This window comes from Candidatus Pantoea deserta, from assembly GCF_003813865.1.
Lineage (GTDB): Bacteria > Pseudomonadota > Gammaproteobacteria > Enterobacterales > Enterobacteriaceae > Pantoea > Pantoea deserta.
This window is the reverse complement of sequence record NZ_RMVG01000024.1, coordinates 1-57,671: the sequence shown is the minus strand read 5'-3', so window position 1 is coordinate 57,671 and position 57,671 is coordinate 1. Positions and strand designations below refer to the sequence as shown.

Genomic DNA, 57,671 nt, shown 5'->3' with positions numbered 1-57,671 from the left:
GCGCGCGCTTAGGATGGCGTAATGTATCAGCCCAGCGCGACACCTCGCCGAGATAAGGCAGTACACGCTCAACCTGCGACAGATAGGTTTTCCAGGGAGAATTGTTATCTGCTGAAACATAGGAAAGTGCACTCATTATTTCACCTTTAAATTAGCCACAGGACGCGTGCAGCGTTATGCAGCGCGCAGGCAGGCCTCACGGTAGACGTGATAATAAAAGAGAGAGAAAAGAAGCCACCCTCAGGCGGCCGGGATTATTTTACTTTGTACGACTCAAGGGAAAATTCATTCGCCGTGGCGAACCCGCGTAATCCACCGACAAGTACGGACAGAAGCTGGGTGCCGACCTGTTTTTCAGTCAGGCCGACCGTATTTAACAGATCAAATATCTCACGCGGATCAAACAGGATATTCCAGAGAAACACAGCCTTGTCGCCAATATCAGGCAGGTCCATCTCTTCCATTGATTCACGCAGGGCGGGGCGCAGGGCCTCGGCCTGTACCAGAAGATACTCTGCGCCTTCCCATAAGCGCTCCAGATAGCCGCGGCGGTTACGCATCGGCACCATGGCGGCGCCGCGCTCCCGAACCAGCTTTATCCAGTAACGGCTGACCTTTTCCAGCTTCAGCAGCCCGCTACAGCTCTGCTTCTGGCTGTAATCCAGCAACAGCTGTCCCACCTCCTGACGATAGGTATTCAGCACCTCTTCTACCGACGTAAACTGACGATAGGCAGTAGCCACGGAAACGCCGGCTTCGGCGGCAATTTCCGTCATGCTTATCGGATTTTCTGAACGCTCGAATAATCTGGCCGCAGCCTGAATAAGATTCTTGCGGTTTCTTTCGGTATCACTGCGCATCGGTTTTCCCGTCATGGTGGATTCAGTGTCCTTTGGCACCTGTCGTTATTTTAAACTGGCAAGTCCACGCTTCAGGCGGCGTATCCCTTCGCTGATGGCCTCACTGCTGGCCGCATAGGAAAGGCGTAAGTGGCCTTCCCCGGCTAAGCCAAACTCACTGCCAGGCCGCACGGCGATCCCCTGTTCACGTAACAGGGCCACCATATCTATAGCCGGAATGGGCAAAGAATAAGACGGGAAACAGTAAAAAGCACCCTCTGGTTTATTCAGCGTCAGCTCAGGAATGGTTTCCAGTCCCTGCATCATCAACAGACGGCGCTCCCGATAGACATCGTACATACGTTTAACGTCATCCTTGCACTCGGTAAGGGCCACCAGCGCCGCACGTTGCACCGCGCTGTTGACCGAACCATTGACGGTATTATGCACGCGAGCGGCGGCCGCGATCATCTCCGCCGGGCCAGCAAGATAACCTACGCGCCAGCCGGTCATCGCATAACTTTTGGAAAAAGTTTGACAGAACAGCGTTCGTCCGGCAAAAGCAGGACGCTGCAAAACCGATGTAAAGGGGCGGTCAGTGAACACCAGATCGCTGTAAGCCTCATCCGCAATAACCAGCGTATCGTGACGGTTGACCAGCTTGCCCAGCGCTTCAATCTCTTCACGGCTATGTACAATGCCGGTCGGATTGCCAGGGTTACAGAAAACAAAGAGTTTCGCCCCTTCAAGCGCCTTATCAAGCCGCTCAGAATCCCAGTGTAAATCGCTACGGCAGGGCATTGGCACGCAAATACCGCCAGCCATATTCACCAGGTCGGCATATAAGGAATAGGTCGGATCGGGAATGACCACGCGATCGCCAGGATTGACAATCGAAAGAATCGCCGCAGCCAGGCCTGCCGTACCACCGTGCGTAACCAGCACTTCGCCCGCTTTTACCGGATTACCGCTTTGTGCAGAAACCTCTTCCGCCAGCGCCTGACACAGGGCTTTATCACCCAGCAAGGGCGCATAATGGGTAAATCCATTCTGTAGCGCATCCACTGCTGCCTGAATAATGCGCGGCGGCGTATCAAAGTCGGGTTCGCCCATTGCCAGAGAGATCATATCGGCGGATGAAGCAGGCTGCTGTACCCGCATAGAAGACCGCTCAACGCGCAGAACAGCCTCGGATGATGTAAAAAGTCTGGGAGTCATAGTTCACCTTTTTGATGAGATCCACGCTCGGCTGCACAATCGGCAGGGGCATTTTTCCAGCGGCTTACTTCGATATCCGCTGAGACGTCGCGCAGGAAAGTCGGCGCCACGATCAGTTCTTCAATCACCGTGCGCGGCGGCAGGCCTGCGCAGAGCAAAATGGCTTCGGCGACGTCTTCTGGCTGCACCATACGATCGCGGATAGCCTGTGTGGGCGGGCTGGCTCGATTATCCATAATCGGCGTATTCACCTCGCCGGGGAGAATGCAGGTCGCGCGGATCCCGTCATTGCGAAAGGTGTTATGCAGATAGGTCATAAAATTACGGGCCGCGGCTTTAGCGGCACCATAGGCAGCGCCGCCTAACAGGTTAGGCCGCAACGCCGCCAGTGAAGAGACGGTGATGATCGTACCGTTTTTGCGAGCCAGCATGGCCGGCAGCAGCGCCTGAGTCAGCAGGAATACCGCTTTCATATTGACGTCCTGAACCTGATCCCACTCTTCTTCTTCTATCCAGCGCGCGTTCAGCGTCTTGCTGGCGCTGCCCGCATTGTTCACCAGAATATCAACGCCGCCCAGTTCCTTATTCGTCCAGGCGACGAGTGCGCTGATCTCTTCCTTTTTACTGATGTCGACTGCACACGCCCATACTTCGCCTCCCTCTTTTCGCAGCGTTTCAGCCACGCCGTCCAGCACGGACTGCCGGCGGCCGACTAAGATGACGCGCGCACCCCGTGCGACAAATCCCGCCGCTGCTGCTTTACCGATGCCGCTGCCGGCACCCGTGACCATCACCACTTTTCCTGTTAACTGATCCATGCTCTAGCCCCTTTTCAGTTCCGCTATCTTCACGCCGTAGTCGCGCAACGCACCGGCTTCGGTAATGTAGCCCTCCTGGAGATCCCACAGGATGGCCTGTTTATCGCGTTCAGCGACGGGCATTTTTCCCCCGCCGCCCGGCATCTGAATCGTGATCTCATCGCCAGGCATGACGTCGTGACGGCCCACGGGTTTAGCCAGCGACTCGCCATTGATCGCGACATAGTTCGGCGCGCCTGCCGACGCGCCCAGAACGCCTTCGGCGGCGTGCTTCTGTCGCGAATAAAACATGCTGTGGGAAAGGGGATGTCTGCTGGTGTTGCGGATCACCATTCTCTGCGCCACGCCGCCTCGATAGCGACCGGCGCCACCTGAGTCCGGCACAATCGCTTTTTGCAAGAAGAGCAGAGGGGTGGCCGCCTCAATCAGCTCAACGGGCGTAGACGACATATTGCCCGGAAAGCCGGTTACGATACCGTCTGCAGAAGGACGTGCGCCGGTTCCGCCGTTGACGCAGAGGCTCTCTACAAAGCGACGTCCGTCGTCAAACTGTCCGGCAAACACGTCACAGGTAACGGGCGCGCTACCGGAATGGCCCATCACCCTTTCAGGCATGATGTCGGAAAGCGCAGTAAAAATCGCAGCGTGCGCCATATGACCTACGCGGTTGCGCATCTCCACGGCACAGGGCGGGCGGGCGTTGGCGATAGAGCCTTCTGGTGCGGTGACGGTAATGGATCTGAAGCAGCCTTCATTATTGGGGAGGTGCGGTTCAAGCAGGCACTTCAGCGGATAAACGCTGTAGGCATAGGTGAAAGACATCGGGCAGTTGCTGCCAAACAGCGACTCGGCTGACGAGCCTGCATAATCAATGGTGATATTGCTGCCCTCAACGATGACCGCGACATGCAGATGAATATCGCCTTCGTAATCACCGATATCGACTGCCGCTTCGTAGCGCCCGTCCGGCACTGCTTCAATGGCTTTGCGCATGGCATGTTCAGTCAGGGCGTGGATTTTCTCAGCCAGCGGCGTGACGGACTCCAGTTGCAGGTCATTCATCAGACCCAGCAGGCCGTTAGCGCCAATCTGATTGGCAGCAAGCATGGCGTGCAAATCGCCTTCAACCTGATCGGGAGCGCGCACGTTGGCAAGGAACAGATCCAGCAGTTGCTGATTGACCTGACCTTCAATCATCAGCTTGCTCGGCGGGATAAGGAAACCCTCTTCGAACATATCGCGTGAGGAGCCCATGTTTAACGAGCCGCCAATATCAGACATATGCGCCGCTGCGCCGGTAAAGGCAACCAGCGTCCCGTCACGAAAGACCGGCGTCACGACCGTGACGTCATTCAAATGCCCTGTGCCCAGCCACGGATCGTTGGTGATCAGGCTGTCGCCCGGTTTTAGCGTCTCGGCTGGAAATTTAGCCAGCAGATGACGCACCGTTGCAGGCAGCGTGCCGATAAACACCGGGACGCTGGTTTTTGGCTGCGCAAGCGAGCTGCCGCTGGCGTCCATCAGCAGACACGAATAGTCGCCCACTTCGCGAATAATGCTGGAGAAAGCCATATTGACCAGCGTCGCGGCCGCCTCTTCAGAAATGCTGACCAGACGATCCCAGACGATACGCAGGCTAACAGGGTCGTCCAGGAAACGCAGGTTGTCAGGGGTTGCAACAGTCATTAGTTCAGCTCCATCAAAATATTGCCTTGTTCATCCAGCTGCGCGGAGGCGCCTGGTCCGACATAAATCGCACACTCTTTTTCCTGAAGTAACGCCGGCCCCTGAACTGCTTCGCCAGCGATCAGCAAACTGCGCGGGATCACGCGGCACGCGCTAAATCCTTGCTCACGGCCCAGGTAGACCTGAAGACTTTTTTCACAGGCGTCAGGCTCGGGGTGACGAAGCTGGTCAGTGGTGTTGAGCTTAGGCGGAGGCGTCTGCACGCGACCGCGCCAGCTCACCACCTCAACGCCCTGGCCGGGCAGGGTGCGGCCAAAGCGAGCCAGATGAGCCGCTTCAAACGCGTCGACGAGCGCCTGTACGTCACCCTCAGTAAGAAATGTCTCTGGTAATGTGACCGTCAGCTCAGACCCCTGGCCGATATAGCGTACGCCGGCTAATTTCTGTTTTATAACGCTCTCTGGCTCCGCACCGGCTGCCGCCAGCGTGGTAAAGGCTTCATCAAAACCCTCCGCGAACAACGCGCTGACACGCGCGACATCGAGGCCTGGCAGCAAACGACAGCGATCGCTGCGCACAAAATCCGCGCTGGGCGGCGCCGTCAGCAGGCCAAATGCGGAATAAACGCCAGCGCCGTTAGGAAAATAAACCCGCTGCACATTCAGCTGCCTTGCCAGCGACCAGGCGTGGCTGGGACCGGCACCGCCAAAGGCCAGCATCGTCATTTGAGACGGGCTGACATTCTTTTCAACCGAGTGCGTGCGCAGCGCTTCGGACATTTTACTGTTCGCCACTTCATGAATGCCCCAGGCCGCATCTTCAATGCTCAGCCCCAGCGGCTCTGCCACCCGCCGGATCGCCTGGCGGGCTGCCTCGACGTCAAGGCGCATGCGACCGCCGAGAAAGGCGTCGGGATCCAGCAAGCCAAGCACCAGGTTGGCATCCGTTACCGTGGGTTGCGTGCCGCCACGGCCATAACAGGCAGGTCCGGGCCAGGCGCTGGCGCTTTCCGGCCCGATTTCCAGCAGGCCAAGTGAGTCGACGCGTGCGATACTGCCGCCGCCTGCGCCAATTTCGATCATGTCCACCACCGGCAACTTTACCGGTAAGCCGCTGCCCTTCAACAACCGGTCGGCACGTCCCACCTCATAATCGGTGGTAATCGAGGGTTCCCCGTCGCGCACCACGCAGGCTTTGGCCGTGGTGCCGCCCATATCGAACGCCAGCACCTGATGCGTCTGGTTTCTCCGTGCAAACGCCGCCGTCGCGACAATACCGCCCGCAGGACCGGATTCGATGATGCGCGTTGGATAGTCTGCTGCCACCTGCGGCGCCATTAAGCCCCCGTTCGAGCCCATAACCAGCCAGTCGCAGGTGAAGCCGCCTTCACGCAACCTGGACTCCAGGCGCGCCATATAACGCCTGGCCTTGGGTTGCACAAAGGCATTCATTGCCGTCAGGACGCCGCGGTCGTACTCACGGATCTCACGCGACACCTTATGGGATACGGAAATGGAAACGCCGGGCAGCTCACGGCTCAGGATCGCTTCAATCTGGTTTTCATGGTCAGGCCAGGCGTAAGCGTGCATGCAAAGGACCGCAACGGCTTCATACTGCTTTTCGCGAAGTTCCGCGGCCAGCTGAAAAACGTCAGCTTCATTGAGCGGCGTCACGACGTCGCCGCGGGCAGTGACGCGCTCGGTAATCTCATAGGCGTGCGAACGAGGCAGCAAAGGCTGCGCCGGCGCGCCGTTAAGGTCGTAGATGTCGTAGCGGTATTCGCGCCCAAGCACCAGCACATCGCGAAAGCCGCGCGTCACGACCAGCGCGGTTTTTGCGCCGCGTCGTTCCAGCAGGGCATTAATCGCGAGCGTCGTGCCATGCGTGATGGTATGAATATCATTCGCTTTCAACCCGGCCAGCTCGACCAGCTGCGTCAGCCCGGTATAAGCCCCTTCAGACGGATCTTTGGGCGTGGTGAGCGTTTTATGACGGATGGCTTCACCCGTCATGTCATTTAACAGCACCAGATCGGTAAAGGTGCCGCCAATATCAAACCCTATCCGCCAGGGAGACGCGTTTTTCATAGAGACCTCGAAATCAGGAGAATTTGCTTAAATCCCGCTACGGCTACTCGTCACAAAGCGGTTTGCCTGCGGTTTCTTTCAGATAAAAGGCGCTAATCAGGGTAAGGAGGGCCGTCAACATCACCATATAGCTTGGAATACTGGCCATGCCCGTCAGTCCGATCAGCCACGTCATTAGTAACGGGGCGGAGCCGCCGAAAATGACCGTCGAGAGGTTAAAACCGATGCTATAGGCGCTGTAGCGGACGTTAGTGGGAAACATTTCTGCCAGCGTTGCCTGAATAACGGCAGCATGTCCTGCAAAGGCGAAGGCAAGCAGAACGGCCGACATACAGGCCAGCGGCATCATGCCCAGGGTAAGCAGCCAAAAACACGGCCATGCCAGAACGGCCATGGCAATCGCCGAAGCCATCAGCAGAGGCTTGCGCCCAAGACGATCCGACAGCCATGCCATCAACGGAATGGCGCCGATGATAGTCAGCAGTCCGCAAGCGGTGACCAGAAGGCTCTGGATCTGCTGAAAGTGCATTACCTTATTGAGGTAAGTTGGCATATAGACGAAAAGAATGTAGTAACCAGGGCCATTGACTGCCGGCAGCGTGATGGCCAGGCCGATCGCCTTTAAATGGCGTTTTGATGTCAGGACTTCTTTAAGAGGATTACGCACCACGCGTTTGCTGGATTTCACCATCTGAAAATGAGGCGTATCTTCGATGCGGGTGCGGATATAGACGCCGATTAACGCCATGGGGATAGCAAGCAGGAACGGCACGCGCCATACCCAGCTGTTTATAGCGCTGACGCCGAAAACATTAATCAGTCCGCTGATCAATAAACTGCCGAACAGCAAGGCGACAAAGGACCCCATGACCAGAGGGGACATAACAACCGCACGGCGATGATCCTCCGCATATTCCGCCACGAAGGAGCCTGCGCCTGAAACTTCTCCGCCTGCGGAAAAGCCCTGAACGATGCGAAGCAATATCAGCAGCGCGGGCGCCGCCCAGCCGATACTCGCATAGGTCGGCAGTAACCCAATGGCTGCGGTCGCAAGGGAAATCATCAGCAGCAAGATAGCCAGCAGTTTCTGACGGCCTATTCTGTCACCCAGATAACCACAAATGACGCCGCCAAACGGGCGAACGAAAAAACTGACGGTGAATCCTACGTAGGTCAGCATCAGCCCGGCGTCGGTGGTACTCATGTCGCTGGCTGAAAAAACCAGCACCAGAGAGCTGACGAGCAGGCCATAGATGCCGTAGTCGTACCATTCAACAAACGAACCCACGCCGCCTGCAAGCGACGCGCGGCGTACAACGTTGTTTTTTGTCGTTCCATCCTTCGGCAAAGCATAATCCATTGTAACCGCATGTGATTTCGTCATTGTTTTGCCCTGAAAAGTGGTTGATTAAGTCCGGTTTGCGGCAGGTCAGACCTGGAATAGCGTCCTACTGATATTTACCGGTCACTTCCGCCGTCATTTCCGCTTCCCGACGCGCGACTTCCTGTACCGCAGCAAGGACGGCTTCCGCTCGCCAGAAGGGAATGATGATGACGCCATCTTCATCACCCACCACGATATCTCCGGCGCTGCATACCACGCCGCCAATCGCGACAGGCTCGCCAATGACGCCAGGCCCGTTTTTAAAAGGCCCAGCTGGCGTTGTGCCACGACAAAAGGTCGGCAGGCCTGTGGATTCGATCACTTTGCGATCGCGGATGGCCCCGTCAATAACCTGTGCTACCGCGCCTGCATGCTGAAATCGCTGTGTAAGCTGTTCGCCGACCAGCGCACGGTCGATATGACCAAGCCCATTAATCATCATGACGTCGCCGGGCTGAATGTAATCAAGGGATTTGATGACGGCCGCGTTATCGCCCGCCGTGACCAGAACGGGAAACGCAAAACCCACAAAGGCCGTGTTGCTGCTGACAGGAATGATGCCTGCATCACACATATTTAACCTTTCCATGGCGTCGCCAATATTTGCAACGGGAAATTCAGCGAAAGCTGAAAGCCATTTTTTTTCTGGGCGTTTCCAGGATGATGAAATACGCACGTCAGCGGTTTCTAATGACATATCGGGTATCCTTCAAATGAAAATTGATTATCAACTGAGAATCTTTTATCATTTTAAAAATTACATTTGCAACACTTTTTTTACCAGAAATTCGGCTTCTAAAAATATCTTCTTCAGAAGTGGAACAGGCTGTTTTGCGATTATATTTATTTTATCTATATGATTATATTGTGTTTTTTTGTTTGTGGGTAACGTGGGGTGGTTACAGGGTTATAACGCGATGTCTAAACATATCGTTTTCATATGTTAAATTTTGATGTAAAGCACAAAATTAGTGCGTCAGAGTAAATTAAATGGATCTTCATCACAATTATGGTGCAATCAGGTGGAGGAAAAATAATTGTGATTTAAAAGCCCATCAATTACAGCGGCTTTAAAAATGGCGTTGGTTTTCAATGCACCCTATTTGTGCACTCGAAAAGGGCATTAGATTCTTGTTGGAATTAATCTGAATCTGAGGAAATGATATGCAGCAAAAAGAAGTCAAGGCAGTCACTGTTCATGAAGCACATGACGTCCGCTGTGAAAACCATGTGGTGGAATGGAGCGATGAAGAGGTGTTGTTAAAAGTCGAACGCGGCGGTATTTGCGGTTCGGACATTCATTATTACCTTCACGGACGCGCAGGAATGTCTGTTCTAAAGGCGCCTATGGTTCTTGGGCATGAGCTGATCGGAATCGTCGAATACGCGCCCGCCACGAGCGGTCTGTTAGCAGGCCAGCGCGTAGCGGTTAATCCCTCAAGACCCTGCAGAAAATGTCAGCTCTGCGAACAGGGACACCAGAACCTGTGCCGCTCAATGCGTTTTATGGGCAGCGCGCAATTCTTCCCACATGTGAATGGCGGATTTGCACAGTACGTTGCGCTCGATCCGCAGCAGTGCGTACCCTGTCAGCCCGATGCCGATCCAAAACGGCTGGTATTCGCCGAACCCCTGGCCGTGTGTATACATGCGGTACGGCAGGCGGGCGATCTGGTCGGCAAACGCGTGCTGGTGACGGGCGCGGGGCCTATCGGCTCTCTTGTCATCGCAGCGGCCCTGGCTTCAGGTGCGTCCGAGGTTATCGCAACCGATATCAGCGAACGCTGTCGGCATCTCGCGCTCGCCATGGGGGCCACAGCGGCGATCGATCCGCGCGATGAGCACCAGGCGCGTCTATGGCGGGAGGAGGGCGGCTATTTCGATGTCTGCTTCGAGGCATCAGGCGCGGCTGCGGCGATCTCGTCGGCAGTGAGCTTTGTGCGTCCTGCCGGAACGATAGTACAGCTCGGAATGGGAGCGGCCAGTGTCGATTATCCTGTAGGCAGCCTGCTGGTGAAAGAGATTCAGCTAAAAGGATCATTCCGGTTTGTGGATGAGTTCAACATTGCGGTTAACTGGCTGGAAAATCGCAAAATAGATCCGTTCCCTCTTTTGTCGGCAGAAGTCGGCATTCATGAAGCTGCGCAGGCTTTTGAGATGGCCGCCGATAAAGCGCGCTATGCAAAAATTCAGATCGTGTTCTGAATAGTGGTCACAGAACAGGGGCGGGCCGGCAGGAGCGTGGGCCGGCTTCTTCGATGAAAGAGAATAATGCAGCATTCAGTCAGGCCGCGTGGCCCTGACTGAAAAGGGGGTTTTCATTACACAGCCGCCAGCATGCCGCCATCAACAAAAATAAGATGCCCGTTGATAAAATCAGATGCCCGGGATGAGAGAAACACCGCAGCGCCAATCAGTTCTTCGGGATTTCCCCAGCGCGCGGCTGGCGTTCGCTTGCATAACCATTCGCTGAAGGCTTTATCCTGCACAAGAGGTTCTGTCAGCGGCGTTCTGAAATAGCCAGGCGCAATGCCATTAACCTGAATGTTATGCCTGGCCAGCTCTACGCACATCCCGCGCGTCAGCATTTTTACCGCGCCCTTGGATGCCGCGTAAGGCGTGATGGTATCGCGCCCCAGCTCGCTCTGCATGGAACAAATATTGATGATTTTCCCTGCTCGCCGCTCTGTCATCCGCCGGGCGACAGCCTGAGAAACCAGAAATACGCCGGTCTGATTGACAGCCATAATGTCATTCCAGTCATCAAGGGGAAATTCGGTAAAGGGATGACGCCGCTGAATGCCGGCATTATTGATCAGGATATCTATCGGCCCCAGGGTGTTCTCTATATGGTTGATGCCGGCTTGCACTTCAGCGGCATTCGCCACGTCAAACAAAGCAACATGAACGGTGAATCCCTCTTCATGAAGCGTGCTGGCGGCTTTTTCGGCTCGCTCAGCATGAGTTCCGTTAATGATGATTTCTGCACCATGCTGAGCCAGACCTCGTGCCAGGATAAAGCCTATTCCCTGTGAAGCGCCGGTAATTAATACTCTCTTTTGGGTAATATCAAAAAGTTCACTCATTTTAAAATCCTGTAGGTAGTCGTCGCGGCTTGCTAATGCTTGTCATGTTGATCAACAGGGTTCTTCATAGCGGCCCTTTAAGTTGGCCCGGCAGTGTTTTCCCGGTAAAAAAAGCGTCTACATTCGCGATAACGCTTTCGCTCATTTTCTGACGCGTCTCATGCGTTGCGCTCCCCACATGTGGCTGTAACACGACATTATCCAGCGCCAGCCATGCGTCTGAGACGTAAGGTTCATTAGCAAATACGTCCAGTGCTGCTCCGGCGATTTTATTGCTCCGCAAAGCATCAATTAATACCGGCTCATCTACCATTGAGCCTCGGGCAATATTTATCAGCCAGGCATGTGCTGGCATGGCGGCAATGACGTCTGAATTGATAAGGTTTTTTGTATGCGCGCCGCCTGAGGCTGCAATCACCAGAAAATCACTGTCCTGCGCCAGGCTCAGCAAATTTGCCTGCCAGGTATAAGGTAGTGCCTCTTTCTCGGTTCGGCTGTTATAGCTAATTTGCATGTCGAACGCGAGCGCACGTCTGGCAATGGCCTGTCCAATGTTTCCCATACCCACGATGCCGAGGCGCTTGCCGCTAACCTGGCTTCCCAGCGGCGGCGCTTCACTTTCCCAGGCTCTGCTGCGAACGAACCGATCACCCTGACAGAGCTTTCGCGCCCCACTCAGCATCAGACCCATTGCCATATCAGCGACGTCGCTGGTTAAAATGTCAGAAGTAATAGTAACGGCAATATCATGTTGCCGTGTATAAGTCAGGTCAATTGCATCTGTCCCTACGCCGAATACCGCTATCAGCCCTAAGGAAGGAAGCTTTTCCAGTATTTCTGTTTTAACACCCGTGTCTCCACGCGTGATGATAGCCCTGAACTGATGTCCCGTTGCATTTAGAAAGCCCACAGCATCGGACTCTTCATATAACTTACAGACATTATAAGCATTTATAAGATTTTCATATAAAGCGTCCATCACAGGCGCAATTAACAGTACAGATGTTTTTTCAGCGTAAGGCATTTCAATCCCTTTCTGTAAGTTGGCATCATGGGTATAAGGTCAGATGTATGCGTTTTACTAAACAAAAATGAAATAAAATTCTCAAGTGAGAATGTTTTATCATTTATGGTGCGAGGTTTGCAACTCATTTATTCTGTTTCAGAAGGAATGTGATTTTAGGAAAAATACTTTTCTATCAATGGGTTGAGTGGATTGCCAGGAGCTTAATATGCGGTTTATAAAAGGACGTAAACCTGGTTTCTCTTTAAACAGGGGTGTAAAGTGTGAAGTGATTCATATAAAAGAGAGTCAAATTTTTCCCGCATCAGAGAGTCAGCGTACGGTCGCTTTTGCTATAAAAACCTGATGTCGAATGATGTCTTGCCAGGCGACGCTGGTTAAGGGGGAAAAGTGCGTCGCTATCAGCGAAAAGTGCAGAGATGTCGTTAATATTTATATTTTTTCTTGAGCGTCATAAGAGGGAATGACTTTATGAATCTGGCTGGATCCTGGATAGCGGGGTGGGTTTCGTTTTACCAGGCAATCTTGACTGACGGTTGTGCCATGCCAATAGGGAATGAACCTGGCAAGGCACTGAGTAAAGGGCGTAATCTGCATGCGTTTTATAGAGCGTTTTAAACATCAATGTCCACGGTGAGTAAAAACGGACACGAGTTCAGAAATCTTATTCATACTCACTAGTCTCTTTAATCATAGTGAGTGGCTCGCTCAGTTGGGTCATTGTGACTGAGCCAGCAGCGAGGCAAATAAAATGCGGTAGGGTTTGAGGCGCGCGGCCATACAGGAAAAGAGCAGCCGGCAAGGGTGCCTAATCAGATGATGAATATTACGTGCGTGGCGGGGAAAATTGGCGTTCCGGGCCTCTGTGTCACCGACGATCCGGGCGGCCATGAAAAATCGGCGAAGCAGGGATCGCTGAGCCTTAAGTTTGGTCCTGGATGGTCGAAGGCGTAGTCCTTTCATACCGGACAGACGCCGGTGCTGCGTTATGACCGTCAGTGGATGATCGCGCTTGTCCATTGCAAAGATCGTTAACGCGCAAGTGATCCCGCTGGAAGAGGCCGCTCAGGGATACGCGCAATTCGATGCTGGCATTGCAGCGAAATATATTCCGGATCCTCACGACATGCTCAGGTAAGTAAAACAAATATTCATCGATGCAAGTCGGCGAACATTTCACCGTTTTTATCAGGCGCGCAAAGCCAGACAGGGTCAGGCTAAAGCTGCTTTATAAGTTCTGTACTCTGTCGCATAAGATGCTGACAAGCTGTAATCTGTGGTGTTGCACAGAGTATTTCACAGTGCTTACCCTCCTTATATGAACTTTGTGGCATGATTTTTTTGCACGCGTTCAATCCTCCAGTTAATCCATTTTTCTCACCCCTTAAAAATAACACTCCCTGCTTGATGCTGTGCGAAGAATAAACGTTTTACGATGCATGAACTGTTTTGTGTCAGGAATGACACATAGGTGAAATTATGTTTCAAAGTGATTTTAAATTTATTCTTATATCATTTTTAACATGCTTAAAAGATAAATATGTTTAATATCAATTGCTTATACGATCACCATTTGAATGATAATGATTTTCATAATCAATTGAGAAAATATTTGGTTCTGCTATTGTACTGCCCGAAAGACGCCAGGTCGTTGTTGACATAACGTTCTTTAATGCTCTTCTTTACTTTATTCAATAAAAGCGGAAGAAAGAATTAAAACGTGTGAAGCTAAAGCGAGACATAACCCTACAAAATTGTTTGTACGGATGGTTAATCATATTCCTCGCAATGAAGCTGTATAAATTTTAAGTGCCTTTTTAACTATACAAGGTGAGTTGAGTTTCACATGAAAAAAAAAGTATTTCACGGTGTAGCCTTACGGGCTCTTGCAGTCATCTGCTCAACAATCATCACCCATCAGGCCATTGCTGACTTACCTCAGCCAGCCAATGATCCTCATGCTCAGATGCATGACGGCGGCAAGGGGGGGAAACATCAATGGGCGCCACCGCCGAAACCTTTTGAAGTTTTACCTGATAATAAAGTGGTCTTCACTATTCGGGCACCGCAGGCGACCCGAGTTGAAGTTCAGGGCGGATGGCCAGGCGGCATCCAGGGTGACAGCCGTGTTGAGCTTACCAAAGGTGAAGACGGCACCTGGAGCACGACAGTAGGTCCGCTGGCCTCTGACATCTGGCATTATCAGTTTATTGTCGATGGTGTAAAAGCTATGCCGGAATTTGGCCGTAAGTCACCGCAGACCGGTCTGGCGACGGATGAATTTGCTGTTCCCGGCGCAAATGCCAATGATTTTACCGCGCAGTCCGCAGCCAGAGGCAGCGTAACCTATACCTCTGTACCCTTCATGGATAGCCAGAAGCGATTTACCGTCTATACACCGCCGGGCTACTTTCAGTCGGACGCGCGTTACCCGGTGCTTTACCTGACGATGGGCGGGGCGCATGACGGCTCACGCGCTAATGAGGACGCGTTCATCTTTAACCTGCTTGACAATATGATCGCAGATAAGCGCATCAAACCGATGATCGTGGTTATTCTCGATCCTGATGCGCCGGGCGGCAGCTCGCTGGGTAATTCCAGCTTCCACGGCGGCGGCAATCAGACCTCTGAAAAATATGTCGAGGCGGCCCAGGCTATCGTTGATAACGTCGTTCCTTTCGTGGATAAGTCTTTCCGCACGCAGGCCGATCGCGAGCATCGTGCCATTGGCGGCTTCTCATCGCCAGGCGCGCAGGGCTTTATGGCGGGCGCGCGAAACCCAGATCTCTTCGCTTCAATCGGCACCTTCAGTGGGGGCTTCCCGACATGGCCTGGGGTCGGCATGCAGATTGAAAGCAAACTACACTATCCGCGTTATACCGGGCCCGATCTTAATCGGGTGCCTGATATGAAGAAACTGGGTGCCTATATTCCGCAGCTCAATGCTAATGCGAATATGAAACTGGTATTTATGAGCGTAGGCAGTGACGAACCGCTGATTCAGACCTTTAACCTGATGAAAAGCTTCCTTGATGAGCGCGGAGTAAAATATCACGCTATTGTTGAACAAGGTGAGATTCACGATGCTCGCAATATCCGTGTCTCTTTACGCAATTTCTTACCACTCCTGTTTAAATAATCGCTATCATCGAACCGGTAATGATAGTGATAAAGGCTGAGTGCAAAAAATAAGCCTGACTAACTAACGTTTTTATAAAATAAATATCAGGCCTGCCCATTCAGGCCTGATAATAATGCTCCATCATTTTTATACCGTTCGCAATGATATGCATTGTTTGGTTATATATCCGTAATCTGAATGCTTTTAATTAGAAGACGAGAACAACTAAATGCCTATTAAATCCGCACAGGGATCGCCGCGTCTTTCAACATTATCTCTTGCCGTTATGCTTTGCTTAATGACAACTGAGGCGGCACACGCTGACGCTCAGTCATCGGATACCTCTTCCGCTACAATGAGTAATCAGAAGCAGGATACGATGACGGTTACGGCATCGGGTTTCGATGAAGATGTGACTAAAGCAGCGGCATCAGTTACCGTGATTAGTAATAAAACTATCCACGCTCGCGCTTATTATAATGTCCTGGATGTCTTAAAAGATGTGCCCGGCGTTTATGTGACAGGCGGCGTAGGATCAGAAGAAATTACCATGCGCGGTATGGCCAGTGACTATACGCTACTGCTGGTAGATGGCAAAAAAGTGGATGTACGTGAAAGCCAGGCGGAAACCACTACAACAGGTTATCAGTTCCTGCCCGGCATTGAAGCGATAGATCATATTGAAGTCATTCGTGGTCCGGCATCGTCTTTATATGGCTCCGACGCTATCGGCGGCGTTATTAATATCATCACTAAACGGGCAAACCGGCGCGCCTGGCATGGGTCGGTTACCGCGGGTACGACGATTCAGGAACACAGCCGCTCCGGTAATATCAGTCAAACCAGCGCGCATGTTGCCGGTCCGCTGATTGAAGACACGTTGAGTATGAAAGCCGACGGGACTTTCCAGCAGCGCAATGAAGATGACTATGATGGCGGAGCGGCGAAAAATAAACTTGAAAACGGCTCGTTGGGTTTTACCTGGACGCCTGATATCAACAATATTTTTGATTTCGACGTTTCCAGAGCCATACAGGAACAATTAGCGACGCCGAAAACCTCTGGCGGTACGACTAATCATACCTACACCCGTAATAACTACACGCTGAGCCATAAAGGTTATTATGGTGCGCTGGAAACGAACTCCTATGCCCAGATCGAAGACTCGACCAACTCCAGCAGCAATATCACCGGCAGGAATACCACGCTCAACACCCTGGAGAAGCTCTATATTGGTGACAGCCATACCTTCTCTTTCGGGGGCATGTTCCTCAATGAAGAAATTAAAGACGCCAATAATGTGATCAAAACGGAAAGCGGCTCGCCTGATTCCAGTCTGAGCCGTAACAGCTGGGCGTTAACTGCCGAGGATCGCTGGAATGTCGTGGATCCCTTTGATCTGGTGCCGTCAATTCGCCTTGATGAAAATGAAAAATTTGGCTCTCACGTCACGCCCAAGTTATATGGCGTATGGAGTATCAGCCCACAGTGGACAGCGAAAGGCGGGATTTCCGGCGGCTATAAAAACCCGACATTAAGGCAGTCTGCCTCTAACTGGGCTGATTCAGCGGGTTCGGGACACAGGGACGGCGTCAGTATTGGTAACCCGGATCTTAAACCCGAGACCAGTACCAACTACGAGCTATCGCTTAACTGGGACGGCGGGGAGATGAAAGCCGGCGTGACGGGCTTTTACAGTAAATTCCACAACAAAATCGAGCTGGAAACGCTCTGTACAGGCGATGCAGGAAGCTATGCATGCAGCTATAACGGCGAAAAATATGACTTTGTCTCCTCTTATTACAACGTCAGTAAAGCGATGATGCGCGGCATCGAATCGACTTTTTCCTGGGATATCTTAAGCAACCTGCATCTGAACACGTCCTACACCTATACCGAAACCAAACAGCTTTCGGGAGAGTATTCCGGTCAGCCGCTTAATCAGCAGCCTAAACACCTGATTAGCGCGCGGCTGGATTATGATTATTCTCCAAACATTAGCCCGTGGCTGCGCGTTTATTATCGCGGCAAAACCTCTGAGCATTATGCCGGCAATTCCCGTTCATCAATGACGGAAGGTTATCCTTCCTACTCGCTGGTTGATTTAGGCGTAAATTTCAGGCTAACGCCGGAAGTAAAACTTAATACCAGTGTCTCTAACCTGTTTGATAAATATATCGACAGTGATACCTATGGCGGCAATGTGGATGGCCGACGTTATAACGTCAGCCTGACATACAACTTCTGATCCCCCGGACGCATGGCACAGCGTCAGGCGTCCAGTAAGAGGCAAAATAATGAAAAAATCGATTTATAACCGTTTTCCGTTAAAAACCGTGCTGGCATTACTGTTGAGCAGCGTAGCAACATCTGGCTTCGCTGACGGCAACCTTATCAGAAAGCCCGTTGCCGTTGGGGCCTATGAAATGATTTATGATCAGGGTCATCATTCAGTTTTCATTGCCACCACGCAAAGCCGAGATGAAGAGGGCGGCGTGGTTTATGAACTTGACGCGAAAACCCTTGAGGTGATTAAAGCAATTAAAACTGCGCAAAAACCTTTTGGGGCCGCCATTAATAACCGCACTCATACTGCTTATTTCGGCGGCAGCATTGATGGCTCGCTTATTGCTGTCGATATGGATAGCGGCAAAGTGAAGAATATATTGACGCTGGTTCCCCAGTCACATTCCAGGAAAAACCCGGCAGGCGAACATGCCGCGCCCGCAGGTAAAAAAGGAGGGGATGAGATGAAGAAGCGCGACGACCACAGACCGCCAGCGCCTCGTGAACTGACCGTCGATGAGCAAACCAACATGATCTATGTCAGCGGCGTCAACCGCGACGACAGTGTACTCTGGATCGTTGACGGCGATTCGCTGACGCTGAAACAGACGCTGCACGGTTTGGGCAAACTGAACACGGGTCTGGCGCTGGACAGCAGCAGGCATCGTCTCTATACCAGCAATGCGGGCGGCGAATTTATCACCTTCGACACCCAGGCCGAAAAAATCCTTTCCCGCACAAAAATTGTTGATGACGGGCAGGAGCATTTATTGATGAATATCGCCCTGGATAAGAAAGGGCACAGGGCGTTTATTGCCGATAATAAAGCTGCAACCCTTTTAGTTGTGGATACGGATAATGGCAAGGTGACGCATCGTATTAATGCGCCTGAATCACTCAGCGTCCTTTTTAACCCTCAGCGTAATGAAATCTATGCCGCGCACCGTAATGCTGGCGGCGTGAGCGTTATTGACGGTAACAGTTATAAGCTATTAAATACTATTCAGTTACCCGTTCACCCCAACAGCCTGGCGCTTGCGCCGCAGGAAAATGCACTGTTCGTCAGCGTTAAGCAGGAAGCCGGCCACGGCAGACCGGCCAGCGCGCCTGATGATATTGTGCGTATCAGCCTGAATTAACGTCAGTAGCGCCCGTTCCGTTTTTTGCCGCAGCGGGCGCTATCTTTTTAGGCAGCGCGATTCTGGCAATCAGGCCAGAGGGTAAGGCATTGATTAACTCGAATGTGCCGCCATGCAGTTTGATAATCTCATTCACGATCGACAAACCTAAACCGGCGCTGCCTTTTCTTTCACCGCGAGCAACATCCAGACGGAAAAAGGGTTCCTTGACCTTTTCCAGCATCTCTTCAGAAATGCCTGGACCATCATCCTGAATCATAATCACCACCTGGTCCGCATCCTGCGAAGCGCGCAGGCAAATCTGAGTGCCATGAGCCGCAGCATTATCAATGAGATTAGTCAGTACGCGTTGTATGGCATCGGGCTTGCAAAAAACCGTCAGCGAAACCGTGCCGCTATAGCGTATCGCGACGCCAGCATCTTCATATTCATCACACAGCGTGCTCATCAGCGCATCGAGATCGACCCACTCAGCCTGTTCTCCATCAGAGCCGGTGCGGATAAAAGAGAGCGCCGTGCCGATAAGCTTGTTCATCAGAACAATCTCTTTCACTAATTTCTCGCGGGCGGGTTGCGGCAATGCGGTGTCAGCGTAAAGTCGCATTCGGGTCAACGGCGTACGCAGATCATGGCTGATGGCGGCGAGCATCTGGGTACGGCTCTGCATAGAATGTGCGATGCGTTCCTGCATCAGATTAAAAGTCCGTGCGACTCGTCTGATTTCGAGCGGGCCTTCTTCCTTAACGGGCGTCACCGTCATGTCGCGGCTGAACAGATCCGTTTTTTCCGACAGCCTGCGGAGCGGGCTGATAATACGCGCAATAGCCCAGACAGACATCACAGCAATGCCGGTTAATAAAAATAACAACGCGCAAAAGGTAGGAAAAGTGAACCGGGTTGGCTCTCTGCCGATATTGGCTATTCGCGCTTCAAGGTAGTTGCCACCCATTTTTATAATGACCTGAATATCTTTGCGTGGGTCCTGAGCGTTACAAGCATAGACTTCAACCCGGCTTTTGCCCTCAAGTTCATAAGAGAGGGTTCGGGTCAAATCCCAGGTATTAAAGGTCTGCGTTTTGCATCGCTGAAGCCGTGAGGTCCACCTGAAGGCGATCCCATCGGCGCGCTGGGCTGCCTGAAGAATAGCGTCTCGATGCGCGGGCTGGGTCTCCTGAAGAATTTTCACCAGACTGCCGACGCGGTAAGTGGTCTGCCAAGGCCATGGAGGACCTGGCGGGCCTTTAGGTACAAACAGCAGCGTACAAAGAACAAAAAAGGTAATGATCGTTGAGCAGGAAATGATGATTAAAATATGACCGAGCGTGGTCGAAAAAAACTGGCGCATCAGAGGCTACGCACATTTGGCCGGAACATATAACCATTGCTCCTCAAGGTTTGTATGAACTCTTCATCCGGAATGTTACTCACCAGCTTTCTTCGTAACCGGCTTATCAGTAAATCGATGGAACGCATTGAAGTAGAGGTTATGTCTCCGCGCGTCAGTTCAATAAGATCTTCACGTGAAATCACTTTTTTTGCATGCTGACACAGCACCAAAAGAAGGTCGGTTTCGCTGGCAGTAAGGGTCCTGCGAACATTATCAGGACCGCGGACGTAACGCCTTAAAGGATAAAATGTGAACTCCGAAAACTCTAAAACAGGCTCGCCAGGATTTTTTTTAACGGCAGGCGCTGCATTATCAAATCGTCGCATTACGGCGCGTATGCGGGCAAGCAATACGTTCAGATCAAATGGCTTAACCACATAGTCATCTGCGCCTAACTCCAGACCCACAACATTGTCTATCGGATCATCAAGAGCAGTCACCATGATAACAGGGGTATTGTCGGTTGCCCGGAGGCGTTGAAAAAAATCCAGACCACTTTCGCCAGGTAGCATTAGGTCAAGTAAAATCAACGCAGGCGTATTTTTCTTCAGCCACAAACGGGCAAATTCTGCCGACTCGCAGATCGCTGGCGCGTATCCTTTTGAACGCAGAAATGCAGCCAGAGAACAACTTATCTCCTGGTCATCCTCAATAATTAAAATACTGTTATCAGTCATTTTAAGCCGTAGTTAGACATTATCAGTTAATTCAAAGAGTCATTATCTTATCATGGAATGATAATCATTTGCATTATGATCAATGTAAGGTCATAGCTCAAATGGACAGAGAGGATACAGGCCGCCATGGGGCTTGCGTGCTTGCTACTTTAGACAAGATGATACTCGGCACTTACATTGTAAGGTGCAGCTGTACAGCTCATGAGCCATTTTCAGCTGGGCGCATAGCTGACACAATTCAAAAACATATCGACAAATCCATTTTACAACCCCATTTTGCCTAAGGTTCGCCTGTAGAGACAGGCAAGCAAAAGATAAGTGTTTAGCTTACCAAACTGGTCAGGCGGGCGAGCAGTACGCAGTCAGCCTTTATATGCCGCCAGCAGTATGAATGCGCCAGAGGAAGCCGCATGTTGCACCAGAGTTGTATGGTGCCGAGCCGGTTCTGTTCTGACTAATTTCACCAGTGCCCGTGCGAATAAAACCTGATCACCTGGATGAAACGTAAATTATATAGTCTTCATCAACTGATTTTTATGCCTCCTGAGAATCAGATCAAATTAAAGAAGGCCATAAAAAGAGAAGGGTAAGACAAAGGTTGATTAATATCCGAATCCGGAAGTTGCATAAATTTTATTAGCTCTCTGCCACCAGCCCGTACTTATCGCTACACGGGTCGAGATCATTCTGGCCTTGAGAGAGTTTTATGATCAGGCAGTCGCGGCGCAAAGGCCTTATCCTCTCTGGTCTCAACCAGACGCCCGCTTGTCGGTTAAGGTTTGCCGCCTGCGTATAGAGTCCCGATCGCAAATGTGTTTATATACCTTAACCTTAAAGACCGTGAATAGTTGCTATGAATCCAAGGGACACTATTGTCAGAGAGTTCAATAGCTTGTCGGCTGAGCTACAGCGTGCCGCCGAATTTTCTCTGCAAAATACTAATCAGCTTGTGGTGCTCTCTATGCGTGCCTTCGCCGTTGAAGCTGGCGTCAAACCCGCTACGCTGCTGCGGTTAGCGCAACGACTGGGTTACCAGGGCTGGGGCGAACTCAAGGACGCTTTCATTGATGACATCGGACTGCGTAATGATACATACGTATCCAAAGCCGAGAAACTGATCGCCAAAGGCACCCAGCCGCAACTGTATGAAGAGGTGTTCCAGGCGCACCAGGCGAATCTTGCCTTTACGCAAAATGAAAATCATCAGGCCATGGAGCAAGCCGTGTCGCTGCTGGATGCGGCAGATAATGTCTACATTTGCGGCTTTCGCGCCAGTTTTCCTATTGCCTGGTCGCTGTTTTATGTCTACCGGCTGTTTAATCGACAGGTGTCATTAATTGACGGGCTGGCGAGCAACATCGAGGTGTTCACCCGTGAATTAACGGCACAGGATTGCGTATTACTCACCAGTTTTGCTCCCTACTCACGTGAGTCGCTTAATGTGTTAAATGCGGCGCGGCAGGCGGGCGCGACCATTATTGCCATCACCGACTCGCCCGTCTCACCCTTAGCGCAGGCCGCCGACTGCACGCTGCTGTTCTCTGTCGACAGCCCGTCGTTTTTCCCTTCAGTGGTTTCCGGCATGGGGCTGGCGGAGTGTTTGCTGGCGATGCTGGTGGCCCGCCACGGTCGGGATGCCGTCAACAAAATCGAGAACGCCGAACGCTATCTGATTGAATCGGGCGCCTATGTCGGTCTGCCCGACGCCGGTAAATGATTCATTTGTATCTGCCATAAGAAAATTGAATTCATTTGAATCATTATTGCATTGACGTGATTCAAATGGATCCTGCAAGATGCGCTGTATTAATACAGCGTATCCAGGAGCAGGACCCATCATGAGCCATATCATTCACCGCAGTTTGCGCAGCACGCCTTCTGTAGCGACTCGCGCGCAAGGGGCGTACATTTTTGACGCACAGGGAAAACAGTATCTTGATGCCTGCGGTGGCGCCGCCGTTTCCTGCTTAGGGCACGCCCATCCTGATGTGCTGGCCGCGATGCACCGCCAGATCGATCAACTGGCCTATGCCCATACCAGTTTTTTCACCACTGACACCGTAGAACAGCTTGCCGATCAGTTAACGCGCACGGCGCCTGGCGATCTCAATTACGCGTATTTCGTTTCGGGCGGTTCGGAAGCGGTTGAAACCGCACTCAAGCTGGCGCGTCAGTATTTTGTTGAGATCGGTCAGCCTGCGCGCACCAGATTTATCGCTCGCAAACAGAGCTACCACGGCAATACCCTTGGCGCGCTGGCCGTGGGTGGCAACGAATGGCGCCGTCGCCAGTTTGCCCCTTTGCTTATTGACGTCATCCGCGTGTCAGCCTGCAATGAGTATCGCGACCGCCGCGCTGATGAAACGCAGCAGCAATATACCTGCCGTCTGCTTAATGAGCTGGAACAAGCCATTATTGAAGCGGGTCCAGAAACCATTATTGGTTTCTGTGCGGAAACCGTGGTGGGCGCCACAACCGGCGCCACTCCTCCAACTCCAGGCTATCTGAAGGGAGTACGCAACCTGTGCGACAAATACGGCATTCTGTATATCGCGGATGAAGTGATGTGTGGCATGGGACGCACTGGCACGCTGCATGCGTTTGAGCAGGATGATGTGGTGCCCGATCTGGTGACCATCGCTAAGGGGTTAGGGGGCGGCTATCAGCCAATCGGCGCGGTACTGGCGAGCGAGAAGATTGTCTCAGCGCTGCAAGCCGGCAGCGGTCTGTTTCAACACGGGCACACTTACATTTGTCACGCGACTGCCGCCGCCGCTGCACTGGCGGTGCAGCAGGTGATTACGCGCGACAATTTACTACAGGCGGTCAGAGAGCAGGGCGCCTACCTGCAAAATGCACTGCGTGAGGTGCTGGGCGAATTACCGCATGTGGGTAATACGCGCGGACGCGGGTTGTTTGCGGGCGTTGAGCTGGTACGCGACAAAGAAAGCAAAGCTCCCTTCGATCCTGCCCTGAAACTGCATGCGGCGATCAAAGCAAACTGTATGTCACGCGGGCTGATGGTTTATCCGATGGGCGGAACGATTGACGGGCAATATGGCGACCACATCTTAATCGCGCCGCCGTTTATCATCACGCCCAGCCAACTCGACTTTGTGGTAGACACCCTGTACACCGTGATTCGCGAAGAGACGGGCAAGTTATGATAAATCGGTTACCGCCGCTGGCGGAGCATGAGTGGGACGAGCAGCAACGTCCATTAGCAGAAGAGATTATCAACGGGCCACGCGGTGCGCTGCTGCCGCCTTTCGAGCCGCTGCTGCGCAGCCCTGAGCTGATGGCTCATGCGCAACGCATGGGCGAATACCTGCGCTATCGCAGTGCGCTGGGGCAGCGACTGTCGGAACTGGCGATTTTGATGACCGCACGGCACTGGTCGCAGCCGGTGGAATGGGCAATTCATGCGCCAATAGCGCGTGAGAAGGGCATTTCTGCCGCGGCGGTGCAGGCGATTAATGAAAAGCGCCTGCCAGAGGATCTGCAACCGGATGAGTGGGTGATTTATCACTTTTGCCAGCAGTTACATCAGCAGCAAAAGGTCAGTGACACCACCTGGCAGCAGGCTATCGCGTTATGGGGCGAAAAGGGGGTAGTCGATCTGATTGGAATAAACGGTTATTACAGTTTTCTCTCGATGGTAATGAACGGCGCACAGACGCCGGTACCCGACACTCGGGATAATATTATCCCCGCATAAGTTATCGTATTAATCCGGGCGCATGAGCGTGCGCCCTGCTTATCAACAGGTTTTATTTTCCACTCCCGCCGATTTATTGCGCCGGGTGACATTCATGCACGCTATTTTACTGACGCTGAGGGTTATTATGTCTGGATTTTTGACGAAATTAAAAGTTACGCTGGCGCTGGTCGCTTGCTCCGCCAGTTTTGTGGCAGCGGCTCAGGATAAATTAACGGTTGGGGTAGATACCGCTTTTGTTCCATTTGAATTTAAACAGGGCGACAAATACGTCGGCTTTGATATTGATCTATGGGACGCCATCGCCAAAAAAATGAATGTCAGCTACGAATTACGTCCGATGGATTTCGGTGGGCTGATCCCTGGTTTGCAATCACGTAATCTGGATGTGGCGATGGCGGGTATTACCATTACCGATGCGCGCAAACAGGTGGTGGATTTCAGTGAGGGTTATTATGACGCTGATTTATTAATGGCGGTTAAAAGCAGTGATAACGCCATTACCCGGTTCAGTGATTTAGCAGGGAAAAAAGTGGGTCTGAAGCAGGGCACGGCGGCCGCCAGCTTTATGAAAAGTAAATACAAGGCGAACTATGTCGAATTTCCGAATATCGATAACGCCTATCTTGATTTGCAGGCAGGCAACCTGGATGCCGTGGTTCATGATTCGCCCAATGTGCTCTATTACGTAAAAACAGCAGGCGACGGCAAGGTGAAGTCCACGGGCGAGACGGACAGCATTCTGCCGCAGCAGTATGGCTTTGCAATGCAGAAAAACAGCAGCCTGACGTCAAAGGTCAATGCCGCTCTCCAGGCGCTGCGTGCGGACGGTACCTACAACATGATTTACCTGAAGTGGTTTGCTAAGCAGCCAAAATGATTCCGCCGGGTCGGCCAGCGCCGACCTCATTGCCTCTGAACGGATAGAATGATGAACTTTGAAAGTAAATATATCTGGGAATCCCTGCCGTTGTTATTGCAGGGATTACAGTTGACGCTGGTTATTTCGTTGTCAGGCCTGTTAGGGGGTTTTATTATCGGCTTGCTGGCGGGAGCCTGCCGTGCATTAGGTGGTAAAATATCAAAAACCGTATCGCTGGTGTTCGTTGAGTTAATTCGCGGCACGCCGATTATGGTGCAGGTGATGTTTATTTACTTCGCCTTGCCTATGATATTGCCGGTTCGCATTGATCCAGTAACAGCAGCTGTTGTGACCATTGTGATTAATTCTGGCGCTTATATTGCTGAAATCACCCGTGGAGCGATTCTCTCGATTAATAAAGGTTTTAAAGAGGCCAGCCTGGCTATGGGATTATCACAACGCAGTACGCTCCGGCATGTCATTATGCCGCTGGCGTTACGCCGAATGATCCCTGCGCTAGGTAATCAGTGGATTATCAGTATTAAAGACACGTCGCTGTTTATTGTTATCGGCGTGGCGGAATTAACGCGTCAGGGGCAGGAAATTATTGCAGGTAATTTCCGGGCGCTTGAAGTCTGGACCGCAGTGGCAATGATTTATCTGCTGGTGACGCTATGCCTGAGCTTTCTGCTAAAACAACTGGAGAAAAGGATCCATATTTTATGAGTATGGTTGAATTTAACGCGGTATCGAAAAATTTTGGCACGACTCAGGTGCTGCACAATATCAATTTAAAAATTGAAGCCGGCGAAGTCGTGGTGATCATTGGTCCCTCCGGCTCGGGTAAATCGACGCTGTTGCGCTGCATCAACAAGCTGGAGGAGATTTCCTCCGGCACGCTGCTGGTGGCGGGTATGCATATTACCGATCCTCACGCCAGCGAGTGCGACATTCGCCGTGAAGCGGGCATGGTGTTTCAGCAGTTTCATCTGTTTCCCCATCTGACCGCGCTGGAGAATGTGATGTTTGGTCCGGTTCGCGTGCGCAAACAGAGCAAAGCCGCCGCCCGTGAAGAGGCGCTGGCGCTGCTGGAGCGCGTTGGCTTACGCGATCGAGCCACTCATTATCCGTCAGAACTCTCTGGCGGTCAGCAGCAGCGCGTCGCCATTGCCAGAGCGTTAGCAGTGAAACCAAAAATGATGCTCTTTGATGAGCCGACCTCAGCGCTGGACCCCGAATTGCGTCATGAGGTGCTCAAAGTGATGCGCTCGCTGGCCGAAGAGGGCATGACCATGGTGATTGTGACCCACGAGATTGGCTTCGCCCGCGATGTGGCGTCACGGTTGATCTTTATTGACGGCGGCACCATTGCTGAAGATGGCTCACCTGATATGCTGCTGACTTCCAGTTGCAACCCGCGCCTGAAAGAATTTCTGCAACACGTCTCCTGAATAGTAGTGATTAAGAAAATGAAAAAACTTGAAATCCGTGGTTCCGCTTTTTCTGTAGGTCAACAGCTTGGTGCCTTTGGCCGTGAAGCCTGGCATGCCAGGCTGACGCAAACGGCGCTGTGGAAAACCGTTACCGCTATGAAAGCCGCAGAACAGACCCAATACATGCGCGCACGCGTTCAGAGTCAGTATCCACTGATCTGGCAAGAGCTGGAAGGATTAGCCGCAGGTCTGGAGGCATCCATCGATGAGGTGTTTGCGTGGAACTGTCGTGGCGATTTGGTGCGTTCAACCTCTGATGGCTGTACCACGGTGGCAGGGAGAAGTGCAGAAGGGAAGCTGACAATAGCGCATAATGAAGACGGTTTCCCGCAGTTGCGTAATGACTGCGCCATTGTCAGCATTGTTCCGGATGAGGGGCTGGCGTTTACCAGTTTTGCTTATCCGGGATCGATTTGCGGGCATACATTTGCTGTTAATGAAAAGGGCGTGGTAAATACGGTAAATAACATCCGTGCCTTGCATCGCCCTGCCGGCATGCCGCGCCAGATACTGGCCCGCGCCGCGCTGAATGCGGCAACCCTGGATGAAGCTATCGCCATTCTGACGGCAGTACCGCGTGCCGGTGCGTTTCATCATACGCTGGGCCAAATGGGGGACGATCGTCTCTTTAGCGTTGAAGCCACAGGAACAGGCTGTTCCGTTATGCCGCTGCGAGAGGTTTTCGCCCATGCTAATCATCTGATTCACCCGCAGCTTGATGCGGTTGAGCAGGTGATTACCGACAGTTCAGGCTCACGTCAGCAACGGTTAAATGCATGGCTGAAGACGCAATCGCAACTTGATGATGCGGCGGCACTTGATATTCTCTCCGATCGGCATGACGTCGCGCTCCCGATTTACCGTCTCTCGCCACACGACCCGGATGAGGAGAATACCCTTGCAACGGCCGTTTTTACTCTGGGTATGATGGAAATAGACTGTCAGATATTTACTCTCGATCGTCAAAAAGCCGCTCTACGGTTTGGCAAAAATGAGGTCCCTTTCCTCAAGGAAGAAAAATGTTGATGGCGTGACGCGACAGGAGCGAACCTCTTAGTCTTAGCGCCTCCCTGGGGCTGGAAAATTCAGCCCTGGTAGCAACGTCCGCTTTTGGCGCGCAGGCCAGGGTCCGCTCTGAGCGAGGAGCGGATGTCTGATTGTAATAACTCTTCATGCCATGCCTTATGGTTTTCATGTTCAGGCTTTTTTCTATTTATGCTGCGGTTGAAAATGCCTGAATATGTTCCGATCGTCAGATTTGGCCGTCTACGAAAATTTCCCATAACTCTTCTACAGCGCGGGACATTCTTGCTGCCGGGCGGAAAAGTCTGATGTCTATGGGTACCCAAAGCGCGCTCTCTTTCTTCGCCGCAACGGCAATGAAACCGGCATCAACATCCGGCGCTGCCAGCGTTTCCGGCAGCCATGCGATGCCGTCCCCGGCTCTGACCATGGCCAGCAAGGTGGCAGCCAGATCGGCAGTGAAGGCAATATCCATTCCACGTCTGGCGCGGTTTACCTGCGAGGTGTTGGAAAGGATCCGGCCAAGACCGGATTCAGCCGAATAAGACAGAAAGGGAAATTTTTTGCCGCCTGATGCATGCCAGACAGGCTCGCGGGTTGTCGGATCGCATCTGGAATAAGGTAGTAAAGTTTCCTGTCCTAGCCGAACGCTGAGATATTTCGACTGATCAAGATTAATGTGCATATGAGGATGGTAATAACAAAGCAGAAACTGCGCGTCGCCTTTGTCGATCATGCGCTCGCAGGCACTCAGTGTGTCAGATAGCAGGCGAAAAGAGCCGAAGCGGGCGATTTTTTCGTTATTCCGCATCAGTGCCGGAAAAAAAGAAAATGACAGTGAGTGCGTGGCGGAAAAAATAACGTCCGGTCTGGTTTCTCCTGCGGCCTCTATAGATTCACTTCTCAGGGTGTAAAGCGCGCGAATAAGTTCAGGGATCTGCGTAACGAATACTTCCCCGGCGCGCGTAAGGCTGACGCCCCGACGGTTTCTTTCAAAAAGCGGCGTTCCAAGCCACTCTTCCAGCGAGACAATTCTCCGGCTGAATGCTGGCTGCGTCACATATCGTGAAGCTGCGGCACGAGAGAAATTCAGGGACTGTGCCAGCGCAACACAGTCCTCAAGCCAGGTTAACTCCAGGTGATGCCGATTTTGCATTACAGCCAGCCTCTTTGGCATTAGAACGAAATTTGTTAACTGCTTAGTATGGTGTCAGACAGGACAATAAGGTCCCTGAACACTACGTCAGTGCATTATGTCAATAAATATACGGCATGACATAACACATTGCGTAGGTACTTTAGTGAGATCGTATATGACTGAGAACTGCCGGAGAGAACATGCGTATCCTTGACGTTGTAGAAATTACCAAACCTATTGCTTCCCCTATCCGTAACGCGTATATCGATTTCAGCAAGATGACGGCCAGCCTGGTTGCCGTTGTGACAGATGTTGAGGTAGACGGACGCCGCGTAGTGGGATACGGCTTCAACTCTAACGGTCGTTACGGTCAGGGCGGCCTGATTCGTGAACGTTTCCGTAACCGCATCCTCGAAGCCGAGCCTGGAAGCCTGCTGAATGCCAAAGGCGACAACCTGGATCCGCATCAGATCTGGGACGTCATGATGAGCAATGAAAAGCCGGGCGGTCACGGCGAACGTTCAGTTGCGGTAGGCACGCTGGACATGGCTATCTGGGACGCAACCGCAAAAATCGCTAATAAACCCCTGTTCCGCCTGCTGGCAGAAATGAAGGGTGTTGAGGCTAATCCCCGCGTCTTCGTCTATGCGGCCGGCGGTTATTATTATCCGGGCAAAGACCTGAGCGCGCTGCGTCAGGAAATGCGCGGCTACCTGAATCGCGGTTATAACGTGGTGAAAATGAAAATTGGTGGCGCATCGCTGGAAGAAGACCGCCGTCGTATTGAAGCCGTACTCGAAGAAATTGGCAGCGAAGCGCGTCTTGCCGTTGACGCCAATGGCCGCTTCGATCTGGAAACGGGTATTGCCTATGCGAAAATGCTGCGCGAATACCCACTGTTCTGGTACGAAGAGGTCGGTGACCCACTGGACTACGCTTTACAAGCCGCGCTGTCAGAGTTCTACCCTGGCTCAATGGCCACGGGCGAAAACCTCTTCTCTCATCAGGATGCGCGAAACCTGCTGCGCTATGGCGGCATGCGCCCGGATCGCGACTATCTACAGTTTGACTGCGCACTCTCTTATGGTCTGGTTGAATATCTGCGCACGCTTGATGTTCTTGAGCAGTTTGGCTGGTCACCGTCACGCTGCGTCCCTCACGGCGGTCACCAGATGTCCCTGAATATTGCCGCAGGTCTTGGCCTGGGCGGCAATGAAAGTTATCCCGATCTGTTCCAGCCTTACGGCGGTTTCCCTGACTCGGTGAAGGTAGAAGATGGCCATATCATCATGCCGGAACTGCCGGGTATCGGTTTTGAGGGTAAATCAGACCTCATCAAAGAAATGCGCGCTCTGGCTGAATAAGTCCCTGCTGATTTATCGTCTTGCTTAATTTACTCACGCCCTTCCGTTATGCGGAAGGGCGTTGCGGAAAAATATATGAAGCTTTTAAGTTATCTGACGCCTGAAGGCTATAAAAGTTACGGCATTCTGCAGGGTGAGGGCATTATTGATCTGAGAAGCCGGACAGATATTGACACTCCCGATCTGAAAAGTTTTATCAGAGAAAAAGGAGTCGCGGCTGCTGAAGGATATATCCGTCATGAGACGGATTATCAGCTTTCTGATATTACCTTTCTTCCTGTTATTGAAAATCCGGGGAAAATACTTTGTGTTGGCATGAATTATCAGACCAAGCGCACTGAGTTCAGCATTACTTCGGATGCGCCTACCATATTCATCCGGTTCTCTGATTCTCAGACCGCTCATCTGGGCGACATTGTGAAGCCAGCGCTGAGCGACCAGCTCGATTATGAGGGTGAGCTGGTTATCATCATAGGAAAAGCGGGTTCAAACATCTCCGAGCAGGACGCCACAAAGCACATAGCGGGCTATTCCTGTTACATGGATGGCTCCGTGCGTGACTGGCAGCATACCTGGTTCACTGCCGGCAAAAACTGGAGCAAAACTGGTGGGTTCGGTCCCTGGCTGGTTAGCTGTGATGAGGTTCCGGATCCGCAAAAGCTTCAGCTAAAAACCTGGCTTAATGGTGAAATTGTTCAGCAGGACAGCACAGCTAATATGGTTCATTCAATAAGAAAAATTATCAGTTATATGAGCACTTTTACACAGCTTTCTCCGGGTGATGTTATTTTGACTGGCTCGCCAGGCGGTGTTGGTCGTTCACGTAATCCGCAGGTGTTTCTTAATATTGGCGATGTCATTGAAGTTGAAATAGAGTCGGTCGGCCGTCTGACTAATTACGTCGTTGCTGCCTCAAAATAATAAATAATATTTTACCTGACTGATATTCAAAAGGACCTGAAATCAGCATTTCCTCCCCCCTACATCTGTTCTAAATGAGGAAGTTATCATGAGTGGTAATGCTCTGAAAGGTAATACACGTATCGGGAAAAAACGCTGGACAATAATACTCCCGGCAGTATTTATCATGTATACCATTTCTTTCTTCGACCGGGTGAATATAGGCATGGCGCTGCCTCATATTACGGCCGAGATGCGGCTCAGTCCGGTAGAAGCTGGCTGGCTTGGCGGTGCATTTGCATGGGGCTACGTGGCTACGCAGTTTACCGCAGGCTGGCTGGCGCTTCGCTTTGGGTCGCGGAGGATAATTGGCGTTAGCCTGTTTCTGTTTGGTGCCTGCGCCATGCTCACGGGCCTGACGCGTAACTTCGGTGAACTGGTTGCGATCCGTTTCTTGCTGGGGCTCGCTGAAGGGCCGATTCAGGCCGCAACGGCGATGTTTCTTGCTCAGTGGTTTATGAAGCCAGAAAGGGGACGCGCTTTTGGTATCTGGAACCTCAGCCTGGGTGCCGGAGCCTTTCTGGCTGGTCCAATATCGGGCTGGATCCTGGCTCATCATAACTGGCGCATGATGATGGTCATTGAAGGCGCGCCAGCGTGGCTGTTCTGCATCATCTGGTTTTATCTGGTACCCAAAAGTATCCAGGCTGCAAGCTGGCTTAGCGCCGAAGAGCGGGATCATATCCAGAAAGACCTGGCGGCTGAGCAGTCAAACTATGTGAAGGAGAAATCTGACCCGTGGTGGACCATTCTCAAAATTCCGGCACTCTGGCTGATGCTAATTGGCTATTCCCTGCACAGTATGCTGGCCTACGGCTTTACGCTCTGGCTGCCGACGGCACTTAAGGGGTATGGAACGCTCAGCGAATTTATGGTCGGTCTGATCAGCGGAATGCCTTTTCTGATGACCATGGTGGGCATCTGGTATATCACCCGGCGGTCAGATAAATACAACCAGGAACGGCGGCTGCATGCCGCTATACCCACCGTGTTGTGCGGTATCGCGTTGTCAGCCGCGGCCTTTGTTCCGCTGTCTTACTACTGGGTGCAGATAGCCCTGTTCATGTTTGTCGGCCTGACAATGAAGATGCTTGTGCCGCTGGTTTACGTCCGGTTGACGGAAATCCTCCCGACAAAGAAAGCGGTCCCTGCGGTGGCCTTCGTCGGCGCATGCAGTAATTTTATTGGTCAGTTCGGCGGACCGCTTGTTGCTGGCTACCTGAAGCATCTGGGGGGCGGCGCAGACATGACGCTCGCATGGGGCGTGCTGGGTCTGTTCTCAATCGTGGGGGGAGTACTGTTTGCCCTGGCCGTGGGACGTGAGGAAAGCATCTGGAACATCAGGCAGGCATTCCAGGTTTCTTCCCACAGGGCGATCTCCACGCGGGAATAAAACGCAGAGCCTGCCCCTGCGTATGGGGCAGGCATTTTTATAATCGCTGGCGTTTATTAATCAGGAGTGCGATGTGAGGTTATATATCAGAGAGTCTCTGGCGGCCTATACAGGCACCGGGCGCGTACTCAGCAGGGAAAAGCGGATCAGAATCAATCAGGCTATTGGGTCCTGCGGATTTTCAGTGCTCAATCTTGGTGCTTATCTCTCTGGTGCGAATGACGAAGAAAAAGGTGCAACAGCGTTCGCTGTTCAGAGCACCAGAGAACTCTCACGAACCGAGTACAGCATCACGATCAACGACGAAGCGGGGGCCGGGTTTGCGATAGCTAACGAAATAAACAGTGCTTCACTGGTTATGTCTGTCAGTGAAACCATGAATGTCCGCCGGTTTGGTATCAGTCGCACAGCATCGTTCCAACAGTTGCAGGCGGCTGCGGCCGTGCTTAAAAGCGGCGGGATCATGACAGATTTGCAACTCTCAACCGTGTTCGGCTGTCCTTTTGAAGGAAAAATAAACGACGGCATGGTGTTGCAGCTTATCGACTACTTCTGTCTGCAGGGAATAGACGGCGTTACGCTTCGCGATTCATCGGGGGCTGCTTCGCCGGCAGAAACGGCTGCGCTGTGTCGTCGTCTGCGGCAGGACTATCCTCACCTGACCCTTACCCTTCATCTGAGCGATGCCACCGGGCGTGCCGCACAGAATACCTGCGCAGCCGCTGGCGAGGGCGTGACACGTTTTGGTCTGACCGGCAGAGAACTGGCTGTACCGGGAAGTATAAATATGAAACATCTGATTGAGACGTCGTTAAAATATATCGCAGAGATTGAATATTATGGGTTTACAACGGAAATTGACACTGAAAAGCTCAGACAGGTGAGTGAATATGCGTTGCTCACCGAGGTTTGATTTCTAAAAGTTTACACAGAATCTGGCTCGTTTTAAGGAAGATAGTCATTCTTTAGGCCCGCGAGGCTTCACTCTGGTGGCTGAAAGGGATTCTGTGATACCTGAATAATTCAGAGGCGGGCAGGGCGGGAGCGTTAAACGATAGACGAGGCTGCTGATATTCTGTTTATTCACATCAGCCCTCAGCAAAAACCTGAGGGCTCTGTTCAATCATGCTCATTAACCTGCCAGTTAAAGCCGACTACCACGACCTCACTAACGCGTGCAGCCACAGTTTTTACAGGCAGCCCATCCCTGAAGGGGTGTCGGCTTAAAGCAGGCAAGCTCAGACAGCAGGTGACCAGAGGTCGTAGTTCAGCGCATAGCTGCTGCCATCCTGCACCACCTTACCGGTAGTGGGCAGGTTAAAGTGCATGCCGCTGACGGTCAGGTTATCGCTCACCACACGGTCAAGCAGCCTGCTGCGGGCGGCGGCGGCTGCAGCCGGATCGCTGTCGAATGCAATAGTCACGTCAGGCTGCGCAATCTGGATGTGAGGGAAATGGACAATATCGCCCCAGATAAGCAGAGACTCTCTTTCATCGCCCAGCAGATATCCGCTGTGGCCCGGTGTGTGACCAAAGAGTTCTACGGTCTGAATCCCCGGCAGGATGGCTTCCTCGCGGAACGGCACCAGTTTATCGCCATAAGCGTTAAATGCGTTTTTTGCCAGCTCGAAAAAGGGCTTAAATGCATCAGGCGCGCCGGCTGCAATGGTTTCATCGCGCCAGAAGGCGAGCTCTTTTTCATGAATAAAAAGTTGCTGGACATTACGGAACACTGGAGTTTGCAGAGGGCCAGCAAGACCGCCGATATGATCCGGGTGGGCATGAGTCAGTAAAATGGTATCGATAGCGAGTGGGTCAATGCCTGCTGCCGCCAGGGCAACCTGAAGCCGACCGCCCCAGCCATTTATGCCGCCCGCTCCGCTGTCAACCAGAATGGTACGCTCAGGCGTCTGGATGATATAAACGTTGATATTGATACGCGGCAATACTGGCGCGCCCCGCTTCTCAAGCAGTGCCTCAGCACGTGACCCATCGATGCCTGACAGCAGCTCAAAGGATACATCCAGGTAACCATCACTGAGCATGGTCACCGTCATATCGCCCACTTTTTTGCGATTAATGGCCGGTGCCTGCCAGTTCAGTTGTGAAGTCATGCGTTGCTCCGTTGTGATGAAGGGATGACAGGAAAGTGTCTGAACAATAGTATCGGGTTTTCAAATAAAGCGTGCTCAACAAGCTGTGTGAAACGCCCGATCTGCAAAGCCGGGGTCGCACACCGCTATTGATGCTGAGTCTGATAACCCGGTTTGTGCATACTGAATTAAAGAATTACTTAACGACCACGACAATTTTGCCTACCTGACCATTCGCCTCCATATAGCGATGGGCGTCCGCGATATCTTCAAGCGGGAATGTTTTATCTATGACCGGCTTCAGTTTGCCGGAACGTAAGCCTTCGGTGACAAAGGACTTTGCGCGCGCCATTTTTTCTGGATCCGTTGTGATTTCAAACAGCTCATATCCACGCAGAGTGAGGTGTTTACCAAGAATATCAAAGACAGGCACAAGCATGTCGCGGCTGTCGAGCGCGCCATACTGGAAGAACATGCCCTGCGGCGCCATCGCCTGGGTCAGTTTGGCCACGTCCGGACCGCCGACGGGATCAAAAACGATATGCGCGCCTGTGCCGTCTGTCACTCGATTAATTTCCGCAACCAAATCCTGCTCGGCAGTGGCAATAACAGCGACGGCACCCGCTTTAAGAAGCATTTCGCGCTTTTCAGAAGTACGAGTCAGCGCAACAGGTTTTGCACCCAGCATGTTGGCTATCTGTATAGCAGCCAGCCCCACGCTGCTTGATGCTGCGCGGATCACCACATTCTGACCAGCCTGAAGATTGCCATATTCAACCAGCGCGCCATAAGCGGTGACATACATCATCCAGCTTGCGGCAGCCTCTTCGAAAGAGAGGTTTTCCGGGTGCTTCACCACCGCGTGAACAGGTGCATTAACCCGTTCACCGTACATGCCGTATTCATTGAACATAAATGACGGGATCACGCTGACAAAGTCGCCGCAGGCAAACCCTTCAACATGCTCACCGACAGCCTGAACGATGCCGGACGCTTCATAACCGAGACGCGCCGGAAATTCCGGCTCGATAACATACTGGCCGTTACGGTACATGATTTCAGCTCGGTTAAGACCAATCGCCTGTACGCGGATCTGCACTTCACCCGATGCTGGCGCAGGCACTGCTACATCAACAACTTCCAGCACTTCCGGACCACCCGTGCGGTTAAAGATAACGACTTTAGACATAATTTGTTCTCATCAGTTAGCAACACCCCTTCAGAAAATGTTGAAGGCGTGCCCGGTTCAGTTGCGAACAATTTACGCTGTTATAAACGCACCAAAAATAGCCGTCAGGGAACGTCAGAATTAATTATTCGCTACCAATCCGGCTGCCTGAGCGGATGTGTGTGGCCAGAACGTCACTGAACCAGTCGATAAACACGCGGACTTTTGGAGAGAGATAGCGCTTGTCTGGATACATCACTGATACGGGCTTAGACACCGAAGGATATTGAGTCAAAATCTCTTCAAGCGAGCCGGAAACGATATGGGGAGCAAGGGCGTCATAAGTGGCCTGGATAATGCCAAGGCCGGCCAGACCGCATGAGAGTAGTATATCGGAGTTATCAACCAGCAGGCTGCTTGCAGGGTGCCGCGACACGACGCTCCCGCCGTCGATAAACGTCCATTCCATCACGTCGCGACTGTGACCGTTAAAAAAGTTAACCGCCCGATGCTGCTCCAGATCCGCAAGTGTTTCCGGCCGCCCGTACTGTTGCAGGTAAGAGGGTGCCGCGCAGGTTACCATTCTGATATCACCAATGCGCCTGGAGATATAACTCGAATCCTGAAGCGCGCCCAGTCGAACAAGGCAGTCTATGCCTTCCGTAATCAAATCGGTTTTTCTGTCCGATGAAACCAGCACCACGTCAATATCCGGATAGCGTGTCTGGAAATGCTTGAGGTTTGGGATTAGTACGGCATGAGCCAGCGCCAGCGGAACATCCAGTCTGAGGCGCCCCCGGGGTGGAAGGGAGGGTGAAAAACTGGCCATCATGTCGTTTACTTCGGCCAGAACGTGCCTGGCATGATGATAAAACTCCTCACCTTCCGCCGTAACGCTCAGTTTGCGGGTTGTACGATGAATAAGTTTAACGCCGAGGTCGTCTTCTATCTGCTGAATCGCTTTACTCACGGTGGGGCGATGTATTTGAAGAATATCCGCGGCTTTTGTGAAGCTACCTTGCTCAACAACCTGTATGAAGATATTGAGGTATTCAATCATGTTGGAATGCACGCGATCACCTGACGTTATTTAGGGCGTTTTCTGCTGCCATTCTAAAGTACCCGGTTCTCACCGCATTAATCCTTTTCATTCACATAAAAATTTTCCTGCTGTCACAACAGCCGCTCTCAGCAAAAAGCGTGCTGGCGGAGTTCCCTGAGGCATGCACGCGCAGTAAAGCTGCAACTGGCAAGATTGATTCATCAAAACCGGGCGTAGACAGCCATTACACCCCTAAAGGGCGGCTCTGGCGGCAGACATGGATAAAGGGTCCAGAGGCAGCCAGAGTGCTCTGCATCAGTGTGTTGGGGAAGACGACGACTTTAATGGTAAACGTCCGCAATGAGCGAGAAGCGGACATACAATTGCGCTCACGTTTTCAATTATGCCATCTTAGGGAGCTTTAAATGGCCGAAAGTCTTTGGTAATGCCTGTAATAACAACGTTAAGCAATAGTTAATATGAGGAGTAATAATGCCTGGAATAACTCTCACATTGTCTGGTACTAAGAATGAAATGTTAACCAAAAAGTGCGTACTTTTAGCCACTCAAATTACGTGCGATGTATTAAAGAAAAATAGCTTTGAAACAATGGTTATAATGAGATATGTAGATAAAGATGACTGGTTTATTGATGGTAAGAGTTTGAATGAATGGGGGAAAAATTCGTTTAGACTTGAAGTTACAGTCGTAGATGAAACATGTAGCAAAGATCAGAAAGCGGCGTACCAAAAAGCAATTTACAATGCTATGGAACAAGCCATCGGTAACTTACATCCTCAGTCGAACGTGCACGTTATTGATTGCAAAGCTGCGTCATATGGATATACAGGGATAACCCAAGAATACAGGTATCAGCATAAAGAGGAGTTTTACTAAAAATAAGTCTGGCTGCTATACCGTTAATGTGTCGTATCTGGGTTTTACTCGCAAAACACTAACGTTCGCTTTTGGCACAGAGCGGACTGACACGCAGGCCAGTATCCGCTCTGAGCAAGGAGCGGGCCTCAGGTCTGGATATTTTTCCAACTATGGCTGGCTTATTAACTGTGAATATCTGTTCACCTTCAGATGTCATGGCTCACCTTAGCCCTCGCGTTGCTCTCTGGTCCCGAAAAGGTTTACGAGCAGGATCTGCCTATAATATTTACCAAACGACTGACGGGGGAAACAGATGTTTGAAGGGTTTACGCACACAAAAATAAGCGTTTCAGACGCGGAGCTTAATGTACGTTATGGCGGCAATGGGCCTCCCGTTTTGCTGTTGCACGGACATCCCCGTACCCACGTAACCTGGTCAAAAGTGGCCCCGGAGCTTGCCAAATCATTTACCGTTGTATGCCCTGATTTACGAGGTTTCGGCTGCTCATCTAAACCTGCCGACCAGCCTGATCATGCGGGTTCTTCTAAAAGAGCGAAGGCAAAAGATTGTGTTGAGTTGATGAGTCAGCTGGGTTTCGAACAGTTTGCGCTTGTTGGACATGACAGAGGAAGTTACACGGCCTACAGGGCCGCTCTTGACTATCCGGACCGAATCACACGTCTTGTCGTACTGGATTGCATCCCGATACTTGAAGCCCTCAACCGATGTAATGAGAAATTTGCCAGACAGTGGTATCACTGGTTCTTCTTTGCTCAACCAGAAAAACCAGAGCGAGCTATTCTGGCTGACCCGGACAAATGGTATGGAGGCCAGCCGGCCTCAATGGGAGATGAAGAGTACGTTGAATTCAGGCGAGCCATACAGGATCCGGAAACTGTACATGGGATGATCGAAGACTATCGCGCTGGTTTATCTGTTGATAAAGAGCATGAGCTTCAGGACCGTCAGATCGGGCGAGTAATTGAATGTCCGACTCTTTGCTTATGGTCAAAATATGATGACCTGGAAGATATATACGGCGACATAGTGGGCATCTGGAAAAACTGGGCACCAGACGTTCGAGGTAAAGCGATAGCCAGTGGTCATCATATGGCTGAAGAGGCCCCAGAAGAGGTGGTAGCCGAACTTCGGCTTTTCCTTTTACAACGAACTTTGCCGGCTCCTGTCTGTTAACGCGGAGAAATATCAGGTGCGAACGGTTCTTCTATTAACCTGCCCGAATGCCATTCATATATGTCAGCGAAAAGCGGACGTCACCTTTCGTAACGCAATGACTAAAAGGCGAACGAAAGGAATACGTCTGTTTTCATTAAAAAAACGGTTATACAGGCTATCTTAACGAGCGCGGCGAGCAGTAAACACAGCGTAGCGCTGCCGGCTGCGCCTGCCTGATGAAACCCTCTGCGTAGCACTGTCTGGAAAAAAATCAATAAATGTATCCTAAATGAAACTTTAAAAATGCCGATAGTAACGGTGATGTTCAATCACACCGGTAAATTGCTATGAAAGTTTCTGTCCGTCTCGCCATCGGTTTCAGCCTGATGGTGCTGCTGTTAGCCATCTGTACCGGCGTTGCGATTAATACGTTAAGCCACGCTCGCGAAGGTATGAATGACGTGGTTAACGTCAAAATGAAGAAGTACAAGCTTGCGCTTGATATGCGCGGAAACGTGCGCGATCTGGCCATTGCGGTGCGTAACCTGGCGTTGCTGACCGATCCTAAAGAGATGCAGCCTGAATGGGAGCGCGTGCAGAAGCAGAAAGCGCAGTTTGCCAGCAGCCTCGATGAGCTTTCGCGCATTATGCAGATTGATTCCACCCCTGCCGGGCGCGAAACCATGAAGCTGATAATCGAGCGCGAGAAAGTGGCAATGCCTGCGTTTGATAAGGCTGCTCAGCTTGGTCTACAGAACATGCAGGCTGAAGTCGTTCCTTATCTTATGAATGTCACGCGGCCGGCGCAGCGTGCGCTGCTGGATGCGCTGGGTACCATGACGGATATTCAGATGCAGAACGCCAGCGGTGCCGTGAAGAACAGCAGTGATGAAAGCCAAACGGCCTCGGTGATCCTCTTTATTCTGCTGGCCGTGTCTGTCCTGCTGGCCGCAGCCATCGGTTACCTGACCGTGCGGGTGCTGATGCGCCAGCTGGGCGGTGAACCTTCTCAGGCGCAGGCGCTGGCGGCCGCCATCGCGGGCGGCGATCTCACCACCCCGGTCATCCTGCGCCAGGGCGACAGTTCCAGCATGCTGGCATCGCTTGCACGAATGCAGAAGGGGCTTGCCGACATGGTTTCACAGATCAAAGACGCGTCCGCATCGGTTGCGCAGGCGTCTGACGAAATTGCCCGGGGTAACAGCGAACTTTCTGCCCGGACCGAGCAGCAGGCTGCGGCTCTACAGGAAACCGCTGCCAGCATGGAGCAGTTGACCGCCACGGTGCGAAGCAACACGGCGGGGGCCACCCATACGGCAGGCGCGGCGCGCGAGACCGTCAGCCTGGTCAGATGCGGTGAAGAAAACGTCCGAACGATGACGAAAACCATGGCTGACATCTCAGCCAGCGCGGCAAGGGTCGGGGAGATCACCGGAACCATTGAAAGTATTGCTTTCCAGACAAATATCCTCGCCCTCAACGCGGCGGTTGAGGCCGCGCGCGCAGGCGAGCATGGCCGCGGTTTTGCGGTAGTCGCCAGCGAAGTTCGCACGCTTGCTCAGCGCAGCGCAACGGCCGCCAGGGATATTAAAGGACTGATTGAAAGCGCCTCTGCGCTGGTCAGCCACGGAGTGACGGTGGCCGACGGTACGGCGGAGAATATTATGAGCGTTAATGCGCGGGTCAATGAACTGGCGGGAGCCATGGACGAAATCGCGCTGGCGTCAAATGAGCAGATGCAGGGTATTTCTCAGGTAACCATCGCTGTCGGCCAGATGGACGGCGTGACGCAGAGCAACGCCGCTCTGGTAGAAGAGTCCTCAACGGCCTCGCAATCACTGGCTGAGCAGGTACACGCGCTGCGAGGCATGGTAGAAACGTTTAAAGTCTGATAAACGCCCCGTCACCGTGACGGGGTGATAGCAATTTTAAACCTGCCGTCTGCTATATTCTTAAGTAATTCTTATGCGTAACCGGAGTAGTGGCTTCTTGAATCAGTCATCAGATAATTTATCTTCACCGCTGATGGGGACATCGCTTGGCCGAAGCCTGGCGTTGTTTTTACTCGTTACTGCCCTGGCAATCATGAGTATTAACGCCTGGTCGCTCTGGAATGACTGGCGTCTCAAGCTCAGCGAACGGGAAGAAGAAGCACGTAATCTTTCCGTGTCCCTTGCTAAGCAGGCAGAAGATGCGTTCCTGCAGGTGGACATCACTCTTACTGATGCCGTCAGACAGCTTGTGCAGAACGGTCCGGGATATGCTTCAACGTCAGCATTTAAAACGCAAATCCATGAGCAGCAGGGAAAGCTTCCCCAGCTGCACGGCTTGTTTATTTATGACAGCCAGGGTAACTGGGTTGCGACGTCAGGCAGTTACGTGCCTTCAAATGCCAGCAATGCCGATCGGGACTACTTTATCTGGCACCGCACGCATAATGATACGGATATTCATATCAGTCGCGTAATACGAAGCCGCTCAACGGGCGACCTGGTTATACCGGTATCGGTCCGGCTGAACGATGCCGCCGGCAATTTTGCTGGCGTCGCACTGGCCACCGTGAAGGTGGACTATTTCCGGCAATTTTACAGCTACTACAGCCTGGGCGAGCGGGATATGCTGGCGCTTATCCTTGCCGACTCATCCGTACTCTACATTCGTCCTTTGCCTGATTCTTTTATTAACCGCAGCCTTTCCTCAAGCCCGTTATTCAAGAGCGTGCTCAAAGTATCTGACAGCGGCAGTGCGACGTGGCGCTCGGCACTTGACGGTGTAGAACGGATTTTTGGCTACGCCCGGCTTGAGCGGTACCCGCTGATTGTGACGGCAGGTTATGACCGGGACGCAGCCCGTGCTGAGTGGATAGCGGAAAACCTGGTGGATCTGGCACTTAATATTGTGCTGCTGCTTATCATCACCGGGATGGGTTTTTTTATGCTGAGGCAGGTAAGAGTCAACCTGAAAAATCAGCTGGAGCTGACGCTGGTCAGGGATGAACTCACCAGCATTAACCATACGCTTCAGTCACTGGCCCTGGTGGATGGGCTGACAGGGCTGGCTAACCGCAGGCAGTTTGATGCGCTGCTGGAAAAAAATCTGGAACGCTCCGCTAAATCAGATCAACCTCTCTCACTGATTATGATGGATATCGATTACTTCAAGCGCTACAACGATACCTACGGGCATGTAACGGGCGATCAGTGTCTGAGACATGTCGGTGTTGCTCTGAAGAGCGTTATCCATCGCAGCGACGATATAGTGGCTCGTTACGGTGGTGAGGAGTTCGCTATCATTCTGCCAAATACCAGCCCGGCAGATGCGCTGAAAGTGGCGCAACGGGCGGTGCAGGCCGTGTCCGATGCCGGACTGGCGCATAAAGCGACAGCAGTACCGGGCGGGATCGTGACTATCAGCGCCGGGTGCGGGACGATAACCGCCAGAGGCGATGCCAGTGAGACCGAAAGACTTAAAGAGCAGGCTGACAACGCGCTTTATCACGCCAAGCGAAACGGAAGAAACCGCGCCGTCAGCGGACACAGTCAGCCCGAACGGCAGCAGATGTGAGTCTGGCGCATGGGTCGGCTGCAAAGCTGTTTGACTGTTTCAATCCGGCAGCCAACCACAACCTACAGGTTTTATACTGATTTCCATATAGCGCAGTTCAGCCTTCGCGCAAGAAGACATGTACATGTCTTCTTGCAACAGTATAAAACCATTACTTTTTTTGCCTCTCAGGCACAGCAAGTCTGATTTCTATAGCTTCTTACTATAGGTTTTCATCTGCCAGTCTCTGATAGTTGCCAGAGAGTTCGAAAGCACATCCATTACGACCCGGAGCGGCAACGTCCGCTTCTGGCACAAAGCGGACAGACGCGCAGGCCTGGGTCCGCTCTGAGCGATAAGGGGACGTCATGCTTGAATTTGAACGGGCATGCTAAGTTAGATGTGTGCTAAATTCATGATTGTGAAGGGATATTTTTCTCAAAGGCTTTATATCCATCTTCAATAGTAGGGATAATTTGTACCATTTCAAAATAAGGCCTGGTTATCAGTTCCGAGTCCCTGAGCCGCTCAATAGTGAAATAAAACGCCTGCATGTCTTCTGCCTGGAACATGGCGACATCTGTACAGTTTGTGGTAAATGCTTCCGCGTCGAACATTCTTAGCGTTACTGTACTGTCGGATAGAACGGAAGATAACACACTATCAGCAATCCGATTTCTTTCAGAGCGCTCCAGACGGAGCCATTCCTGTGTCGTCTTGAGTAAAACAAAAACGGTGATCATAAATACCTCATGTAGTGAATATTTATGACGTTACCATGCTTCTCGATGGGAAATTCATCCCGATTTATCTAATTAGTAACAAAGCTTTATGGATGATCAGGGCACAGAGCCGTGACCTGCTCCCTGTAGTGCAACACAGCATGATGTAAGCAACGTCCGCTTCTGGCACAGAGCGGACGTTTAATTAAGCGTCAGAATGACATTCAGGCCGGAAGAAATTCATCAGGATTGAAAGTTCTTCAGCCCTCTTTAGCGATGATTATTCTTTGCATTCTCTGAGATATTTATAAACTGTCGTGCGGCCTAGTGACAGCACACCGGCAATATAATCGGCTGCATTTTTTGCGCGAAATGCGCCTTCTTTATGCAGGCTCTGAACCACCTTTTTTTTCTGTTCTCGCGTGAGCGCGCTGAGCGACGTATTTTCTCGCCGTATCCATTCATGAAGAAAGGTATTGATATTTTCCTGCCAGTCATCCCGAAAAAGTTGTTCTGGCTGAGGCTGAAGTCGCGTGACCGAAAGAAACATTTCAAGGGCATTTCTGGCCTCTTCAAATACCGCCGTACTGAGGTTAATACACAGCAGGTAGCCCGGGCTTTCTCCATCCCCCGTTGCAATTGTGACGGAGCGCATTTTTTTCCCGTCCCAGTTAAGCTTTTCATAGGGACCCGTTACCGGCGCCAGTGGGTCTTGTTCTAAATCGTCCAGACCAGCATCATCACCCGGCTTACGCTTTGACAAGTTATTGGCAATGTAGGCTACTGTGCCGGCTTCAACATCGTGGATTACAACTTCCACGCTGGGAAAGAAAAGCGCGGCAATACCGTCTGCAACTGATTTCAGCAATCGCAGTTGTGCATTGTCCTTGTCCGGGCCGGGCTTCTTTACCATTTCTTATCCTCATTCAGTGCCGTTCAGGCAGATTTGTATCCTGCTGCTTTTTCAGATGCGTACTTTATCACGTTACGCCTGAAGCAGGCTCCCGCGTCAGGTATGCAGGGCTGCATCCCAGCGAATGTATCTCTCGCATCATGGCGAGCCTATACCATGCAGCCTGAGACCTAATCTACTCTGGCTGGCCTGCCTGACAAAATCGTCTTGTAAACAAATAGTGCATAATGTACTTTTTAGTTCACTACCTATCACAAGCCAACTATTTTGCAGGCCCAACAGGAAAACATATGCATCCTACAGGTATTCCGGTTATTACCGCGGAGCAGACCGCAGATATCCTCAGACATATTGATGTCAGAGAGGCCATGCGCCGCGTATTTACGAGCCTTGCGCACGGGCAGGCCGTACAGCCAGCGCAGAAGGTTGTTTTGCTGCCTGATTGCCGGGGAGATTTCATTAACTATTTTGGCGTGGACATGTCCCGCCAGCTGCTCGGTGCGAAAATATCGCCTTACCTTGTGACAGAGCAGAAGCCGGTAATTACCGCGTGGACGCTGCTGATGTCTACGGCAGACGGTATGCCACTAATGCTGTGCGACGCTTCCCTCCTGACAACAGAGCGAACGGCGGCAACGACAGCCCTGGCTGTTGAGCTACTGGCACCAGCAGAGGCGCAGATACTGACCATCATCGGTACGGGACCCGTTGCCCGCGCGCATCTCCGTCATGTTCTGACGCTGCGCAACTGGAAAGAAATCCGGGTCTGGAGCCGGAGCGGCCTACAGACAGCAGAGTCAATCAGCAGTGAGGCCGGGATACCAGAGGGGCTGCTGAAAGTCTGCGGAAGCGCAGAAGAAGCGGCAAAAGATACGGATGTTCTGATGCTATGCACCTCATCGGCAACGCCGGTAATTGATGTGAAGCGGCTGACCCGCCCCTGCCTGATTACGTCCATCAGCACGAACGCGCCGGGCGCGCACGAGGTGTCTCCTCAGGCGCTGCTGGAAATGGATGTTTACTGTGATTACCGGCAAACCACACCCGCTCATGCAGGTGAGATGGTGATTGCGGCCCGCGAAACCAGCTGGACCGCCGAGAGTATTCGTGGGGACTTGCCGGAACTGGTTACAGGAAATGCCGTCAAGCCGTTTTACAAACGACATGTATTTTTCCGTTCCCTGGGGCTGGGGCTGGAAGATGTCGCTATCGCGGACAGCGTGCTGTCTTTTCTCAGAAAACAGGATAAATAACATGAAAATCAGACCGTTTGGCGTTGAGCAGTGGATGAATGAGTGGGAAACGCGCTGCGAATATAATCTTGCCGAAACCTGCGTTGAATCCCTGACTATGCAGCAACTGCTGGCTATGACGGGGAAAACCCGGGAGGTTCTGGATGAGATGCTGAACATCAAAATGACATACGGGCATATCACGGGTTCAGAGCGACTGCGTCAGCTCATTTCTGAGCAGTACAGCCAGCAGTCGGCCGAAAACATTCTCATTACACATGGCGCAATCGGTGCTAATGCCCTGATTTATGAAACGCTGGTTGAACCGGGCGATACGGTAATTTCCGTTCTGCCAACTTACCAGCAGCATTATTCCATTCCGGCAAGCTACGGTGCCGATGTCAAAATTTTACCTCTCCGCGAGGAGAATGGCTTTCTGCCGGATGTGATTGAGCTGAAATCCCTTATTGACGATAAAACAAAGCTCATTGCCATCAACAACCCCAACAATCCGACCGGGGCGCTGATAGACGAAGCACTGCTGCGCGAGATTGTGGAAGTCGCGCGTTCAGCAGGCGCCTGGCTGCTCTGTGATGAAGTCTATCGTGGCACTGACCAGCACGGTGACGGTTACACCGCGGCCATGGCGGATTTGTATGAAAAGGGGATCAGTACGGCCAGCATGTCTAAAGCGTACTCCCTGGCCGGGCTGCGTCTGGGCTGGATCGCTGGTCCCGTTGCGTTACTGAAAGACGTTGAAATACATCGCGATTATAATACGGTCAGCGTGGGCGTTCTCGATGATTACTTTGCCACCCTGGCTCTGGAAAATCGTGACAAGATACTGGCCCGCAACCAAAAAATGTTACGTGATAACCTGATGACGCTGGATACGTGGGTTAATAATGAACCCCTGGTTAGTTATGTGAAACCTCGTGCTGGTACTACGGCTCTGCTGAAATACGATCTGCCGGTCAGCTCACGAGAGTTTTGTGTCCGCCTGCTGGAGCGTTACGGTGTCATGTTTACGCCTGGTGAGGCGCTGGATATGGAAGGGTATCTGCGCATAGGTTTCGCCAATAACAGTGAAGTCATGAAGCAGGGCCTGGCTCTGGTCAGTCGATTTATCCGGGAGCTTTCAGAAGAAAACCGATAAAAAAAATACTCCGCCTTTGTCCCCTTAACCGGCGGAGCAGCCTTCCCTCGCCATTCCAGCGGGGCTTTTAAACGAGATGACGGGTAACCGGAGCTGAATATGAAAATCAGAGGTATCACACTGTCTGTATTGCTGGTTCTGGGGGTAACGCAGACTCTGCATGCTGAAGTTTCTCAAAATATCCGTATAGGTACGGAACCTGCCTATGCACCCTTTGAATCTAAAAATGCTCAGGGCGAGGTGGTGGGTTTTGATATTGATCTGGCAAAAGAGTTATGTACGAGGATAAAGGCAAAATGCACCATCGTTCAAACTGAGTTCGATGCACTCATACCTTCGCTAAAAGCCCGAAAGATTGATGCCATTGTTGCTGCTCTCTCCATCACGCCAAAGCGCCTCAAAGAGATAGACTTTACAGACAAACTCTACAGCGCCAATGCGCGACTGATTGCGCCGAAGGGCAGTAAAATTCAGCCTGATCCTGCATCCCTTCAGGGTAAAAGCGTGGGGGTACAGCAGGGCACAATTCAGGAGGTCTATGCAAATCGATACTGGGCGCCGAAGGGTGTGAATGTTGTTGCCTATCAGGCGCAGGACCAGGTTTACTCTGACCTGACTGCCGGTCGCCTGGATGCGGCGTTCCAGGACGAAACCGCAGGCAGCTATGGTTTCCTCAGGCAGAATGCAGGTAAAGCCTATGAGTTTGCCGGGCCAGCAGTAAAAGATAATGAAATTTTTGGAGTAGGAACGGGCATCGGGCTGCGAAAAGGCGACAAGACTATGCAGGACGCTTTCAACTCGGCGCTTGCTGAGATGATCAAAGACGGAACCTATCAGAAAATTGCCGCTCGCTACTTCGATTTCGATATTTATGGTAAATAACTTTTCAGCGCGTCAGTCAGGCACTGGCGCGCTGTTCTCTTCCTGCTGAGCTGCATGGACAATGTATGAAAACGATACGAACGGAACTTCCTAATCTGGTTTCCGGACAGCCCCTTTTTCTGGAAAGCCGTTCGTTTGGTGAAACAGGTAGGGGACGTCGCGCTTATATTCAGGCCGGACTTCACGCCGATGAGCATCCGGGGATTCTTGTTATACAGCACCTGGTCGCAATGCTGGATGACTATGAAAAACAAGACAGAATCCTGGGAGAAATTACGCTTGTTCCACTCGCTAATCCCGTTGGCATGATGCAGAACGTTCTGGGTTACTGGGCAGGCCGTTTCGATCTGTCCAATGGCGAGAACTTTAACCGGAACTTTCCCGATCTCAGCCAGGCGCTTGAAAAACGGCTTCTTGCTGGCGAAACCGATCCCGCCCTTATGTTACAGCAGTCTCTGGCTGATACTGTACCGACGGACACGGTCGGGCAGATGAAGCATCTACTGCTGACCGAAGCTCTGAAGCACGATCTGGTGCTTGATCTTCACTGTGATACTGACGCCGTCCTCCACCTCTATACCAACCGGTTACATACCGAACGCGCACGGAAACTAGCCCAGGCTCTGGGAGCTGACGTCATATTTGTTGAGGACTTTGCCGGGGGACAACCATTTGATGAAGCCATTTTCAGAGTATGGAAATGGTTCTGCGACAGGGAGTTGCTCGGGTCTCAAACAGTTCCTTTCTCTGTAACCGTTGAGCTGCGCGGTCAGGCCGATGTCAGTGATGTACTGGCAAAGCAGGATGCAGAGGCGATTATTGCCTTTCTGGCGAATGAGGGGATTATTTCAGCGCAGCCTGCCATTTCTGTAAATCTCACGCGGATAAAAGTTTATCCTCTTGAAGGAGCCAGCCACCTTCAGGCGCCTGCCAGCGGTATCCTGGCCTGGCTGAAAAAACCAGGCGATACCGTTACCAGTGGGGAACACCTTGCTGACATTGTCTCTGTCAGTGACGGACAGCGGACTCCCGTATACAGTAATGTCAATGGTGTCATGGTAGCGCGACCGGTCATGAAGATGATCAGAGCAGGGCAACGCGTTGCACTTCTGGCCGGCAGTGACCGTCTTAACGACCGTCAGGATGGTAACTTGCTCAGGCATTTCTGAACGGGACAAAGGACATGCAACTCAGACTGTAGAAATCGACCAAGGCGGCGTCATCGGGAGTTGATCATCGGTTTGAGGCGCCGTGAACTGTTATAAGCGAAAGCGGAGAGTGGCATCTGCCGGTGAAATTTTCTTAAAACATGGGCGAATAGCGAGGCTCATTTTTTTATTTTCCCGGTTATCCAGGCTTTTTTATAACGTGCTGGTGGAATACCCACAAGGTTATTAAAAATACGATGAAAGTTATTGACGTTATCGTATCCCACTGCGTTTGCCACTTCCGTTACGCCTAAATCAGTGCTTAACAATAAGTTTTGCGCTTCGCCTATGCGGCGACGCGTTTGATATTGTTTCGGTGAGTAACCTGAATAAGCTTTAAATACATGCGCCAGATAAAAATGGTTCATATTCATTACGGTAGTGATCGTGCTTAACGCAATATCTTCTTTATAATGACTATCGATATAGTCTTTAATGCGCTGTCCCAATAGTAGACTGCTGCTTTCCTGCTGCGATTTGTTTTCCGTCCAGATAGTTCGACATAACAACAATAGTACACTTAATAAGTTATCCGCAATTTCAGCCGCATATAACCGCTTACTGTTAACGTGGAACCACATTTGATCAAAGAGCTGACAAATTTCATCGTAAAGTTCACCGCAAGGCATGACCGCAGGCTGCGAACCTGTAGTGAGAACATTCATCGGTAACCCGTCAATTTTTAATTGTTCAACCCCGCAGCTGAATATTAATAAATCCTCAGATGGCGCCGGACATTCATCATGCAGTACGTTTGCGTTGAACAACAGGATGTCACCTTGCTTTACGTGGAAAGTACGTCCGTCAATATTGTAGGTACCACTGCCGGTACGGATAAACATCAGTTCAAAACGGTCGTCATGTTTATGCATGACGCGAGGAATCGCTTCATCTTTACCTTCAGCTCTACAGATGAAGCTCAGGCGCGGTCGCAAGCCATTATCGAAGCCACGGGCAGAAGAAGATTCGTTGCGGCTGAAGGTGATCATCATGCCTCCTCTTGGGATAGCGCTATTCTTACATGACTACAGGCGAAGGTAATCATCAATGTTGCTTTTTCTAACTTTTTAAGTCAATGATAATTATATGTTTTTAATTATTACTCAGGGTGCGACTCCTCATTATTGTTATTTCCCTGCCACAAAGCGGGAAAGCTTGATCGGCTTCACAAGATTATTCAGCAAAAAACGGTGTTTATTGCACAAATAAACCTCCCCCACAGAAAAGGTAAAACCCATATCATTAATGTGGAGATTATTTCAGGGAAACACCAGTTATCATCAAAGTTGCTGCCCTGAACCTGGCCTGAATGCCTTGAAAAAGGACGTTGAGGAATGAATTTTAAAATCATCTTCATTCTTGCCATGTCAATGTAAAAGATTATTGCCGTGATATTGATCACTGTAATGTATGTTTATTTTTCCGAATTTATGATCGCCAGCACGATGTGAGATCGTGAAAATAAAAGCATCTGGTTTTTTATTTTCACTTTAATATAACGTTGTTGCAACGATAAAGGGTAGCAGCGGGGCAGACTGCACGGGAAAATAACATCGCTTTAAAAACCCTGGTTTAATTATGACAATACTAAGCTTTAGACTTTCTTAGATGAAGTTTTAATCTGACCATTAAAATGGCTTGCAACGGTATTCCCTTACAACCAGATGGAACAGCTATGTATAACAAAACTAACCTGCAAAACCCTCAGCGCATGCGGTTAATCACTATCGTCTCGACAATAGGTGGTTTATGCTTCGGTTATGATACCGGCGTTATTTCCGGCGCGCTTATATTCATGAAGTATGATTTAAACCTGACACCCGCTCAGGAGGGGCTTATCACCTCGTTCCTGTTATTTGGTGCAGCCTTAGGCTCACTTTTTGGCGGCTATTTATCAGACAAACAAGGGCGTCGTAAAAACCTGCTATGGGTTGCTGTTATTTTTGTTTTTGGCGCGCTTGGCACCGCCTTTGCCTGGAGTGTTTCGTCAATGATTGCGGCGCGCTTTATTCTCGGTTTAGCTGTGGGCTGCGCTTCCGTTACGGTTCCAATTTATATTTCCGAGCTGGCACGCGCTAACCAACGAGAACGATTAGTAACGGTAAATGAACTGATGATTGTCACGGGTCAGTTCCTTGCTTATTCCGTTAACGCCGCCATTGTGAATTTTTATCCCGAAACCCAGCATAACTGGCGCATCATGCTGGCCATTCCTGCATTGCCAGGCGCACTGTTATGGTTTGGTATGTTAATGATGCCGGAATCACCACGTTTCTTTATTCGTCGCGGTGAAACTGACAAAGCTGTCAAAGTATTAAGAACCCTTCGTTTGCCGCAGGATGTAGATCGCGAAGTTAAAGAGATCCAGCAAATCGTACAAGCAGATAAGCTGAAGTTTAATCTTTTTGCTGAACTGAAAAACCGCTGGGTAATTAATCTGGTGCTAACGGGTTTAATGATTGTACTGGCAACGCGTGTTACAGGTGTGAATACCATCATGTATTACGCGCCAACGGTATTAAAAGCAACCGGCTTAGGCGATGCTGCCGCTGTAACCGGCGCGGTAGCCAACGGCATTATTTCGGTTTTAGCAACCTTGCTCGGCATGGCGCTCATCGGCAGACACTCGCGGCGTAAAATGTTTTTCACCGGTCAGGCAGGCGTTACCCTGAGCCTGTTATTGATTGGTCTGGCATTTAAATATTTTTTCCACACTGAAAGCGTTAATGGTATCGAAACGCTGGTTGCGAATTTCTCCGGCGCTCCTTATGTCATTCTTGGCTTGATGCTGGTGTTTCTGGTGTTTATGCAAGGCTGGATAGCACCGGTTTTTTGGCTAATGCTGGCGGAAATTTATCCCTTAAGAATGCGTGGCGTCGGTATGGGATTTGCGGTATTCGGCTTATGGATCTTCGATTTTATTATCCAGTCAATTTTCCCGTTTCTGCTGAGCCATTACGGTGGTGGCATGACTTTCGGTTTCTTCGGCGCAACCAATATCATTATGCTAATTCTGCTAATCAGATATTTGCCGGAAACGCGTGGACTTACGTTAGAACAGATTGAAAAGACATTTCGCTTTTAGCAACTAAGGAATAACAGATGACTGTTAAAATTGGCTTGATTGGCCTGGGTATGATTGGCCGGGATCACCTTAAACGTTTTCAGAATGTGATTACTGGCGCTCAGGTTAGCGCAGTATGCGATATAAACCAGACAACCGCTGATGTGATTGCCAGCGAATATAATGCAACAGCATTTTATGATGCTGAAGAGATGATAAATTCCGAACTGGTGGATGCGGTTTTCATTTGCTCCATTGGTCCGGTACATAAAACACAAATTCTGACGGCATTCCGTGCGGGCAAACCGGTATTTTGCGAAAAGCCATTAACGCCCACGGCTGATGAATCGAAAGAGATCGTTGACGCAGAAGTGAAAGCCGGTAAACGTTTACTGCAATTAGGCTTCATGCGTCGCTTTGATCCTGGATATCAGGCGCTGAAACAGGCGATCGATGGCAGTGAGCTCGGTGACATTATGCTGATTCACTGCGCGCATCGTAATCCTTCGGTGCCAGAAAGTTACACGCTTGAAATGGCGGTGAACGATTCGGCTACGCATGAAATTGACATTATTCGTTATCTGCTCAACGAGAACATTACCTCCGTGCGCGTTGATAAGCCGAGAAAGAAAACTCGCCGTGCGCTGCCGCACCTGCAAGACCCGCTGATCGTCATTTTTGAGACTGAATCAGGCGTACGCATTGATGACGAGCTGTTTGTGAACTGCCATTACGGCTATGACATTCGCTGCGAAGTGGTTGGTGAAAACGCCACGGCTGCACTGACTGAGCAGCAGGTGATCAGTACACGTTCAAATAGCGGCAATGCGCAGCATATCGCACAATCCTGCATGGAACGTTTCGCCACGGCATATGACCGTGAAGTGCAACATTTTGTCGACAACGTACGTGACAGACGTGAAATGAGCGGCCCATCTTCATGGGATGGTTACGTGGTAGCCCTTGTGTGCGATGCCGGGTTAGCGTCGCTAAAAGATGGTGCGAAACACAATGTGGTTATTCCACAGCAGCCTGCGCTTTATCGTTAACAGACAACATTTTGCGACATCAGTAAGGAATTAAACATGTTGAAATTAACTGAAGATGCGCTGCATTTACAGTGCCGCGCAGCGAGCAAAAATGAAGCCATACATATTGCCGCCGCCGCCCTGGAAAAGGCCGGTTATGTAAGACCCGGTTTTGTACAAGGCATGTTAGCGCGCGAGCAAAAGGTTTCGACATATATCGGTGCAGGTATTGCCTTCCCACATTGCGCGAAGGAGAACCTTGACCAGGTGATTAAAACCGGTTTTCAGGTGTTTCAGTTTCCTGGTGGCGTAGGCTGGGGCGCAGGCAAAGTAGTATTTATCATGGTTGCTGTAGCGGCAATCGAAAATGAACACATTCAGGTATTAGCGGCTATTGCGGATTTATTAGGTGATGAAGTTAAAACCACCCTGTTAGCCAATGCAAAAACCAAAGCCGGATTTATTGACCTGTTTGAAAGAGCGTAATGAACGCGGCAGATAAAGGATTAAAAATGAAACTTGCATTATGTACTGACGTTCTGGCTGATTTAGCTTTTCCGGCCATGCTGGATAAAGTAAAGAGTTATGGAATTAGCGGTGTTGAAATGACTGCTGGCGGCTGGTCGCCTTGTCCCCATGTCAAAACCGAAGAATTACTCTCCTCCGCTGAAAAACTTGAGCAGTTTAAGCAGGAATTAGCCGAGCGTGAAATGCGCATTGTGGCGCTAAATTGTTCTGGCAATCCATTAGCCCCAGGTGAACTGGGCGAAACCCATACAAGAAGTAGCTATCGTGCAGTTGAGCTGGCAGGCACGCTGGGTGTTAAAAAGATTGTGATGATGAGCGGCTTGCCGGGTGGCGGACCAGAAGATCGCGTGCCGAACTGGATTACGTCGACTATTTCATGGCCGGACTACATGCCAGGCGTAATCGACTATCAATGGAATGAGGTGGCGATTCCCTGGTGGAAGAAGTTTGTGCAGCATGCTAAGCGGCACGGCATTGAACAGATCGCCATTGAAGAATTTCCGTGTCAGCTGGTTTATAACCCCTCTACATTGCTGCGCCTGCGTAATGCAGTGGATGACATGATTGGCATTAACCTCGATCCTTCGCATCTGATTGCGATGGGTGCCGATCCCATCGCTGCTGCCCGTAAACTTGAGGGCGCAGTATTCCACGTGCACGGTAAAGATGCGCGTATCGAGCGTGGGCTGGCCGACATCGATGGTCTGTTGGAATATCAACCAGTCACTAATACGAAAACACGGACCTGGAATTATGTGGCGGTGGGGTGCGGACAAGATCTGAAATGGTGGAAAGAGTTCTTTTCAGTATTACGTATGACTGGCTATGACGGTGATGTTTCACTGGAAATGGAAGACCTGACGATGAGCGTAGAAGCTGGATTACAAACCTCAATCGATGCCTTAAACGCCACCCTGAGCCGCTAAGACATTGTGCCTGTCATAAATAAGGCAAATGCATACCTGTATCCTTAGACAGGGGCGAGTCGCTTTCAAAGCGATTCGCCCCAACATTTATTGTCAGCTTCTGGAACAGAGCAGACTGACACGTTCGGGAATGTCCGATAAGAGCGAAAAGCGGGCGTCAAATTGATAGCGACAGGAAAGAATTTCCACATTAAACATAACAACCCTGTTGTGAATCCGAACAATCGTGGCTATAAAAACAGCAAGATAACTCATTGAATGCATCAAAAACTCAGGAGACATTTTGCAGCTAACTACCTCTCGACTGCATCTTCGTCCTGTAAATACCTCAGACGCAGATAACCTTTTCAGAATTTATGGCGACCCTGCCACAAATACATTTAATCCCGCAGGTCCGTATCCTGATATTGATTATGCCCGCGATGTTTTGGCTCGCTGGCTTAAACACTGGGAGGATTACGGTTTCGGAAACTGGGCTATCTCGCTGAAAGATGATCCGGAAAGGATCATCGGTTTTGGTGGTCTGACTATCCGCACTTATGCCGACATCCCTGTCAATAACCTGGGATATCGTTTCTCCTTTGAGTCATGGGGAAAAGGTCTGGCGACAGAGTTTGCTAACTTCGCGGTCAGCTACGGGTTTAATAAGCTCAAAATGCCTGAGATCTCTGCCGCAGTAAGAGCAAATCATCTGGCATCTCAGAAGGTCCTGACGAATGCCGGACTTCGGTATGTACGGGACATTCATGATGTGAAAAAAGCGCCTGCCAGCATGTTGTTTACACTGACCCACACCGAATGGGACAAAAAGTCAGGGTAGGGGGCTACCGAATGCCTTTTTACATAAGCCTACCTGGGCGCAACGCCTGAGAGGCCCTCAGCGCGTTTCTGACGCGGGCGGGCTTTCCCTGATTCAAATCTTGCAAACTATTCCTGCCGACTTCTGCGCGACTGCATGGCTATGTAAAGAGTAAATGGCGGGCGGTTAAACGACACTTCTGCAACCCATCGCCCATCTAAGCATAATTTGACCAAAGATTGGCTGAGTGTGATTTGCTCATTCTACGTCTGGCACCAGGCGGGGCAGACATACAGTCCGCCATGAGCGTAAAGCGGACATATTCTCATTATGCTTTGCCGCCTGGATGACCTTGCCAGGTAAACATGAGAAGGGGCTTTTAAATGTAGATTGATCGATCTACAATTCATTCTCACTTCTGGAGGATTAAATGAAAGCATCAGTTGGCAGACCCAGAGAATTCGACCCAGAGACATTTCTCAGTATTGCGCTGGAATGCTTCTGGCAGAAAGGATATCGGGCAACATCAATGTCAGATCTCATGAAAGCATCTGGTCTTGCCAGCGCCAGTATCTATAAGCTCTACCCTGATAAACACGCAATCTATCTCGCGGCGTTACAACAATATATGGATGAAAGTGTTTCGAGAGGAGCTGAACGCGATGTGAAGTTATCTCCAGAAAATGCATTGCGCGAAATGCTTGAATTTGTGGCGCTTTTATCATCATCTTCTCATGGAGAAAAAGGTTGTTTTACTATTGCCGCGGCCAGTGAACTTCTACCGGGCGATGAAGAGGTAAAAATTAAGGTACATTATAAATTCAACTCAATAATCAATAAGTTGGAAAAAATAATATACACAGGCCAGACGCAAAAAATCTTTCGACGCGATGATAGCGCACGAACAATAGCCCAGACCATTTTTATGATGCTGGAAGGGATGCGAGTTTACGGAAAAATTCAGCCTGAAATTGACGATCTCAAAAAGTGTAACGAGTTCATTATCAGATCGGTGCTTTTAAACAGAAATGTTGATGCGAAAGAGCTTTCGAGAAAGGCATCAATATGACTGGAGTTGGCACAATTGTTCGGCGTCGAAAAAGAAGAAAAACAATGGTTGTGCTCGAATGTGAAAATGGCATGGCCTTATGCGGTTGGATCGATAACGGAAAGTTTTTCAAAAGACGATTTCCGCTGTCTCAACTAAAGATATGTGCGCCTTACTCAAATTTTTGGCCTCTTATTTGAAGCGGCGGAATGCCCCTTTTCGAATGCCTGATACTGATGTCCGCATTTGGCTCAGAGCGGAATGAGCACAGGCCAGGGTCCGCTCTGAGCGAAAAGCAGATGTTTCTTCAAAAGAGCGCGCCATGACAGGCGCGCCATTGGGTGTAGGAATGGATAGTAGATGATGAGGTTTGCCCTGCTTTTTAGAAAAAGGTCATGCCTTTAATATTTCGTATTTCTTCATTTTGTTCCAGAAAACCCCGCTAAGTGCATAATCAGACCCGCTATTGCCGCGGCGGCAATGACATGCGTCACTTTCCATTTATAGCGGAAAAGCGCGACAGCCGAAGCAACGGCGATGGCTGCGGCCCACAGGTCAATACCGCCAGCGGCGCCTGCTGGCCAGACAATATGCCAGAAAAAAAAGAGAGCCAGATTGAAGATGACGCCCACTACGGCAGCAGTAATGGCCGTCAGAGGAGCCGTAAAACCGACATTGTTATGGGTGGTTTCAATAAACGGTCCGCCTGCCAGAATAAAGATGAACGATGGCAAAAAGGTAAACCACGTTACGAGGCAAGCGGCGATGGCGCCTCCCAAAAAAAGGGCATCCGCTCCAGACACGGCTTTTGTATAACCGCCCACGAAGCCTACAAAGGTTACGACCATGATCAATGGGCCGGGGGTCGATTCACCCAGCGCCAGGCCATCCATCATCTGACCCGCTGTCAGCCAGCCATAATGCGTTACTGCGCCCTGGTAAACGTAAGGCAAAACTGCATAGGCGCCGCCGAACGTCATTAGCGCGGCTTTAGTGAAGAACCAGCTCATCTGCGTCACTGGATGGGCCCATCCCAGCATCAGCGTCAGCGCGGTCATGGGAATTAGCCACAGCAGCACGCCAGCAGCAATAACTTTTGCCATACGTTTCCAGCTAAAGACAGCATGCGCTGGCAGCGGCGTATCATTGTCAATGATAGCCGCCCCGTAATCTTCACCCTGGGCTTTATGGCCGCCACCGGCCTTGAACTTGTCCGGCGCTATACGCCCGCCGATAAACCCGGTAACCGCGGCGACCAGTACAATCAGCGGAAAGGGTACGTTCAGAGCAAAAATAGCGACAAATGCCGCGGCGGCTATCGCCCAGTGAGCGCTATTTTTCAGGGCGCGGGAGCCAATTCGATGCGCGGCCTGTAGCACGATCGCTGCAACGGCGGGTTTAATTCCCTACAAAATAACCCCCCCTACGGCTATATCGCCCCAGGCGATATAAATCCAGCCCAGCGCAATCAGAATCAGCAGCGATGGCAAAATGAAAAGCAGACCGGCAATGATTCCGCCCCAGGTTTTATGCATCAGCCAGCCGATGTACGTTGCCAGC

The 57,671-nt window shown here is 51.1% G+C and carries 49 protein-coding genes and 1 pseudogene (1 of these 50 running past the window's edge); 30 read left to right on the top strand and 20 right to left on the bottom strand.

Annotated elements, in window-relative coordinates:
- The 8 genes from BBB56_RS21190 to BBB56_RS21155 form a co-directional block, all read right to left on the bottom strand.
- On the bottom strand, positions 1–136 hold the start of the coding sequence (locus BBB56_RS21190) for a Glu/Leu/Phe/Val family dehydrogenase (RefSeq protein ID WP_123802899.1). The gene continues 1,136 nt to the left of window position 1, outside the view; the window shows 136 of its 1,272 coding nt (coding positions 1–136); its start codon is at positions 134–136; its stop codon lies off the left edge, out of view.
- Between the two features lie 118 nt (positions 137–254).
- Positions 255–860 carry a TetR/AcrR family transcriptional regulator gene (locus BBB56_RS21185; RefSeq protein WP_255420558.1) on the bottom strand — a complete coding sequence of 202 codons (606 nt, stop codon included), beginning with the start codon at positions 858–860 and terminating at the stop codon, positions 255–257.
- A gap of 45 nt (positions 861–905) precedes the next feature.
- Complete coding sequence (locus BBB56_RS21180; RefSeq protein ID WP_123802897.1) at positions 906–2,057, bottom strand: pyridoxal phosphate-dependent aminotransferase; 1,152 nt, start codon at positions 2,055–2,057, stop codon at positions 906–908.
- Positions 2,054–2,875, bottom strand: a complete 822-nt coding sequence (locus tag BBB56_RS21175; protein ID WP_123802896.1) for an SDR family oxidoreductase — start codon at positions 2,873–2,875, stop codon at positions 2,054–2,056. Before BBB56_RS21175 ends, BBB56_RS21180 begins: the two co-directional genes overlap by 4 nt.
- 3 nt (positions 2,876–2,878) lie before the next feature.
- Positions 2,879–4,561, bottom strand: a complete 1,683-nt coding sequence (locus tag BBB56_RS21170) for a hydantoinase B/oxoprolinase family protein (protein ID WP_123802895.1) — start codon at positions 4,559–4,561, stop codon at positions 2,879–2,881.
- Positions 4,561–6,648: a hydantoinase/oxoprolinase family protein gene (locus BBB56_RS21165; protein ID WP_123802894.1), complete on the bottom strand. Its 2,088-nt coding sequence runs from the start codon at positions 6,646–6,648 to the stop codon at positions 4,561–4,563. Before BBB56_RS21165 ends, BBB56_RS21170 begins: the two co-directional genes overlap by 1 nt.
- Positions 6,649–6,691: 43 nt before the next feature.
- Positions 6,692–8,032, bottom strand: a complete 1,341-nt coding sequence (locus BBB56_RS21160; protein ID WP_123802893.1) for an MFS transporter — start codon at positions 8,030–8,032, stop codon at positions 6,692–6,694.
- Positions 8,033–8,096: 64 nt separating this feature from the next.
- Positions 8,097–8,729: an RraA family protein gene (locus BBB56_RS21155; protein WP_123802892.1), complete on the bottom strand. Its 633-nt coding sequence runs from the start codon at positions 8,727–8,729 to the stop codon at positions 8,097–8,099.
- Positions 8,730–9,196: 467 nt separating this feature from the next.
- Between BBB56_RS21155 and idnD the strand changes: the two genes are divergently transcribed.
- Positions 9,197–10,237: an L-idonate 5-dehydrogenase gene (gene idnD, locus BBB56_RS21150; protein ID WP_123802891.1), complete on the top strand. Its 1,041-nt coding sequence runs from the start codon at positions 9,197–9,199 to the stop codon at positions 10,235–10,237.
- Between the two features lie 116 nt (positions 10,238–10,353).
- On the opposite strand, the gene idnO is transcribed toward idnD, so the two are convergent.
- Complete coding sequence (gene idnO / locus BBB56_RS21145) at positions 10,354–11,118, bottom strand: gluconate 5-dehydrogenase (RefSeq protein WP_123802890.1); 765 nt, start codon at positions 11,116–11,118, stop codon at positions 10,354–10,356.
- Positions 11,119–11,182: 64 nt separating this feature from the next.
- A complete protein-coding gene (locus BBB56_RS21140) occupies positions 11,183–12,142 on the bottom strand; it encodes a 2-hydroxyacid dehydrogenase (RefSeq protein WP_123802889.1) in 960 nt (319 codons plus the stop codon).
- A gap of 816 nt (positions 12,143–12,958) precedes the next feature.
- Between BBB56_RS21140 and BBB56_RS23850 the strand changes: the two genes are divergently transcribed.
- The 4 genes from BBB56_RS23850 to BBB56_RS21120 all read left to right on the top strand — a co-directional run bounded on the left by BBB56_RS23850 (position 12,959) and on the right by BBB56_RS21120 (position 18,688).
- Complete coding sequence (locus tag BBB56_RS23850) at positions 12,959–13,096, top strand: hypothetical protein (RefSeq protein ID WP_233593080.1); 138 nt, start codon at positions 12,959–12,961, stop codon at positions 13,094–13,096.
- A gap of 892 nt (positions 13,097–13,988) precedes the next feature.
- Complete coding sequence (locus tag BBB56_RS21130; RefSeq protein WP_123802888.1) at positions 13,989–15,281, top strand: esterase; 1,293 nt, start codon at positions 13,989–13,991, stop codon at positions 15,279–15,281.
- Positions 15,282–15,492: 211 nt separating this feature from the next.
- On the top strand, positions 15,493–17,511 hold the full coding sequence (locus BBB56_RS21125) for a TonB-dependent receptor domain-containing protein (protein ID WP_123802887.1): 2,019 nt from the start codon (positions 15,493–15,495) through the stop codon (positions 17,509–17,511).
- Between the two features lie 49 nt (positions 17,512–17,560).
- Positions 17,561–18,688 (top strand): YncE family protein, encoded by a 1,128-nt coding sequence (locus BBB56_RS21120; protein ID WP_123802886.1) that lies wholly within the window; start codon positions 17,561–17,563, stop codon positions 18,686–18,688.
- Here BBB56_RS21120 and BBB56_RS21115 read toward each other — a convergent pair.
- Together BBB56_RS21115 and BBB56_RS21110 are read right to left on the bottom strand one after the other, a co-directional pair.
- Complete coding sequence (locus tag BBB56_RS21115; protein WP_123802885.1) at positions 18,675–20,033, bottom strand: ATP-binding protein; 1,359 nt, start codon at positions 20,031–20,033, stop codon at positions 18,675–18,677. The two genes, BBB56_RS21120 and BBB56_RS21115, sit on opposite strands and share 14 nt — an antisense overlap.
- Positions 20,033–20,752 carry a response regulator transcription factor gene (locus BBB56_RS21110; protein ID WP_123802884.1) on the bottom strand — a complete coding sequence of 240 codons (720 nt, stop codon included), beginning with the start codon at positions 20,750–20,752 and terminating at the stop codon, positions 20,033–20,035. Before BBB56_RS21110 ends, BBB56_RS21115 begins: the two co-directional genes overlap by 1 nt.
- Before the next feature lie 853 nt (positions 20,753–21,605).
- On the opposite strand from BBB56_RS21110, the gene BBB56_RS21105 reads away from it, so the two are divergent.
- The 7 genes from BBB56_RS21105 (at position 21,606) to BBB56_RS21075 (ending at position 27,851) form a co-directional block, all read left to right on the top strand.
- On the top strand, positions 21,606–22,469 hold the full coding sequence (locus BBB56_RS21105; RefSeq protein ID WP_123802883.1) for a MurR/RpiR family transcriptional regulator: 864 nt from the start codon (positions 21,606–21,608) through the stop codon (positions 22,467–22,469).
- A gap of 121 nt (positions 22,470–22,590) precedes the next feature.
- Positions 22,591–23,919 carry an aspartate aminotransferase family protein gene (locus BBB56_RS21100; RefSeq protein WP_123802882.1) on the top strand — a complete coding sequence of 443 codons (1,329 nt, stop codon included), beginning with the start codon at positions 22,591–22,593 and terminating at the stop codon, positions 23,917–23,919.
- Positions 23,916–24,470, top strand: a complete 555-nt coding sequence (locus BBB56_RS21095; protein ID WP_199756282.1) for a carboxymuconolactone decarboxylase family protein — start codon at positions 23,916–23,918, stop codon at positions 24,468–24,470. Before BBB56_RS21100 ends, BBB56_RS21095 begins: the two co-directional genes overlap by 4 nt.
- Positions 24,471–24,597: 127 nt before the next feature.
- Positions 24,598–25,350, top strand: coding sequence for a glutamine ABC transporter substrate-binding protein GlnH (glnH, locus tag BBB56_RS21090; protein WP_123802881.1), 753 nt, complete (start codon positions 24,598–24,600; stop codon positions 25,348–25,350).
- 51 nt (positions 25,351–25,401) lie between these two features.
- Positions 25,402–26,058, top strand: a complete 657-nt coding sequence (gene glnP / locus BBB56_RS21085) for a glutamine ABC transporter permease GlnP (protein ID WP_123802909.1) — start codon at positions 25,402–25,404, stop codon at positions 26,056–26,058.
- Positions 26,059–26,060: 2 nt separating this feature from the next.
- The gene (gene glnQ / locus BBB56_RS21080; RefSeq protein WP_123802908.1) at positions 26,061–26,783 is read left to right on the top strand and encodes a glutamine ABC transporter ATP-binding protein GlnQ; all 723 of its coding nucleotides are present in this window, start codon (positions 26,061–26,063) and stop codon (positions 26,781–26,783) included.
- An 18-nt stretch (positions 26,784–26,801) separates the two neighbouring features.
- Positions 26,802–27,851 (top strand): C45 family autoproteolytic acyltransferase/hydrolase, encoded by a 1,050-nt coding sequence (locus tag BBB56_RS21075; RefSeq protein ID WP_123802880.1) that lies wholly within the window; start codon positions 26,802–26,804, stop codon positions 27,849–27,851.
- 226 nt (positions 27,852–28,077) lie between these two features.
- Here BBB56_RS21075 and BBB56_RS21070 read toward each other — a convergent pair whose 3' ends face one another.
- On the bottom strand, positions 28,078–29,004 hold the full coding sequence (locus BBB56_RS21070; protein WP_123802879.1) for a LysR family transcriptional regulator: 927 nt from the start codon (positions 29,002–29,004) through the stop codon (positions 28,078–28,080).
- 182 nt (positions 29,005–29,186) lie between these two features.
- Between BBB56_RS21070 and BBB56_RS21065 the strand changes: the two genes are divergently transcribed.
- The 4 genes from BBB56_RS21065 (at position 29,187) to BBB56_RS21050 (ending at position 33,616) form a co-directional block, all read left to right on the top strand.
- On the top strand, positions 29,187–30,350 hold the full coding sequence (locus BBB56_RS21065; protein ID WP_123802878.1) for a mandelate racemase/muconate lactonizing enzyme family protein: 1,164 nt from the start codon (positions 29,187–29,189) through the stop codon (positions 30,348–30,350).
- Between the two features lie 75 nt (positions 30,351–30,425).
- Entirely contained in the window at positions 30,426–31,271 is an 846-nt protein-coding gene (locus BBB56_RS21060) for a fumarylacetoacetate hydrolase family protein (RefSeq protein ID WP_123802877.1), read from the top strand.
- An 88-nt stretch (positions 31,272–31,359) separates the two neighbouring features.
- Positions 31,360–32,703: an MFS transporter gene (locus BBB56_RS21055; RefSeq protein WP_123802876.1), complete on the top strand. Its 1,344-nt coding sequence runs from the start codon at positions 31,360–31,362 to the stop codon at positions 32,701–32,703.
- 73 nt (positions 32,704–32,776) lie between these two features.
- Positions 32,777–33,616 carry a hydroxymethylglutaryl-CoA lyase-like TIM-barrel protein gene (locus BBB56_RS21050; RefSeq protein WP_158673954.1) on the top strand — a complete coding sequence of 280 codons (840 nt, stop codon included), beginning with the start codon at positions 32,777–32,779 and terminating at the stop codon, positions 33,614–33,616.
- 325 nt (positions 33,617–33,941) lie between these two features.
- On the opposite strand, the gene BBB56_RS21045 is transcribed toward BBB56_RS21050, so the two are convergent.
- From BBB56_RS21045 to BBB56_RS21035, 3 genes are all read right to left on the bottom strand, one after another.
- Complete coding sequence (locus BBB56_RS21045) at positions 33,942–34,817, bottom strand: MBL fold metallo-hydrolase (protein ID WP_123802874.1); 876 nt, start codon at positions 34,815–34,817, stop codon at positions 33,942–33,944.
- A gap of 175 nt (positions 34,818–34,992) precedes the next feature.
- The gene (locus tag BBB56_RS21040; protein ID WP_123802873.1) at positions 34,993–35,985 is read right to left on the bottom strand and encodes a zinc-dependent alcohol dehydrogenase family protein; all 993 of its coding nucleotides are present in this window, start codon (positions 35,983–35,985) and stop codon (positions 34,993–34,995) included.
- A gap of 124 nt (positions 35,986–36,109) precedes the next feature.
- Positions 36,110–37,024 carry a LysR family transcriptional regulator gene (locus tag BBB56_RS21035; RefSeq protein ID WP_123802907.1) on the bottom strand — a complete coding sequence of 305 codons (915 nt, stop codon included), beginning with the start codon at positions 37,022–37,024 and terminating at the stop codon, positions 36,110–36,112.
- Positions 37,025–37,498: 474 nt separating this feature from the next.
- On the opposite strand from BBB56_RS21035, the gene BBB56_RS21030 reads away from it, so the two are divergent.
- The 4 genes from BBB56_RS21030 (at position 37,499) to BBB56_RS21015 (ending at position 42,626) form a co-directional block, all read left to right on the top strand.
- Positions 37,499–37,903, top strand: coding sequence for a tautomerase family protein (locus BBB56_RS21030; protein WP_123802872.1), 405 nt, complete (start codon positions 37,499–37,501; stop codon positions 37,901–37,903).
- Positions 37,904–38,198: 295 nt separating this feature from the next.
- A complete protein-coding gene (locus BBB56_RS21025) occupies positions 38,199–39,080 on the top strand; it encodes an alpha/beta hydrolase (RefSeq protein ID WP_123802871.1) in 882 nt (293 codons plus the stop codon).
- 329 nt (positions 39,081–39,409) lie between these two features.
- Positions 39,410–40,954, top strand: coding sequence for a methyl-accepting chemotaxis protein (locus BBB56_RS21020; protein ID WP_123802870.1), 1,545 nt, complete (start codon positions 39,410–39,412; stop codon positions 40,952–40,954).
- 133 nt (positions 40,955–41,087) lie between these two features.
- Complete coding sequence (locus tag BBB56_RS21015) at positions 41,088–42,626, top strand: sensor domain-containing diguanylate cyclase (protein WP_123802906.1); 1,539 nt, start codon at positions 41,088–41,090, stop codon at positions 42,624–42,626.
- A gap of 392 nt (positions 42,627–43,018) precedes the next feature.
- On the opposite strand, the gene BBB56_RS21010 is transcribed toward BBB56_RS21015, so the two are convergent.
- Both BBB56_RS21010 and BBB56_RS21005 read right to left on the bottom strand, forming a co-directional pair.
- A complete protein-coding gene (locus tag BBB56_RS21010; RefSeq protein ID WP_123802869.1) occupies positions 43,019–43,348 on the bottom strand; it encodes a darcynin family protein in 330 nt (109 codons plus the stop codon).
- A gap of 259 nt (positions 43,349–43,607) precedes the next feature.
- Positions 43,608–44,240: a helix-turn-helix transcriptional regulator gene (locus BBB56_RS21005; RefSeq protein WP_123802868.1), complete on the bottom strand. Its 633-nt coding sequence runs from the start codon at positions 44,238–44,240 to the stop codon at positions 43,608–43,610.
- A gap of 290 nt (positions 44,241–44,530) precedes the next feature.
- Between BBB56_RS21005 and BBB56_RS21000 the strand changes: the two genes are divergently transcribed.
- The 4 genes from BBB56_RS21000 to BBB56_RS20985 all read left to right on the top strand — a co-directional run bounded on the left by BBB56_RS21000 (position 44,531) and on the right by BBB56_RS20985 (position 48,679).
- The gene (locus BBB56_RS21000; protein ID WP_123802905.1) at positions 44,531–45,493 is read left to right on the top strand and encodes an ornithine cyclodeaminase family protein; all 963 of its coding nucleotides are present in this window, start codon (positions 44,531–44,533) and stop codon (positions 45,491–45,493) included.
- Position 45,494: 1 nt separating this feature from the next.
- Entirely contained in the window at positions 45,495–46,628 is a 1,134-nt protein-coding gene (locus tag BBB56_RS20995; protein ID WP_123802867.1) for an aminotransferase, read from the top strand.
- 99 nt (positions 46,629–46,727) lie between these two features.
- Positions 46,728–47,510: a lysine/arginine/ornithine ABC transporter substrate-binding protein gene (locus tag BBB56_RS20990; RefSeq protein WP_123802866.1), complete on the top strand. Its 783-nt coding sequence runs from the start codon at positions 46,728–46,730 to the stop codon at positions 47,508–47,510.
- 65 nt (positions 47,511–47,575) lie between these two features.
- Positions 47,576–48,679, top strand: a complete 1,104-nt coding sequence (locus BBB56_RS20985; RefSeq protein ID WP_123802865.1) for a succinylglutamate desuccinylase/aspartoacylase family protein — start codon at positions 47,576–47,578, stop codon at positions 48,677–48,679.
- Between the two features lie 158 nt (positions 48,680–48,837).
- Here the strand turns inward: BBB56_RS20985 and BBB56_RS20980 are convergent, their stop codons facing one another.
- Positions 48,838–49,710, bottom strand: a complete 873-nt coding sequence (locus BBB56_RS20980) for an AraC family transcriptional regulator (RefSeq protein ID WP_233593079.1) — start codon at positions 49,708–49,710, stop codon at positions 48,838–48,840.
- A gap of 683 nt (positions 49,711–50,393) precedes the next feature.
- Between BBB56_RS20980 and BBB56_RS20975 the strand changes: the two genes are divergently transcribed.
- The 6 genes from BBB56_RS20975 to BBB56_RS20950 all read left to right on the top strand — a co-directional run bounded on the left by BBB56_RS20975 (position 50,394) and on the right by BBB56_RS20950 (position 56,132).
- Positions 50,394–51,803: a sugar porter family MFS transporter gene (locus BBB56_RS20975; RefSeq protein WP_123802864.1), complete on the top strand. Its 1,410-nt coding sequence runs from the start codon at positions 50,394–50,396 to the stop codon at positions 51,801–51,803.
- Positions 51,804–51,820: 17 nt separating this feature from the next.
- Entirely contained in the window at positions 51,821–52,831 is a 1,011-nt protein-coding gene (locus BBB56_RS20970; RefSeq protein WP_123802863.1) for a Gfo/Idh/MocA family protein, read from the top strand.
- A gap of 36 nt (positions 52,832–52,867) precedes the next feature.
- Complete coding sequence (locus tag BBB56_RS20965; RefSeq protein WP_123802862.1) at positions 52,868–53,296, top strand: PTS mannitol transporter subunit IIA; 429 nt, start codon at positions 52,868–52,870, stop codon at positions 53,294–53,296.
- A 26-nt stretch (positions 53,297–53,322) separates the two neighbouring features.
- On the top strand, positions 53,323–54,264 hold the full coding sequence (locus BBB56_RS20960) for a sugar phosphate isomerase/epimerase family protein (protein WP_123802861.1): 942 nt from the start codon (positions 53,323–53,325) through the stop codon (positions 54,262–54,264).
- Between the two features lie 283 nt (positions 54,265–54,547).
- Complete coding sequence (locus tag BBB56_RS20955; protein WP_123802860.1) at positions 54,548–55,084, top strand: GNAT family N-acetyltransferase; 537 nt, start codon at positions 54,548–54,550, stop codon at positions 55,082–55,084.
- Positions 55,085–55,493: 409 nt separating this feature from the next.
- Positions 55,494–56,132, top strand: coding sequence for a TetR/AcrR family transcriptional regulator (locus BBB56_RS20950; RefSeq protein WP_123802859.1), 639 nt, complete (start codon positions 55,494–55,496; stop codon positions 56,130–56,132).
- 398 nt (positions 56,133–56,530) lie between these two features.
- On the opposite strand, the pseudogene BBB56_RS20940 reads toward BBB56_RS20950, so the two are convergent.
- Positions 56,531–57,671: pseudogene (locus BBB56_RS20940) on the bottom strand (chromate transporter); the annotation flags it as partial.

What these genes read in the sequence shown, in the direction of transcription:
- glnH (WP_123802881.1), top strand. Translation starts at nt 24,598, where the DNA reads ATGTCTGGATTTTTGACGAAATTAAAAGTTACGCTGGCGCTGGTCGCT.
- BBB56_RS21040 (WP_123802873.1), bottom strand. Translation starts at nt 35,985, where the DNA reads ATGTCTAAAGTCGTTATCTTTAACCGCACGGGTGGTCCGGAAGTGCTG.
- BBB56_RS21160 (WP_123802893.1), bottom strand. Translation starts at nt 8,032, where the DNA reads ATGACGAAATCACATGCGGTTACAATGGATTATGCTTTGCCGAAGGAT.
- BBB56_RS21140 (WP_123802889.1), bottom strand. Translation starts at nt 12,142, where the DNA reads ATGCCTTACGCTGAAAAAACATCTGTACTGTTAATTGCGCCTGTGATG.
- BBB56_RS20995 (WP_123802867.1), top strand. Translation starts at nt 45,495, where the DNA reads ATGAAAATCAGACCGTTTGGCGTTGAGCAGTGGATGAATGAGTGGGAA.
- BBB56_RS21055 (WP_123802876.1), top strand. Translation starts at nt 31,360, where the DNA reads ATGAGTGGTAATGCTCTGAAAGGTAATACACGTATCGGGAAAAAACGC.
- BBB56_RS21110 (WP_123802884.1), bottom strand. Translation starts at nt 20,752, where the DNA reads ATGACTGATAACAGTATTTTAATTATTGAGGATGACCAGGAGATAAGT.
- BBB56_RS21010 (WP_123802869.1), bottom strand. Translation starts at nt 43,348, where the DNA reads ATGATCACCGTTTTTGTTTTACTCAAGACGACACAGGAATGGCTCCGT.
- BBB56_RS21075 (WP_123802880.1), top strand. Translation starts at nt 26,802, where the DNA reads ATGAAAAAACTTGAAATCCGTGGTTCCGCTTTTTCTGTAGGTCAACAG.
- BBB56_RS21100 (WP_123802882.1), top strand. Translation starts at nt 22,591, where the DNA reads ATGAGCCATATCATTCACCGCAGTTTGCGCAGCACGCCTTCTGTAGCG.
- BBB56_RS23850 (WP_233593080.1), top strand. Translation starts at nt 12,959, where the DNA reads ATGATGAATATTACGTGCGTGGCGGGGAAAATTGGCGTTCCGGGCCTC.
- BBB56_RS21095 (WP_199756282.1), top strand. Translation starts at nt 23,916, where the DNA reads ATGATAAATCGGTTACCGCCGCTGGCGGAGCATGAGTGGGACGAGCAG.
- BBB56_RS21185 (WP_255420558.1), bottom strand. Translation starts at nt 860, where the DNA reads ATGCGCAGTGATACCGAAAGAAACCGCAAGAATCTTATTCAGGCTGCG.
- BBB56_RS21125 (WP_123802887.1), top strand. Translation starts at nt 15,493, where the DNA reads ATGCCTATTAAATCCGCACAGGGATCGCCGCGTCTTTCAACATTATCT.
- BBB56_RS21065 (WP_123802878.1), top strand. Translation starts at nt 29,187, where the DNA reads ATGCGTATCCTTGACGTTGTAGAAATTACCAAACCTATTGCTTCCCCT.
- BBB56_RS21020 (WP_123802870.1), top strand. Translation starts at nt 39,410, where the DNA reads ATGAAAGTTTCTGTCCGTCTCGCCATCGGTTTCAGCCTGATGGTGCTG.
- idnO (WP_123802890.1), bottom strand. Translation starts at nt 11,118, where the DNA reads ATGAGTGAACTTTTTGATATTACCCAAAAGAGAGTATTAATTACCGGC.
- BBB56_RS21045 (WP_123802874.1), bottom strand. Translation starts at nt 34,817, where the DNA reads ATGACTTCACAACTGAACTGGCAGGCACCGGCCATTAATCGCAAAAAA.
- BBB56_RS21000 (WP_123802905.1), top strand. Translation starts at nt 44,531, where the DNA reads ATGCATCCTACAGGTATTCCGGTTATTACCGCGGAGCAGACCGCAGAT.
- BBB56_RS21105 (WP_123802883.1), top strand. Translation starts at nt 21,606, where the DNA reads ATGAATCCAAGGGACACTATTGTCAGAGAGTTCAATAGCTTGTCGGCT.
- BBB56_RS20960 (WP_123802861.1), top strand. Translation starts at nt 53,323, where the DNA reads ATGAAACTTGCATTATGTACTGACGTTCTGGCTGATTTAGCTTTTCCG.
- BBB56_RS20965 (WP_123802862.1), top strand. Translation starts at nt 52,868, where the DNA reads ATGTTGAAATTAACTGAAGATGCGCTGCATTTACAGTGCCGCGCAGCG.
- glnQ (WP_123802908.1), top strand. Translation starts at nt 26,061, where the DNA reads ATGGTTGAATTTAACGCGGTATCGAAAAATTTTGGCACGACTCAGGTG.
- BBB56_RS21070 (WP_123802879.1), bottom strand. Translation starts at nt 29,004, where the DNA reads ATGCAAAATCGGCATCACCTGGAGTTAACCTGGCTTGAGGACTGTGTT.
- BBB56_RS20980 (WP_233593079.1), bottom strand. Translation starts at nt 49,710, where the DNA reads ATGATGATCACCTTCAGCCGCAACGAATCTTCTTCTGCCCGTGGCTTC.
- BBB56_RS21180 (WP_123802897.1), bottom strand. Translation starts at nt 2,057, where the DNA reads ATGACTCCCAGACTTTTTACATCATCCGAGGCTGTTCTGCGCGTTGAG.
- BBB56_RS21170 (WP_123802895.1), bottom strand. Translation starts at nt 4,561, where the DNA reads ATGACTGTTGCAACCCCTGACAACCTGCGTTTCCTGGACGACCCTGTT.
- BBB56_RS20950 (WP_123802859.1), top strand. Translation starts at nt 55,494, where the DNA reads ATGAAAGCATCAGTTGGCAGACCCAGAGAATTCGACCCAGAGACATTT.
- BBB56_RS21015 (WP_123802906.1), top strand. Translation starts at nt 41,088, where the DNA reads ATGGGGACATCGCTTGGCCGAAGCCTGGCGTTGTTTTTACTCGTTACT.
- BBB56_RS20970 (WP_123802863.1), top strand. Translation starts at nt 51,821, where the DNA reads ATGACTGTTAAAATTGGCTTGATTGGCCTGGGTATGATTGGCCGGGAT.
- BBB56_RS21005 (WP_123802868.1), bottom strand. Translation starts at nt 44,240, where the DNA reads ATGGTAAAGAAGCCCGGCCCGGACAAGGACAATGCACAACTGCGATTG.
- BBB56_RS21115 (WP_123802885.1), bottom strand. Translation starts at nt 20,033, where the DNA reads ATGCGCCAGTTTTTTTCGACCACGCTCGGTCATATTTTAATCATCATT.
- BBB56_RS20975 (WP_123802864.1), top strand. Translation starts at nt 50,394, where the DNA reads ATGTATAACAAAACTAACCTGCAAAACCCTCAGCGCATGCGGTTAATC.
- BBB56_RS21120 (WP_123802886.1), top strand. Translation starts at nt 17,561, where the DNA reads ATGAAAAAATCGATTTATAACCGTTTTCCGTTAAAAACCGTGCTGGCA.
- BBB56_RS21025 (WP_123802871.1), top strand. Translation starts at nt 38,199, where the DNA reads ATGTTTGAAGGGTTTACGCACACAAAAATAAGCGTTTCAGACGCGGAG.
- BBB56_RS21060 (WP_123802877.1), top strand. Translation starts at nt 30,426, where the DNA reads ATGAAGCTTTTAAGTTATCTGACGCCTGAAGGCTATAAAAGTTACGGC.
- BBB56_RS21155 (WP_123802892.1), bottom strand. Translation starts at nt 8,729, where the DNA reads ATGTCATTAGAAACCGCTGACGTGCGTATTTCATCATCCTGGAAACGC.
- BBB56_RS20990 (WP_123802866.1), top strand. Translation starts at nt 46,728, where the DNA reads ATGAAAATCAGAGGTATCACACTGTCTGTATTGCTGGTTCTGGGGGTA.
- idnD (WP_123802891.1), top strand. Translation starts at nt 9,197, where the DNA reads ATGCAGCAAAAAGAAGTCAAGGCAGTCACTGTTCATGAAGCACATGAC.
- BBB56_RS20985 (WP_123802865.1), top strand. Translation starts at nt 47,576, where the DNA reads ATGAAAACGATACGAACGGAACTTCCTAATCTGGTTTCCGGACAGCCC.
- BBB56_RS21030 (WP_123802872.1), top strand. Translation starts at nt 37,499, where the DNA reads ATGCCTGGAATAACTCTCACATTGTCTGGTACTAAGAATGAAATGTTA.
- BBB56_RS21175 (WP_123802896.1), bottom strand. Translation starts at nt 2,875, where the DNA reads ATGGATCAGTTAACAGGAAAAGTGGTGATGGTCACGGGTGCCGGCAGC.
- BBB56_RS21035 (WP_123802907.1), bottom strand. Translation starts at nt 37,024, where the DNA reads ATGATTGAATACCTCAATATCTTCATACAGGTTGTTGAGCAAGGTAGC.
- BBB56_RS21165 (WP_123802894.1), bottom strand. Translation starts at nt 6,648, where the DNA reads ATGAAAAACGCGTCTCCCTGGCGGATAGGGTTTGATATTGGCGGCACC.
- glnP (WP_123802909.1), top strand. Translation starts at nt 25,402, where the DNA reads ATGAACTTTGAAAGTAAATATATCTGGGAATCCCTGCCGTTGTTATTG.
- BBB56_RS21130 (WP_123802888.1), top strand. Translation starts at nt 13,989, where the DNA reads ATGAAAAAAAAAGTATTTCACGGTGTAGCCTTACGGGCTCTTGCAGTC.